The following is a 57,671-nucleotide window of genomic DNA, read 5'->3' on the forward strand; positions in this document are numbered from 1 at the left end:
GTGGTTTGAAGAGATTTTTGAAGAGTATAAGAAAAAAGCAGAGTTGGAAGTCATTCCAATTCTGCTTTTAAATAGTTTAAAACATTTTCCAGATTGTCTAAGGACACCTTGGCAAATTGATAAGGACAGGCACCCAAGTAAGCCTCTTCAAAGAAATCCAAGCCCAGTTGGCTGTGTTTGAGACTGGCGATTTTAGGATACTGTCTTAGGTCTAGTAATAAACCATCGTGTAGGGGAAAATGAGGAAGGGGACAAGGAGTGTTAGCTAGTCTTTTCTCAATTTGTTTTTGGTAGTCTTCCTGATTGGACAAGCGAGCTAGCCGATTTTTCTCAAATAATTGACTGTCAATATAGAGTGATAGGGCCTTTTGCATGATGAGGTTGCTGTCGTAGTCTAGGATATTTTTGTAGGCCACAAAAGCTTCCTTGATAGCATTTGGAAGAATGAGTGCCGTTATCCGCAGGGCTGGAAAGAGACTGGTTGAGAAGGACTTGATATAAATGACGCGCTCCTCTGTATCCAGATAGTGGAAGGTCTGGCCCTTCTTGGAGTCCAAATCACCCAGATAGTCATCCTCTACGATATAGACTCCATACTTGGCAGCTAAGTCAAGAATAGCTCGTTTGTCCTGCTCTGAGTAGGAATGGCCTAGGGGATAGTGAAATCGAGGAATGGTATAGAAAAACTTAATTTTTCCTGTTTTGAAGTGACCTTCCAGCTCATCCAAGTCAATCCCATCAATGCCTCGTTCAATCGTTTGATAGTCCAATCCCTGAGCAATCAAGAGGCGATTCATTCGATGATAGGTCGGATGTTCCACCAAGATTTCCTTGGCTAGGCTAGGGAAGGAAATTTGAGAGAGAATAAAAAGGGCTTGCTGGGTTCCAGAAGTCAATACCAGTTGGTCAGCCTTGCAGTAAAGAGCTTGGTCAAATAGGAGTTGGTGAATGGACTGTCTTAGGTCTTCTAATCCTTCTTGGTTGTCATAGTAATTAAAAAGGTAGTTTTCTCGACCAATTAAGGTTTCATTGACACAGAGTCGAAAATCGTCATAGGCGCTGGCATGTTCATCGGTAACTTCGATTTCTAGGTCCTGGTGTTGCCCTTGTTCTAGGACATAGTAGCCACTCTGGGGCTTGGCATAGAGATATTGTTCGTGCCGTAATTCCAGCAGGGCTCGTTGAATGGTGTCCTTGCTACAGTGAAAGTCAAGGCTCAGTTGACGGATAGAAGGCAGGCGACTTCCCGTTGGAAAACGTCCAGACTCGATGCCATTTTTCAGATAGGAAACGACCTCTTGGTACTTGCTTTGTTTCTTCATTCCAGACCTCCCTTGATTTTGTTACATTGTACCCTTTTTTTTCCTTCTTGGCAATGTCTAGGGTATTTCTCTCGTTCACATCTAGGGGCAAATGTGGTATACTTAGGAGTAAGATTTATAGAATAACAGACAAGAAAGTGAATGGATAAGAACGTGCAGGAACCAGTGAAATTATTTCAATACAATACCCTTGGAGCCTTGATGGCTGGCCTTTATGGTGGGACCATGACAGTGGGAGAATTGCTAGAGTATGGTGATCTTGGTTTGGGAACCTTGGATTCCATTGATGGGGAATTGATTGTCTTGGATGGCAAAGCTTATCAGGCCAAAGGATCAGGAGATCAGCCAGAAATTGTAGAAGTATCACCAGATGCCCTTATTCCTTACGCAGCAGTGGTACCGCATCAGGCAGAAGTCATTTTCCGCCAGCGCTTTGAGATGACAGACAAGGAATTGGAAGAACGAATCGAGTCTTATTATGATGGGGAAAATCTTTTCCGCTCTATCAAGATTCGGGGGGAATTTTCGCATATGCATGTGCGCATGATTCCTAAGTCGACACCAGATACCAAGTTTGCTGAGGTCGCAACCCATCAACCGGAATATAGTCGTGACAATGTGGTGGGAACCATCGTTGGTTTCTGGACGCCAGAGATTTTCCATGGGGTCAGTGTGGCAGGCTACCATCTGCACTTCATTTCAGATGATTTGACCTTCGGTGGACATGTCATGGACTTTGTCATCAAGGAAGGCATTATCGAGGTAGGAGCAGTGGACCAGTTGGACCAACGTTTCCCAGTACAAGACCGTCAATACTTGTTTGCTAAGTTCAATGTTGACGAGATGAAAAAAGATATTGAAAAGGCGGAATAGGAGAAGAAAATGACCATTCATATTATCATTACCATGTTGCTGTTGCTGGCTTTCTTGATAGGGAGCATTTGGTATGCTAAAAAGAAATACCAGATTAATCTAGCTGTCTTGGGCTTGGGGGCTGTTGCTTTCTTTGTCTCTTCACAGATTTTAGAAAAACTGGTGCATATCTTGGTTTTACATCCTCAAAAAGACGGTAGTATTGCCCTCTTGCAAGAACATCCGCTTGTCTATATCATCTATGGCCTAGCCATGGCAGCATTTTTTGAGGAAACTGCTCGTCTTATTTTCTTCAAATGGTTGGAGAAAAAGAGAAGTTTGGAAAAGGCAGATGCCTTAGCTTATGGATTGGGGCATGGTGGCTTGGAATTGATTTTCCTAGGTCTTACTAGTTTGCTTAATCTCTACTTCGTTCTCTCAGCAGTTCAAACGCAGAATCCACAGGTCATGCAATTGCTGTCTGAAAATATGTTGAAAACTATCCAGTCGCTATCAGTCTGGCAGATTTATTTGCTTGGTTTTGAGCGAATCTTGGCCCTAGGTTTCCAATTACTCTTGACTGTTTGGGTTTACCAAGCTGTTCGCCAGAAGAAATGGATTTATCTCCTAGCGGCCTATGGACTACATGTCTTCTTTGACCTAGCACCATCTCTAGTCCAAGTTGGCTGGTTGACCAATCCAGTCTTGGTTGAAGTTGTCCTAGCACTAGAGCTCGTTCTGGTTGCCTATGGAACCAAGGCAATCTTTTGCAAAAAATCATAAAAAGAGGGGAAACCTCTTTTTTTGTTTAAAATAAGCCCAAGATTTTTTTAGGGTCGTCAAATGGTCTTAAAAATGGTATAATGGAATGAATTTTGTAAAAGGAAGAGTGACATGTCTGTAAGAGAAAAAATACTTGAAATCTTAGAAGGAATTGATATCCGTTTTAAGGAACCCTTGCATAGCTATAGTTATACAAAAGTAGGTGGAGAGGCCGATTATTTGGTCTTTCCACGAAATCGTTTTGAGTTGGCTCGCCTTGTTAAATTTGCCAATCAAGAAAATATTCCTTGGATGGTTCTTGGAAATGCTAGCAACATCATTGTTCGTGATGGTGGGATTCGTGGATTTGTCATCTTGTGTGACAAGCTCAATAACGTTTCCGTTGATGGCTATACCATTGAAGCAGAAGCTGGTGCCAACTTGATTGAAACAACTCGCATTGCCCTTCGTCATAGTTTGACTGGTTTTGAGTTTGCTTGTGGCATTCCAGGAAGCGTTGGCGGTGCTGTCTTTATGAATGCAGGTGCCTATGGTGGTGAGATTGCCCACATCTTGCAGTCTTGTAAGGTCTTGACCAAGGATGGAGAAATCGAGACCCTGTCTGCCAAAGATTTGGCTTTTGGTTACCGCCACTCAGCCATTCAAGAGTCTGGTGCAGTTGTCTTGTCAGCTAAATTTGCCCTAGCCCCAGGAACCCATCAGGTTATCAAGCAAGAAATGGATCGCTTGACGCATCTACGTGAACTCAAGCAACCTTTAGAATATCCATCTTGTGGTTCGGTCTTTAAGCGTCCAGTAGGTCATTTTGCAGGTCAGTTAATTTCAGAAGCTGGCTTGAAAGGCTATCGTATCGGTGGCGTAGAAGTGTCAGAAAAGCACGCAGGATTTATGATCAATGTTGCTGATGGAACGGCCAAAGACTACGAAGACTTGATTGAGTCTGTGATTGAAAAAGTCAAGGAACACTCTGGCGTCACTCTTGAGAGAGAAGTCCGTATTTTAGGTGAAAGCAAGTAGGAAGCTGTAGTTGAAAAGCTGCTGCTATGTCATGGAAAGGGGGTGAAAGCCTATCGTTAGTGCAGAAGAATGTAGGCAGTTTAATCTCCTACACGAGGTAGTGGCGGCCTGACAGAGCCCTGATCTGTTAATCTATGAAAAAGAAGGAATAAATGACAATTGAAAAAACCAATTATTGAATTCAAAAACGTCTCTAAGGTTTTTGAAGACAGCAACACCAAGGTTCTCAAAGACATCAACTTTGAGTTGGAAGAAGGGAAATTCTATACCCTTCTAGGCGCATCTGGTTCAGGGAAATCAACTATCCTAAACATCATTGCAGGTTTGCTAGATGCGACGACTGGAGATATTTTACTGGACGGTGTTCGTATCAACGACATCCCAACCAACAAGCGAGACGTCCATACCGTTTTCCAATCTTATGCCTTGTTTCCACATATGAATGTGTTTGAAAATGTTGCTTTTCCACTTCGCTTGCGTAAGATTGACAAGAAAGAAATCGAGAAACGCGTAGCGGAAGTTCTCAAGATGGTTCAGTTGGAAGGTTACGAAAAACGTTCCATTCGTAAACTATCTGGAGGACAACGTCAGCGTGTAGCTATTGCCCGTGCCATCATCAACCAACCTCGTGTGGTTTTGTTGGACGAGCCTCTGTCAGCGCTGGATTTGAAATTGCGAACAGACATGCAGTACGAACTGCGTGAACTACAACAACGATTGGGCATTACCTTTGTCTTTGTTACACACGATCAGGAAGAAGCCCTTGCCATGAGTGACTGGATTTTTGTCATAAATGATGGCGAGATTGTCCAGTCTGGAACGCCTGTAGACATCTACGATGAGCCAATTAACCATTTTGTTGCTACCTTTATCGGTGAGTCAAATATCTTGCCAGGTACCATGATTGAGGACTACTTGGTTGAGTTTAACGGCAAACGCTTTGAAGCGGTCGATGGTGGGATGAAGCCAAATGAACCAGTCGAGGTTGTCATTCGTCCAGAGGACTTGCGGATTACCCTTCCTGAAGAAGGCAAGCTCCAAGTTAAGGTCGATACTCAACTTTTCCGTGGGGTGCATTATGAGATTATCGCCTATGACGAACTCGGAAATGAATGGATGATCCACTCAACTCGTAAGGCCATCGTTGGTGAGGAAATCGGTCTGGACTTTGAACCAGAAGACATCCACATCATGCGTCTCAACGAAACAGAAGAAGAATTCGATGCTCGTATCGAAGAATACGTGGAAATCGAAGAGCAAGAAGCAGGTCTGATCAATGCAATCGAGGAGGAAAGAGATGAAGAAAACAAGCTCTAAACTCTTTGTAGTGCCTTATATGCTTTGGATTGCCCTCTTTGTACTCGCACCCTTGGTCTTGATTTTTGGACAATCCTTTTTCAACATCGAAGGCCAGTTCAGTTTAGAAAACTATAAATCTTACTTTGCGTCACAAAACTTGACCTATCTCAAAATGAGCTTCAACTCTGTGCTCTATGCAGGGATTGTGACCTTTGTAACCCTACTTATCAGCTATCCAACAGCCCTCTTTTTAACCCGTCTCAAGCATCGTCAACTCTGGCTCATGCTGATTATTCTGCCTACCTGGATCAACCTTCTTCTTAAGGCCTATGCCTTTATCGGAATTTTTGGTCAAAATGGCTCTATTAACCAATTTTTGGAATTTATCGGAATCGGTTCACAGCAGTTGCTCTTTACCGATTTCTCCTTTATCTTTGTCGCAAGCTATATCGAGCTTCCCTTTATGATTTTGCCCATTTTCAATGTCTTGGATGATATGGATAACAACCTCATCAATGCCAGCTACGACCTCGGTGCGACTAAGTGGGAGACCTTCCGCCATGTCATCTTCCCTCTATCGATGAATGGGGTGCGAAGTGGGGTTCAATCGGTTTTTATTCCCAGTTTGAGTCTTTTCATGCTGACCCGTTTGATTGGTGGGAACCGCGTTATCACCTTGGGGACAGCCATTGAGCAGAACTTCCTAACCAATGACAACTACGGTATGGGTTCAACCATCGGTGTGATTCTCATCTTGACCATGTTCATCACCATGTGGGTGACCAAGGAAAGGAGAGAACGATGAAAAAATTTGCTAACCTTTATCTGGGACTGGTCTTTCTTGTCCTCTATCTTCCCATTTTTTACCTGATTGGCTATGCCTTTAATGCAGGTAACGACATGAATAGCTTTACAGGCTTTAGTTTGAGCCATTTTAAAACCATGTTTGGCGATGGTCGTCTCATGTTGATTGTGACTCAGACCTTTTTCTTGGCCTTTCTGTCAGCCTTGATTGCGACCATTATCGGGACTTTCGGTGCTATTTACATCTACCAGTCTCGTAAGAAATACCAAGAAGCCTTTCTTTCACTCAATAATATCCTCATGGTTGCGCCTGACGTTATGATTGGTGCCAGCTTCTTGATTCTCTTTACCCAACTCAAGTTTTCACTTGGCTTTTTGACCGTTCTATCTAGTCACGTGGCCTTCTCCATTCCTATCGTGGTCTTGATGGTCTTGCCTCGACTCAAGGAAATGAATGGGGACATGATTCATGCGGCTTATGACCTTGGTGCCAGTCAATTTCAGATGTTCAAGGAAATCATGCTTCCTTACCTGACACCGTCTATCATTGCAGGTTATTTCATGGCCTTCACCTATTCGCTAGATGACTTTGCTGTGACCTTCTTTGTAACGGGAAATGGCTTTTCAACCCTGTCAGTCGAGATTTACTCTCGTGCTCGCAAGGGGATTTCCTTAGAAATCAATGCCCTGTCTGCCCTTGTCTTTCTCTTTAGTATTATCCTAGTGGTTGGATATTACTTTATCTCACGTGAGAAGGAGGAGCAAGCATGAAAAAACTCTATTCATTTTTAGCAGGAATTGTAGCCATTATCCTCGTCTTATGGGGAATTGCGACTCATCTAGATAGTAAAATCAATAGTCGAGATAGTCAAAAACTGGTCATTTACAACTGGGGTGACTATATCGATCCAGAACTCTTGGAGAAATTCACAGAAGAAACAGGAATCCAAGTCCAGTATGAGACCTTTGATTCCAACGAAGCCATGTATACCAAGATCAAGCAGGGTGGAACGACCTACGATATTGCCATTCCTAGTGAATACATGATTAACAAGATGAAGGATGAAGACCTCTTGGTACCGCTTGACTATTCAAAACTTGAAGGTCTTGAAAATATCGGACCAGAGTTCCTCAACCAGTCCTTTGACCCAGGCAATAAATTCTCCATCCCTTACTTCTGGGGTACCTTAGGAATTGTTTACAATGAAACCATGGTAGATGAGGCGCCTGAGCATTGGGATGACCTCTGGAAGCCAGAGTATAAGAACTCTATCATGCTCTTTGATGGGGCACGTGAGGTACTGGGACTAGGACTCAATTCGCTAGGCTACAGCCTCAACTCCAAGGATACCCAGCAGTTGGAAGAGACAGTGGACAAGCTTTACAAGCTCACTCCAAATATCAAGGCTATCGTTGCTGACGAGATGAAGGGCTACATGATTCAGAACAATGCTGCTATCGGCGTGACCTTCTCTGGTGAAGCCAGCCAAATGCTAGAAAAAAACGAAAATCTACGCTATGTGGTTCCGACTGAGGCCAGCAACCTTTGGTTTGACAATATGGTCATTCCCAAAACAGTCAAAAACCAAGATGCAGCCTATGCCTTTATCAATTTTATGTTGAAACCTGAAAATGCTCTCAAAAATGCAGAGTATGTTGGCTATTCAACACCAAACCTACCAGCTAAGGAATTGCTCCCAGAGGAGAAAAAAGAAGACAAAGCCTTCTATCCAGACGCTGAAACCATGAAACACCTAGAAGTTTATGAGAAATTTGACCATAAATGGACAGGCAAATATAGCGACCTCTTCCTACAATTTAAAATGTATCGGAAGTAGGAGTAGAATGTAAGAAAACGAATCAGTTAAGCTGGTTCGTTTTTTAATAGAAGGCAATTTTTGTAACTGTATGTTTTTCTATGATAGTTGCTTGCCTAGTAGTATACTAAGCTTAACCTTACAGAAAGCGGTAACAAATAATGAAAATGTCTACTTTTTTCAAAAAAAGTTTCTGGCCAACCTTTTTGACTGTTCAGCAAACATATATACTATTTTATCTAAAGGATGGTTTGGATCGACAATACCTAACAACTGAGTCTATATATTTGGTGATAGGAAACTTTATATTTGCAAATATTTGCGTAGCTATATTTAGCAATTCGAAAACTTGGGATAAAAGTTGGGATAAAAAGAGTGATAGTAGTAAGAAAAAATATATTCTGAAAAAGTAATCTGAGATGTAGAGAATTGCTCTGATTCAACGAAGATGATTTCCAGTTGACGCAAGCTTAAAAAAACGTTATAATAAGAAAGTTGAGAATTGATTTTCTCTTGTCTTAGTCCAGAGAAATGGCGGTGCTGCAAGCCATCTAAGCTAGGAAATCATGCTACTCAATTTAACAATTGCATAAGAATAAGAGAATGACAAGTTCATTGAATGAAGGTGGTACCGCGGTTTTTCGCCCTTCGTGATATGAGCTTGTCTTTTGATTTTTGGAGGTGTTGATGAAAACATTTCTTGTCAAACAAAAGTTTCGTCTTGGAGGCGAACGCTTCGCTATCAAGGACGACAGGGGAGAAATCGCCTATCAGGTGGAGGGATCATTTTTTAAGATTCCCAAAACTTTTACCATCTATGATGCGGCTGGTGAACAGGTTAGTCAAATCAGTAAAGAAATCTTGACCTTGCTTCCTCGTTTTGAGATTCAGCTTCGGGATGGCTCGAGTTTTGTCATTCGGAAGAAGTTGACCGTCTGGCGAGATAAGTATGAGTTTGATAATTTAGGTCTTCGTATCGAGGGCAATATCTGGGATTTGAATTTCAAATTGCTGGATGATCGCGATCAGTTGATTGCAGAAATTAAAAAGGAACTCTTCCATCTGACCTCTACCTATAACGTAACAGTCCTTGAGGACGCTTATGCAGACCTAGTCATTTCTCTCTGTGTCGCGATTGACTATGTGGAAATGCTGGAAAGCCAATCACATTAAACAAGTAAATAAGGAGACAATATGAAACAACTATCTAGTGCACAAGTACGCCAAATGTGGCTTGACTTCTGGGCGACCAAAGGTCACTCTGTAGAACCATCAGTAAGTTTGGTTCCTGTAAATGACCCAACTCTTTTGTGGATTAACTCTGGGGTAGCAACTCTTAAGAAATACTTTGATGGGACTATTATCCCAGAAAATCCACGTATTACCAATGCGCAAAAGGCTATCCGTACCAACGACATCGAAAACGTAGGGAAGACTGCACGTCACCATACCATGTTTGAAATGTTGGGGAACTTCTCTATCGGTGATTACTTCCGTGACGAAGCGATCACTTGGGCTTATGAGCTTTTGACAAGCCCTGAGTGGTTTGACTTCCCAGCTGAAAAACTTTACATGACTTACTATCCAGCTGATAAAGATTCATACAACCGCTGGATTGAAGTGGGAGTGGATCCAAGTCACTTGATTCCAATTGAGGACAACTTCTGGGAAATCGGTGCGGGACCTTCTGGACCAGATACAGAAATCTTCTTTGACCGTGGGGAAGCCTTTGACCCAGAAAATATCGGTCTTCGCCTGCTTGCAGAAGATATTGAAAACGACCGTTATATCGAAATCTGGAACATCGTTTTATCACAATTTAACGCAGACCCTGCTGTTCCTCGTAGCGAATACAAGGAATTGCCACACAAGAACATTGATACGGGAGCTGGTTTGGAGCGTTTGGTGGCCGTTATCCAAGGGGCTAAGACCAACTTTGAAACAGACCTCTTCATGCCAATCATTCGTGAAGTAGAGAAATTGTCTGGTAAGGTCTATGACCAAGATGGCGACAACATGAACTTCAAGGTCATCGCAGACCACATTCGTTCTTTGTCATTTGCCATCGGTGATGGTGCCCTTCCAGGAAATGAAGGTCGTGGTTATGTCCTTCGTCGTCTCCTTCGTCGTGCGTCTATGCATGGTCAAAAATTGGGTATCAACGAGCCTTTCCTTTACAAACTCGTTCCAACCGTTGGAAAAATCATGGAAAGCTACTACCCAGAAGTGCTTGAAAAACGTGACTTTATCGAAAAAATCGTTAAGAGCGAGGAAGAGTCATTTGCCCGTACCCTTCACTCAGGTCAACACTTTGCCCAAGGAATCGTAGCAGACTTGAAAGAAAAAGGTCAATCTGTCATTGCTGGTTCAGATGTCTTCAAACTCTATGATACTTATGGGTTCCCAGTTGAATTGACTGAAGAAATCGCTGAAGAAGCTGGTATGACTGTAGACCGTGAAGGTTTTGAAGCAGCCATGAAAGAACAGCAAGAACGCGCGCGTGCGTCAGCTGTCAAGGGTGGTTCAATGGGTATGCAAAATGAAACCCTCCAAAACATCACTGTAGAAAGTGTCTTCAACTACAATGCTAGCCAATTGTCTTCTAAATTGGTAGCTATCGTGGCTGACAATGCAGAAGTAGAAGCTGTATCTGAAGGAACTGCCTCTCTTATCTTTGCGGAAACTCCATTCTACGCTGAGATGGGTGGACAGGTGGCTGACCACGGACAAATCTTGGATGAGTCAGGTAAGGTCGTGGCTACTGTGACTAATGTTCAAAAAGCACCAAACGGACAAGCTCTTCACACTGTTGAAGTCCTTGCACTGCTTGCCTTGAACCAAGAATATACCTTGGCAATTGATACAAATCGTCGTCACCGTGTTATGAAAAACCACACTGCGACTCACTTGCTTCACGCTGCTCTTCACAATATCCTTGGAAATCATGCGACACAAGCAGGATCTCTTAACGAAGTTGAATTCCTTCGCTTTGACTTTACCCACTTCCAAGCAGTAACTGCAGAAGAATTGCGTGCTATTGAACAGCAAGTCAATGAAAAAATCTGGGAAGCACTTGAAGTGAAGACAGTTGAAACAGATATTGACACTGCCAAGGAAATGGGAGCGATGGCCCTCTTTGGTGAGAAATACGGCAAGGAAGTCCGTGTTGTTACAATCGGTGACTACTCTATCGAGCTTTGTGGTGGTACCCACGTTGGCAACACTTCTGAAATTGGTCTCTTCAAGATAGTCAAAGAAGAAGGTATCGGATCAGGAACTCGCCGTATTTTAGCAGTGACTGGTAAGGAAGCCTTTGAAGCCTATCGTGAACAAGAAGACGCACTTAAAGCTGTCGCAGCAACCTTGAAAGCACCTCAAGTCAAGGAAGTACCTCATAAAGTAGAAGGACTTCAAGAACAACTTCGTCAATTGCAAAAAGAAAATGCTGAGTTGAAAGAAAAAGCCGCAGCTGCAGCTGCAGGCGACATCTTCAAGGATGTTAAGGAAGTCAACGGTCACCGTTACATTGCTAGTCAAGTGTCTGTATCAGATGCCGGTGCTCTTCGTACTTTTGCGGATAACTGGAAACAAAAAGACTACTCTGATCTTCTTGTCCTAGTTGCCGCTATCGGTGACAAAGTCAATGTCCTTGTAGCAAGCAAGACAAAAGACCTTCATGCAGGAAACCTTGTCAAAGAATTAGCACCAATCGTCGATGGACGTGGTGGTGGTAAACCAGACATGGCCATGGCAGGGGGAAGCAACCAAGCTAAGATCCAAGAATTGTTGGATGCAGTAGCAGGTAAATTGTAATCAAGTAAAGATCTATCCATTTGGGTAGGTCTTTTTGTGAATGCAAAAAAGCCAAATCCGTTTGGACCTGGCTTGATTATTATGCACTATTAGATTGTATTGGCTGCCCAGACACTTACGGATCTAGCTGAGACTGGGAATTGTCCATAACCTTCCTCATCGATTGTAACTTGATCTTGGTGGTTTCCAAGTAAATCTATGAAAGTTTGGTTAGCCCATTCTTGGCCGACAAACATTGATTTGCTGTTTTCTTGGTCATTTGAGATAAGGACTGCGATTGGGGATTGATGTTCAGCACCTGAACGTACCCAACCGATACAGTTAGGATCATCAAAGTAGTCATTTTGTTCTCCATAGGCCAAATCTTTTCGGATGGCTAGGAGGCGGTCAAGGACCTCTTTGAAATCTTGTTGAGCATATTGTCCTGAAATCCCATAGTAGTCTCCGTAAAAGACACATGGAAGGCCATTTTGGCGTAACAGAATGAGGGCATAGGCTGCTGGTTTAAACCATTCTTCAACGGTAGACTCAAGAGCCTGACCTCGTTGTGTATCGTGGTTGTCGACAAAAGTCACAGCCTTGTCAGGCTTGAGTTCAACCAGGCTATCTGTGAAAATACCACGAAGGTCATAGTTGGAACCTGCTCGGCTAGCATCAAAGAGATTCTGGTGGAGACGAACATCGACAAGGTCAAAGCGTTCTTCCGTTTTTTCAAGATAGTCCAGATTGGCTTCCTTGTCTGGATTCCAAAATTCACCAAAAACATAGAAATCCTCACCGTATTTTTCCTTCATATCGCGGATAAAATTGCTCATGAAGAAAGAGTCAATGTGCTTAACGGCATCCAAACGGAAACCAGCAATACCAGTCGTCTCCATGAACCAGTCAGTCCAGTCATAGATATTTTTGATAACTTCAGGATGCTTAAAGTCTAGGTCGGCATACATGAGGTAGTCGTAGTTACCATTTTCGTTATCGACCAATTCCTCATTTGCCCAGCCCTTGTTGTCCCCTTGGATGAGATAAATCCCAGACTTACGGCGTTTTGCATCATAGTCAGTACCTGTGAAGTGGTACCAGTGCCAGTGGAAGTCATTGTAGGTATCGTGGCGACCATCGAAGGTAAAGCTAGTCCAGCCATTGATGGTGAAAGGTTCTCCAAGTTCGACTGTACGGTCTACAGGATCCACTTCGATGACCTGAAAGGCTTCCATGTGATCAGCCGCCGCCTTGTGATTGAGCACCACATCGGCCATAGGTTGAATTCCCTGTGCTTTTAGGGCTTGAATGGCTTGAAGATAGTCTTCTTTGAAACCATACTTGGTACGGACTGTCCCTTTTTGGTTGAACTCTCCTAGGTCGAATAAGTCATAGACCCCATAGCCTACATCTTTTTCATTGGTAGCCTTGAAAGCTGGTGGCATCCAGACATGGCTGATACCGAGATTAGCTAGGTGTGGAGCATCTTCAGCCAGACGCGTCCAGTGCTGACCGTCGTGGGGCAGATACCATTCAAAGTATTGCATGAGTGTTTGATTTTGCATGATGTTTCCTCTTACTTGTCAATCTTGTTCTTTATTCTATCATAAAGTATCTCTTGGCGCAAACGTTTGCGTAAGAATAGAAGGAAACTATTGTATCTACTTAAAATAAAGTGTTGATTTTTTTGTATCAAAGTGCTAGTATAATAGTATGTAATATAGATAAAGATAGGAGTCATCCCATGATTGAATTTCAAAATGTTAGTAAGTTGTATGGTGATAAAGAGGCTTTGAGCAATCTCAATTTGCAGATTGAAAATGGGGAGATTATGGGCTTGATTGGCCATAACGGTGCTGGAAAATCGACTACCATAAAATCCCTAGTCAGTATCATTTCGCCCAGCAGTGGTCGTATTTTGGTAGATGGTCAGGATTTATCGGAAAATCGCTTGGCTATTAAACGAAAGATTGGCTACGTTGCAGACTCGCCTGACTTATTTTTACGCTTAACGGCCAATGAATTTTGGGAATTGATTGCCTCATCCTATGATTTGAGCAGCTCTGACTTGGAGGCTAGTCTAGCTAGGCTATTGAACGTTTTTGATTTTGCTGAAAACTGCTATCAGGTTATTGAAACCCTTTCTCACGGAATGCGTCAGAAAGTCTTTGTCATCGGAGCACTCTTGTCCGATCCCGATATTTGGGTCTTGGACGAACCCTTGACAGGTTTGGATCCCCAGGCTGCCTTTGATTTGAAGCAAATGATGAAGGAGCATGCGCAAAAAGGCAAGACAGTCTTGTTTTCAACCCATGTCCTAGAGGTGGCAGAGCAAGTCTGTGATCGGATTGCCATTTTGAAAAAGGGGCATTTGATTTATTGTGGTAGCGTAGAGGACTTGAGAAAAGACCACCCAAACCAGTCTTTAGAAAGTATCTATCTTAGCCTTGCTGGTAGAAAAGAGGAGGTTTCAGATGCGTCTCAAGGTCATTAAAAAATTAGTTGATATCAATATCCTCTATTCATCTCAAGAAGCTAATCTGGCTAACCTACGAAAGAAGCAAGCTAAGAATCCTGAGAAAAAAGTAAATGTTTCCGCTAGAGTCCTAAGTTCTTACATTTTTTCTAGTCTCTTGATGCTTTTCATGTTTATAAATATAGCCTTTCGTTTTCCTTTTGAGGAAATACCAAGTTTTTTTAGTAGCATGGTTGCTATTTTACTGGTGCTTGCCTTTTCAACTTCTTTCACTGCATTTTACAATGTCTTTTATGAGAGTAAGGACTTGGCATCGTATAGGCCCTATGCCTTTAAAGAATCAGAGATTATAATTGCTAAAGGACTGTCTGTTCTCTTGCCAGCTCTAGCTGGAATTGTACCAATCCTAGCTTATTTTCTAGTCCTCTATATTAGGCTAGCTCCTTCTCTTTGGCTGGGCTTGCCTTTGATGCTGCTGTCCTTGGCCTTATTATTTGTCTCTGTTACTTTAGTGATGGTAGTGGCAGTACATTTCTTGGCTCAGACTAGGGTCTTCAGAAAGTATCAGTCTATTTTTTCGAATGTGATGATTGGGATAGGAGTTCTCATACCTTTAATATTTGTCCTCTTTCTACAGTCGACTTTTGGAAGTATTGTTGACAAAGTTAGAGACATTCCATTTCTCCTTTATCCTCTTCATATCTTTTACAAAATAGCAGTGGAGCCTTTTTCGACAGAAGCCATACTGGGTCTGCTCGCTTGGATAACTCTAACTGTCTTCTTACTTTACCTGACCAAAAAGAAGGTTCTTCCTCATTTTTATGACGTGATTCTGCTTAACAGTGAGGAGAAGGTCAAGAAAGAACGTCGCAGTAAGGAGAGAATTTCAACTACTAAAAAAGGATTTTTCCGTATGGTTTTACGCTACCACCTCACCCTCTTGGGACAGGGGACTGGCGTGATTACAGTGCTTTTTACAAGTGCTTTCCTTCCTTATCTCATGATGATTGGTCTGATTTCCAAAATCCGAGATTCTCAGATAGTTCCAGACATTCATCCTCCATACTGGTTACCCTTGTTTTTTGTAGGAGTGTTTATAGCAGTTGTCAATAACAATATCACCAGCCTGCATTCAATTGCCTTGTCCTTGGAGAGAGAAAATGTTGATTTTCTTAAGAGTTTACCCTTTGACTTTGCTCGTTATGTGAAAGTGAAATTTTGGATTATATTTGCTGTCCAGTCCTTTTTACCAGTCCTGACTTTACTTGGTCTTTCTCTATATCTAGGCTTGCCCATCCTTTCGATGATTTACCTTATTGTGGCCTGGATCTTTGCAAGTGTCATCCTTTCTTGCCACCATTACCTTAAGGACGTTAAAAATCTGTCAACCAATTGGAGTAACATTACGGACCTGGTGAACCGTTCAAATCGTATAGTAGCAATAGTTTTACTCTTAATTTATAGTGTTATCTTAATGGCCCTTGTAATAGGGAGCTTATTCTTGGTTCGGTCTCTCTCCCCTATCCTTGCCATTAGCTTGGGAGTAGGAGCTCTTATCCTCTTGCTTGGTCTTGCTATTTTTGGCTATCATTACTACCTGTCACGCATATTGGCAGAAATAGAAAAAAGATGAGATAGTTGGTCGCTTGCTTGATAAATTTAATTCGACAAACGCTTTTATAGTTTGTTAGAATGTAGTTGTAAATGATTAAGATTGGTAATCAAAAATATATAGGGAGGAATGTTTTGAATAAGAAATATAATCTAGTTCTATTATTGTTGTTTATAGTTTATTTATTGGGATATTTTTCAATTTCAAAAACGTTCATTCCTATAATGTGTGTGATCCAAGTATTTTTGATAGAACATATATTTAAAGTTCGAAATAGAATGATGCAAATAGGTGAAATTTTAATTATTGTTGCTTCTATAATATTATTTATTGATAGTATATTTAGTTTGTAACAAAAGGCTTTTCTATAAAATCAAATTTTCCAGATACCTGCTGAAGCTGATTTATATCCTAATATTTCTTCTACTATCTTCGTCACTAAACTTGACAGACATATATTGCAGGTACAACCTCTCTACCTACAATCTTACAGGTTAGTTTCTTAGTTTGTTATTTGATTTTCATTGAATTTTATTTTATAAAAAGAAATGCTCCTCCACGATGGAAGAGCATCTTTTATTGTGATTTTGATTCGGTTTCGGCCGACTCGGGATGGAGTTCTTGGTAACTTGGTGCCTTGAAAAGGTCAGTACTGGTCTTACCTTGTCGTTGGCTAAAGAGACTGTTTGATTGACTACCTTTTTCCTGCTCAATCTTTTGAAGAATTGGTAAAGAATTGAGGTAAGAAATACTTTCAGTATCAACTTTTCCAAGATGATCTTTTTGGTAAAAACGTATCAAATCGCCAGTTTGAATCTGGTCGCTGATTTTCAGCTGTTGACTGGCTGCCTGTCGAACGCTTTCCAGTTCGGTCTGAGCTTGTTCATCAAGATTGCTGATTTCAAGACCGCTTTCAGTATAGTAGGTTCGTCCGTCGTAGTTGGTATATTTTGGTGTGACGAAGGAATTGGCAGTTCGAAAGGCAACGATTTCTTGGTGGTCTGGTGATAGGAGGTCTTGGCCGACTTGAAGGAAGGAATTGGACTCAATACCAAGGAGGTGTTCGAGAGTTGGTAAGATATCGATTTGTCCACCGTAGGTATTGATGATTTGTCCTTTTTCATAGCCAGGCATGACCACCATAAAAGGCACTCGTTGCAACATGGCATTGTCGTAATTCGACCAGTTCTCAGAAGTCTTGCCAATCAAGGGTGCCAGCTCAGGATTGCGGGAGTTGGAAATCCCATAATGGTCTCCGTAGATGACGATGATGGATTTTTCATAGAGGCCACTTTCTTTGAGATAGTCAAAGAAGGCCTTGATAGCACTGTCCAGATAGTTAGCTGTTTGGAAGTAGCCATTGATGGTTTCATCTTTGGTTTTAGCCAAGGGGAAACCAAGCTCATCGCCTGTCAGATTGCTAGCATAGGGATAGTGATTGGACACCGTGATATACTTAGCATAAAAAGGTTGCTGTAAATGCTCCAGATACTGAATAGAATCTTTCATCATGATTTTATCATTTAAACCATATTGGAAAGAGTTGCTACTGTCTTGCTTGGTGAAGTAGGAAGCATCAAAGAAGTATTGGTAGCCCCATTGCTTGTAGGTCGTATTTCGGTTCCAGAAGGTCCCGATATTGCCGTGAAAGACAGCACTTGATTGGTAGCCGTTTTTTGATAGGATAAAAGGCGCAGCTTGCTGGGTATTGGTACCTCCATAGTTGACCATGAAGGAACCTTGGTCAAGTCCAAACAAACCAGTTTCCAGCATGGTTTCCGCATCTGAGGTCTTCCCAGCCTTGACTTGGTTAAAGATATTCGAAAAGGCTAGGGTTGATTGCGAATGGTAGAGGGAGTTGAGGAAGGGAGTGACTTCATGCTCAGTTCCATCTATGTTGAGTTTATAGTCAAGCAGGAACTGCTGGAAGCTCTCCAAGTGGAGATAAATCACATTTTTCCCTTTGGCTAAGCCGAAATAGTCTGGATTGGGCTTAGCCGAATGTTCTTGAATATAATCTGTAATAGGTTGAAGGTCGGTCTCAGAGGCCTTAGCACGTTCTTTGTTGGCGCTATAGGATTGATTGGCACTATAACCTAAAAAGGCGGGCAAACTAAGGGCACGAACAATATAATAATTAGAAAATCCTCGCGACAGGAGATCGGGACGCTCAATTTCAGCCAAGAAAAGATTAGCAGAAAAGAGCAGGGCTGAGAGTGCAGTGATAGCAACACTTGAGCGGAATTTGAAAGGTCTCCTATCCAGCTGGATGAATTTTTTATAGAAAAGGAAAGCCAGCAATGGGAAATCCATAAAATAGATGAAATCCCAAAAGCGCAGTAACTCTAGTTCTGCAGTACCAACAGACACCTTGCTGACCACCTTCATGGTATTAGCCGTGATAAAGTCGCTAAATTCTCGATAGTAAAAGACATTGGAATAAAGCCAAATGAATAAAAGGCTATAAATAGCTATACTCAGGCCATAAAAAATCTTGGTTGAGCGAGCATAGAGGGCTAGAGCCAGCAGGAGTAGCCCCAAAGGAAGGGGATTGAAAAAGGCGATAAAGGCAAGGTAATTTCCCTGCAACTTGCCCACTTGAATATCTAAATTAAAGTCAACGGCATAGGCTAATAAGGTTTTGAGCCAATAGAGGATTAAAAGGGTTAGGACAAAACCCAGTCTGGTACCCATGGCTTTTTGGATTTTGTTAAAATTGCTTTTCACACATTTACTTCCTAATTTTTTATTAGTATTAGTATACCATTTTTTAAAAGAAGAGTAAAAAAGCAAGGGTAGTTTCTTTTTTGAGAATTGGCTAAAAGTTTGATATAATGGTAGTTATGAATAGAATAAGAGTCAGCAAAAGGCTTGAAAAGAAGCTCGCTAAGGGGCTAGTTTTACTAGAAGCCAGTGATCTTGAGAATGTCAATCTCAAGGATCAGGAAGTAGAAGTCCATAGTCAAGATGGAACCTTTCTTGGTACTGTCTACCTTTCCCAGCAAAACAAGGGCTTGGGCTGGTTTGTTAGTAAGGACAAGGTGGCCTTCAATCAAGCTTTCTTTGAAACGCTGTTTAGACAAGCTAAAGAAAAGAGAAGCGCCTACTATCAAGATGAATTGACAACTGCCTTTCGTCTCTTCAACCAAGAGGGAGATGGCTTTGGCGGTCTGACAGTGGACCTTTATGGCGACTATGCCGTCTTTTCTTGGTATAACTCTTATGTTTATCAGATTCGTCAGACAATCTCAGAAGCTTTTAGACAGGTTTTTCCTGAGGTTTTAGGAGCCTATGAGAAGATTCGCTTTAAGGGTTTGGACTATGAATCTGCCCATGTTTATGGTCAAGAAGCACCTGACTTTTTCACTGTTTTGGAAAATGGTGTTCTGTATCAAGTCTTTATGAACGATGGCTTGATGACAGGGATTTTCCTAGACCAGCATGAAGTTCGCGGTAGTTTAGTGGATGGATTGTCTATGGGTAAATCCTTGCTCAATATGTTTTCCTACACAGCAGCCTTTTCAGTAGCTGCAGCTATGGGAGGAGCTAGCCAGACAACTTCTGTTGACCTAGCTAAACGTTCACGAGAATTGTCTCAAGCGCATTTTCAGGCAAATGGAATCACCACAGACGACCATCGTTTTATAGTCATGGATGTCTTTGAATATTTCAAATATGCCAAACGAAAAGGCTTGACCTACGATGTCATTGTCCTAGATCCGCCTAGCTTTGCTCGGAACAAAAAACAAACGTTCTCTGTGGCCAAGGATTATCACAAGTTGATCTCTCAGAGTCTTGAGATTTTAAATCCGGGCGGTATTATTATTGCCAGTACCAATGCTGCCAATGTTTCCCGTCAGAAATTTACAGAACAAATTGATAAAGGCTTTGCAGGAAGAAGTTATCAGATTTTAAATAAATATGGTCTTCCAGCAGATTTCGCCTATAATAAAAAAGATGAAAGTAGTAATTACCTCAAGGTGATTAGTATGAAGGTTAGTAAATGAAATTGATCGTTTCAGTAATGCCAAGAAGTTTAGAGGAGGCCCAGGCTCTGGATGCCACGAGGTATCTGGATGCCGACATCATTGAATGGCGTGCCGACTATCTGCCTAAGGAAGCGATTTTGCAGGTGGCTCCAGCTATTTTTGAAAAATTCGCAGGTCGTGAGTTGGTTTTCACGCTGAGAACTCGTTCTGAAGGGGGAGAAATCGACCTTTCTCCAGAAGAATATATCCATCTAATCAAGGAAGTGGCGCAACTCTATCAACCAGACTATATTGATTTTGAATACTATAGCTACAAGGATGTTTTTGAGGAAATGCTGGACTTCCCAAATCTCGTTTTGAGTTACCATAATTTCCAAGAAACACCTGAGAACATGATGGAAATCTTGTCAGAGTTGACGAGCTTAAATCCAAAACTTGTTAAAGTTGCGGCTATGGCTCACACGGAGCAGGATGTCTTAGACTTGATGAACTATACACGAGGCTTTAAAACCCTCAATCCTGAACAGGAGTATGTAACTATTTCTATGGGCAAGGTGGGCAAGGTCTCTCGTATCACTGCGGATGTGACAGGTTCTAGCTGGTCCTTTGCTAGTCTGGATGAGGCTAGTGCCCCTGGTCAGATTTCTCTAGCTAACATGAAAAAAATCAGGGAGATTTTGGATGAAGCTTGATGGCTATACACGTTTAGCTGCAGTTGTTGCCAATCCTATTAAGCACTCTATTTCTCCCTTCATCCACAATAGGGCCTTTGAGGCGACAGCTACCAATGGTGCTTACGTGGCTTGGGAGATTGAAGCGGCTGACTTGGAAGTCACAGTGGCCAATATTCGTCGCTACCAGATGTTTGGCATCAACCTGTCCATGCCCTATAAGGAGCAGGTGATTTCTTATTTAGATGAATTGAGCGATGAAGCGCGCTTGATTGGTGCGGTTAATACGGTTGTCAATGAGAATGGCAATTTAATTGGATATAATACAGATGGCAAGGGATTTTTTAAGAGCTTGCCTTCTTTTACAATTACAGGTAAGAAGATGACCCTGCTGGGTGCAGGTGGTGCGGCCAAGTCTATCTTGGCACAAGCTATTTTGGACGGCGTCAGTCAGATTTCGGTCTTTGTTCGTTCAGTTTCTATGGAAAAAACAAGACCTTACCTAGACAAGTTACAGGAGCAAACAGGCTTTAAAGTGGACTTGTACGCTTTAGAAGATGTTCCTAAACTGCAAGCAAGGATTGCTGAGTCGGATTTACTGGTCAATGCCACCAGTGTGGGCATGGATGGTCAATCATCCCCAGTTCCTGAAAGCATCAATTTGCCAGAAACTATCTTGGTGGCAGATATTATTTATCAACCCTTTGAAACGCCATTTTTAAAATGGGCCAGAAGTCAGGGCAAACCAGCGGTTAATGGTCTGGGAATGTTGCTCTATCAAGCTGCAGAAGCTTTTCAACTGTGGACAGGCAAGGAAATGCCAACAGAAGAGATTTGGCAGTCTTTAACAGAAAAATACCAATAAAGAAAAGGAGATTCTCCTATGAAAATCAGAATCGATATTCCTCATCATCCTTATGATATTCAGATTGAAAAAGGTTGTCTGGCTCAGGCTGGTCAATGGTTGCGAGAACTCTGGCAACCACAAAAGGTAGTCATTGTGACAGATAACCATGTAGCTTCTCTTTATGCAGAGAAGGTCAAGCTCAGCCTAGAAGATGCTGGTTTTCAGGTAGCTGTTTTTGACTTTTTAGAAGGGGAAGAAAGAAAGAATTTAACCACTGTTCAGAAAGTCTATGAATTCCTAGTTAAGCAGGGGTTGACTCGTAGCGATGGAATCGTGGCTCTCGGTGGTGGTGTCGTTGGGGACTTGGCTGGTTTTGTAGCCTCTACCTATATGCGGGGCATTCATTTTGTTCAGATACCGACTAGCTTAACAGCCCAGGTGGATTCTTCTATTGGTGGAAAGACGGGTGTTAACACTCCATTTGCCAAGAATATGGTAGGAACTTTTGCCCAACCAGATGGGGTTTTGATTGACCCACTTGTTCTTGAAACGCTTGGAAAAAGAGAGTTGATTGAAGGGATGGGTGAGGTTATCAAGTATGGCTTGATTGAGGATCCAGAACTGTGGGCTCTCTTGACGGAGCTGGATGGTACTGTAGAGAGCATTCTGGAACATGCGGAGACTTTGATTGAACATTCTTGTCAGGTCAAGCGCAAGATGGTGGTTGAGGATGAGTTGGACAATGGTGTTCGCCTTTACCTCAATTTTGGCCACACTATTGGCCATGCCATCGAAGCGACTGCCGGTTATGGCAAGGTCATGCATGGAGAGGCTGTAGCTATGGGAATGGTACAGATTTCCAAGGTAGCTGAGGGAAAAGGCCTTATGCCAGAAGGGATAACCCAGTCTATTACAGCTATGTGTCAGAAATTTGGACTACCTGTTGACTATGAAAACTGGGATGTTGACAAGCTTTATCAGGCTTTGACTCATGATAAGAAAGCGCGTGGCAATACCTTGAAATTGGTCTTGGTACCAGAGCTTGGTTCAGCGACTATTCACCCAGTTTCTCTGGAAGAGATGAAAGACTACTTGGTAAAATAAGGAGAGTGTATGAGATATTTAACTGCAGGAGAATCACACGGTCCCCGTCTGACAGCTATTATTGAGGGAATTCCAGCTGGACTACCTTTGACAGCAGAGGATATCAATGAGGACCTTAAACGCCGTCAGGGTGGTTACGGTCGTGGTGGCCGTATGAAGATTGAGAGCGACCAAGTTGTCTTTACTTCAGGCGTTCGTCATGGGAAGACGACAGGGGCTCCCATTACCATGGATGTCATCAATAAGGACCACCAAAAATGGCTGGACATTATGTCTGCGGAGGACATTGAAGACCGTCTTAAAAGCAAACGAAAAATCACCCATCCTCGCCCAGGTCATGCTGATTTGGTTGGGGGCATCAAGTACCGTTTTGATGATTTGCGTAATTCCTTGGAGCGTTCATCAGCTCGTGAAACCACCATGCGAGTGGCAGTCGGAGCAGTAGCTAAACGCCTCTTGGCTGAGCTGGATATGGAGATTGCCAACCATGTCGTAGTCTTTGGTGGCAAGGAAATCGATGTACCTGAAAATCTGACAGTCACTGAGATTAAGGAAAGAGCTGCCCAGTCTGACGTTTCTATTGTCAACCAAGAAAGAGAACAGGAAATCAAGGATTATATTGACCAAATCAAACGTGACGGTGATACCATCGGTGGGGTTGTGGAGACAGTCGTTGGAGGTGTTCCAGTTGGTCTTGGTTCCTATGTCCAATGGGACAGAAAATTGGATGCACGATTAGCCCAAGCTGTTGTCTCTATAAATGCCTTTAAAGGGGTAGAATTTGGTCTTGGATTTGAGGCTGGTTATTGTAAAGGAAGCCAGGTCATGGATGAAATTCTCTGGTCTAAAGAAGACGGCTATACTCGCCGTACAAACAATCTAGGTGGCTTTGAAGGCGGTATGACTAATGGGCAACCGATTGTTGTTCGTGGCGTCATGAAGCCCATTCCTACTCTCTACAAACCACTCATGAGTGTGGATATCGAAACCCATGAACCCTACAAGGCAACTGTGGAGAGAAGTGATCCGACTGCTCTTCCAGCTGCAGGTGTAGTTATGGAAGCTGTTGTGGCAACGGTTTTAGCACAAGAAATCCTCGAAAAATTCTCATCAGACAATCTAGAGGAATTAAAAGAAGCAGTGGTCAAGCACCGAGACTATACAAAGAACTATTAAGGAGTTTCTATGGCAAAAACAGTCTATATCGCGGGCCTTGGATTGATTGGTGCCTCGATGGCCCTTGGTATCAAACGCGATCATCCAGATTATGAAATTTTAGGTTATAATCGCAGTCAAGCTTCGAGAGATATTGCCTTGAAAGAAGGCATGATTGACCGTGCAACGGATGATTTTGCTAGTTTTGCTCCTTTGGCAGATATCATCATTCTCAGCTTGCCAATCAAGCAAACCATTGCTTTCATTAAGGAGTTGGCCAACTTGGACTTAAAAGAAGGCGTGATTATCTCAGATGCTGGTTCGACCAAGTCAGCCATTGTAGATGCGGCGGAGAACTATTTAGCTGGTAAGCCTGTTCGCTTTGTCGGGGCCCATCCCATGGCTGGTAGTCACAAGACAGGGGCTGCTTCTGCGGATGTCAATCTTTTTGAAAATGCCTATTATATCTTTACACCTTCGAGGCTGACAAGTCCTGACACACTTGAGGAAATGAAGGACTTACTTTCAGGTCTTCATGCTCGTTTTATCGAGATTGATGCCAAGGAGCACGATCGAGTCACTTCTCAGATTAGCCATTTTCCTCATATTCTGGCTTCTAGTCTCATGGAACAGACCGTGGTCTATGCTCAAGAACATGAGATGGCAAGGCGTTTTGCTGCCGGTGGTTTTCGAGATATGACCCGAATTGCGGAAAGCGAGCCAGGTATGTGGACCTCCATTCTCTTGTCCAATCGTGAAACAATTTTAGATAGAATTGGGGATTTCAAGGAGCGTTTGGACGAGATTGGACAAGCTATCAGTAAGGGTGATGAAAACCAAATCTGGAACTTTTTCAACCAAGCGCGTGAGCAACGTCAGGCCATGGAAATTCATAAGCGTGGTGGTGTGGATAGTTCTTACGACCTCTATGTCGACGTTCCCGATGAAGAAGATGTCATCTTGAGGATTTTGGAACTACTACGTGGAACTTCCTTGGTCAATATTCATATCAACGAGGAAAACCGTGAGGATATTCACGGGATTCTACAAATTTCATTTAAAAATGCTCAAGACTTGGAAAGAGCTGAGCATCTAATAACAGAAAATACCGACTACACAGTCGTTGTCAAATAAGGAGAAAAATATGCCTAAAATAGAGCCTAGATTCATATTTGGTATTATCTTTATTTCTTTTATCTTACTTAGAGCTTACGCTGTTAAAAAAGATGTGAAAACTACTTCAGAAGCTAGTGTTGAGACAAAAAATGAACCATCCAACAAGGAAATAAGTTAAGAGAAAACCAATTCAAAGTATGTAGACGATAGAATTATTAATGAGTTTATCAATAGCTATAATCAAAATTCTAATAGCCCATTGGAAAATATCAAAAAAGGAAATATAAAAATAAAATATTTCGCATCAAGCTACGGATACTACTTGGAACTTTTACATGCAAATGATACTGCTAAAATCAACGTAACAATAAATCAGACAAATGAAAATAGTGAATCTGGTGTTGCAGGAATGAAAGAAGTATTTCATGATATTGTTAAATCGATTGAATCATCCTTATCTGATGATGAGATAGAGAACTATTTTGATAATCTTATGTCAAATGAAATAAAAACAGGTTCTAATTTAGGAACTTTGAAGATCGAGTATATACCAGATAAGGAATTAAGGAATGGACATTCAAGAGGTCATATAAAAGTGATTGCACAATAATAAAGACCACAGAGTGACTAGTAATTTTAAAAGAAATGAATAAGGAGAACATCATGTCAAATATTTACGATAGTGCAAACGAACTCAGTCGCGGCCTACGCGAATTACCAGAATACAAGGCTGTCAAAGCGGCTAAAGATGCGATTTCAGCAGATGCTGAGGCAAGCAAAATCTTTACAGAATATGTTGCTTTCCAAGAGGAAATTCAAAGATTAGCGCAGACAGGTCAAATGCCAGATGCATCCTTCCAAGCGAAAATGGAAGGCTTTGGTAAACAGATTCAAGGAAATAGCCTCTTGTCAGAATTCTTTACTAAGCAACAACAATTGGCAATTTACCTTTCTGACATTGAAAAAATTGTTTTTGAACCAGTTTCAGAATTGCTAAAATAAGAAAATAACTATCATAAAGTCAGGAATTTTTAAGGAATTTCTGACTTTTTATGATAAAATAAGTAAAAGTATTGCAAGTATGAGGTCCAGTATGAAACTAAAAACAAACATTCGCCACTTACATGGCAGTATCCGCGTTCCAGGTGATAAGTCTATCAGCCACCGTTCCATTATCTTTGGAAGTTTGGCTGAGGGTGAGACCAAGGTTTATGATATTCTGCGAGGTGAAGACGTTCTTTCGACCGTGCAGGTTTTTCGTGACCTTGGTGTTGATATTGAGGATAAAGATGGGGTTATTACCATTCAAGGTGTCGGTATGGACGGCCTAAAAGCTCCGCAAAATGCTCTTGATATGGGAAATTCTGGAACCTCGATTCGTCTGATTTCAGGTGTTCTTGCTTGTGCAGACTTTGAAGTAGAAATGTTCGGAGACGACAGTCTATCCAAACGTCCTATGGACCGTGTGACGATTCCACTGAAAAAAATGGGTGTTAACATTTCTGGGCAAGCTGAGCGAGACCTGCCTCCCCTTCACTTAAAAGGGACGAAAAACCTAAGACCTATTCAGTATGAGTTGCCAATTGCCTCTGCCCAAGTTAAGTCAGCCTTGATGTTTGCAGCTTTACAAGCTAAGGGGGAGTCAGTTATTATCGAAAAAGAATGCACCCGTAATCATACTGAAGATATGTTGCAACAATTTGGTGGTCATTTAAGTGTGGACGGCAAGAAAATCACAGTCCAAGGGCCACAAAAATTGACAGGACAAAAGGTGGTTGTTCCAGGAGATATTTCCAGTGCAGCCTTTTGGTTGGTCGCAGGTTTGATTGTTCCAAACTCTCGTCTAGTGCTGCAGAATGTGGGGATCAACGAAACGCGCACCGGTATTATTGATGTCATTCGCGCCATGGGTGGAAAATTGGAAATAACTGAAATCAATCCAGTCGCTAAATCTGCTACTTTGACTGTTGAGTCTTCTGATTTAAAAGGAACAGAGATTGGTGGCGCTTTGATTCCACGTTTGATTGATGAATTGCCTATTATTTCCCTACTTGCGACCCAAGCCCAAGGTGTTACAGTTATCAAGGATGCTGAGGAGCTCAAGGTCAAGGAAACAGACCGCATTCAGGTTGTGGCAGACGCCTTAAATAGCATGGGAGCAGATATTACTCCTACAGCAGATGGAATGATTATCAAAGGAAAATCAGCCCTTCACGGTGCTAGAGTCAATACGTTTGGAGACCATCGTATCGGAATGATGACAGCCATTGCAGCCCTTTTGGTTGCAGATGGAGAGGTGGAGCTTGACCGTGCAGAAGCCATCAATACCAGTTATCCTAGCTTCTTTGATGATTTGGAGAGCTTGATTCATGGCTAAGGTATTACTAGGATTTATGGGGGCTGGCAAATCGACTATTGCAAGAGGCTTGGATCCTAATTACCTTGATATGGATGCCCTGATTGAGAAGCGCCTAGGTATGTCCATTGCGAATTTTTTTGCTGAAAAGGGAGAATCAGCCTTTCGTCGGATAGAATCAGAAGTTCTAGCTGAGTTACTACAAACAGATCAAGTTGTGTCAACTGGTGGGGGAGTGGTTATTTCTCAGCGAAATCGTGACTTACTCAAGACTAATACAGATAACATCTACCTGAAAGCCGATTTTGAAACCCTCTACCATCGTATCGCAGCTGATAAGGACAATCAGCGCCCGCTTTTTCTAAATAATAGTAAGGAAGAACTAGCAACAATTTTCCAAGAAAGACAGGCTTGGTATGAGGAAGTGGCTAGTCGGGTTTTGGATGTGACCAAGTTAAGCCCAGAGGAAATTATAGAGGAACTGAGATGAAAATTGCTTATCTAGGTCCCAAGGGATCATTTTCACACCACGTTGTGCAGACAGCTTTTCCTCATGAGGAATTGCAGGCCTTTGCCAATATTACAGATGTCATCAAGGCTTATGAGCAAGGATTAGTGGACTATTCTGTGGTGCCAGTTGAAAATTCTATTGAGGGTAGTGTTCATGAAACCTTGGACTACCTTTTTCATCAGGCTCGCATTCAAGCAGTTGCAGAAATCGTTCAGCCTATTCATCAGCAGTTGATGGTGGTTCCAGGCCATACTAAGATTGAAAAGATTTTTTCACATCCACAGGCCTTGGCTCAAGGAAAGAAATTCATCGATGAACAGTATCCAGAGGCTCAAATAGAGGTGACTGCTAGTACAGCTTATGCGGCCCGCTTTATTTCCGAACATCCAGATCAGCCCTTTGCAGCAATTGCACCTAGAAGTTCTGCTGAAGAATATGGCTTAGAACTGATTGCCGAGGATATTCAGGAAATGGAAGCCAATTTCACACGCTTCTGGGTTCTGGGAGCTGAAAAGCCTAGTATTCCCTTGCAAGCACAAACTGAGAAAATGAGTTTGGCCCTGACCTTACCTGACAACCTTCCAGGTGCACTCTACAAGGCTCTTTCGACCTTTGCTTGGCGAGGAATTGACCTGACAAAAATTGAAAGTCGTCCACTCAAGACAGCGCTAGGCGAATACTTTTTCATTATCGATGTGGACTATACTGATAAGGACTTGGTTCACTTTGCCCAAAAAGAACTAGAAGCCATCGGAATCCAGTATAAAGTTCTGGGTGCCTATCCTATTTATCCAATATCAGACCATGGAAAGGAGAGAAGATGAGTAAAGAAAATCCTCTCAGTCATCATGAAAAATTACGTTATGATTATTTGCTAAAAAATATTCACTATCTCAATGAGAGAGAAAAAAATGAGTTTGCCTATTTGCAAGAAAAGCTAACTATTGCTAGGGTAAATAGTAGTTCCAGCTTGGAACAAGAAAGAGAAGAGCAGGTTGACTTACCAAGCTATGCGAACCGGAGTCGCTCACAATACAAATCACAAGCACTCTCTGCTCCTCCCAAAAAGAAAAGACGGAAGCTCCGTCTTAAACGCATTTTTATGGTGATTTTTTCACTTTTGGTCTGTGTGGCTTTGGCCATGGTATTCATGTTTTTACGTGGTTACCAAGATGCTAGTGCAAAGAAAACTGCTGATGCCAAGGCAGCACAGGTTCAAGTCTTTAATGGTCAAGATACCAGAGATGGTGTTAATATTTTGATTATGGGGACGGATGGTCGAATCGGCCAAAATAGTGCTGAGACGCGGACTGATTCTATTATGGTATTAAATGTCGGAGGTTCAGATAAGAAAATTAAGCTAGTCAGTTTCATGCGTGACAATTTGGTTTATATAGACGGTTACAGCCAAGTCATTAACGGTAGAAAACAGACGGATAACAAGTTAAACGTAGCCTATGAACTAGGGGAACAAGAAGGACAAAAAGGGGCAGAAATGGTTCGTCAAGTCTTGAAAGATAATTTTGACTTGGACATTAAGTACTATGCCTTGGTCGATTTTCAGGCCTTTGCCACAGCGATTGACACCCTTTTCCCTGATGGGGTGACAATTGATGCCCAATTTTCAACATTAAATGGGCGTCCACTAACAGAAGCTACAGTCGGAGATGATTTACACGCTACTGAGACTGAGTCTCCAACCCAAACCATCAAAGTCGGAAAACAGCAGATGAACGGCTCGACCCTGCTCAATTATGCACGCTTTCGTGATGATGATGAGGCGGATTACGGCCGTACAAAAAGACAGCAGCAAGTTTTAACAGCAATTTTAGAGCAAATTAAAGATCCTACTAAACTTTTCACTGGTTCTGAAGCTCTTGGAAAGGTTTTTGCTATGACCTCAACCAATGCACCCTATACTTTCCTCCTAACAAACGGTTTATCTGTTTTGGATGGAGCAAAAAATGGTATTGAAAAATTGACGATTCCAGAACTGGGTGACTGGGTAGATGCCTACGATGTTTATGGAGGCTTAGGCTTGCTGGTCGATCAAAACAAGTATCAGAATAAATTAGCTCAGATGGGCTTGAGATAAGATAATACTCAATGAAAATCAAAGTTTGATAGCTATTTGGATAGCAATCAGGCTTTGATTTTTTACAGTCTGCAATAGATTTTCACCCCCTATTTGTGGTATAATGAAACGATACGATAGAAAGAATAATGAATAATATGACTGATTTAAAAGCAATTCAGGCTCGTAGTCTGGAGATGGCTGAATACTTTGTGGCCTTTTGCAAGGAGCATGATTTACTTTGTTATCTCTGTGGAGGGGGTGCTATTGGTGCCCTTCGAAACAAGGGTTTCATTCCTTGGGATGACGACCTAGACTTTTTTATGCCTCGTAAAGATTATGAGAAATTAGCAGAATTATGGCCTCGTTATGCAGATGAACGTTATTTCTTGTCAAAGAGTCACAAGGATTTTGTTGACCGCAATCTTTTTATTACCATTCGTGACAAGGAAACCACCTGTATCAAGCCTTATCAGCAGGATTTAGAATTGCCACATGGTTTGGCCTTGGACGTTTTGCCTTTGGATTATTATCCGAAAAATCCAGCTGAGCGGAAGAAACAGGTTCGCTGGGCCTTGATTTATTCTCTTTTTTGTGCGCAAACTGTCCCAGAAAAGCATGGTACACTTATAAAATGGGGAAGCCGTATTTTACTGGGTGTGACTCCAAAATCTCTCCGTTATCGCATTTGGAAAAAAGCTGAGAAAGAAATGACCAAGTATGATTTGTCTGAGAGTGATGGCGTTACAGAATTATGCTCAGGTCCTGGCTATATGAGAAACAAGTACCCAATCGCATCTTTTGAAGACAATCTTTTCTTGCCATTTGGAGGAACAGAGATGCCTATTCCAATCGGCTATGATGCCTATCTCAGCACTGCTTTTGGGGATTATATGACGCCTCCGCCAGCAGACAAGCAGATGCCGCATCATGATGCTGTCATCGCTGATATGGATAAGTCTTATACAGAATACAAGGGAGAATATGGTGGCTAAGAAAAAAATCTTATTTTTTATGTGGTCTTTTTCTCTCGGAGGCGGTGCAGAAAAGATTCTGTCTACCATTGTTTCAAATCTGGATCCAGAAAAGTATGATATTGATATTCTTGAAATGGAGCACTTTGACAAGGGATACGAATCTGTTCCCAAGCATGTAGGCATTTTAAAATCTCTTCAAGATTATCGCCAAGCTAGATGGTTACGAGCTTTTTTGTGGAGAATGAGAATTTATTTTCCAAGACTGACTCGTCGTTTGCTTGTAGAAGATGATTATGATGTTGAAGTTTCCTTTACCATTATGAATCCACCACTGTTGTTCTCTAAAAGAAAAGAAGTCAAGAAAATCTCTTGGATTCATGGAAGTATCGAAGAATTTCTTAAGGATAGCTCCAAAAGAGAATCACATAGACGCCAGTTGGATGCTGCGAATACCATTGTAGGAATTTCAAAAAAGACCAGCAATTCTATCAAGGAAGTCTATCCAGATTATGCTTCTAAATTACAGACAGTCTACAATGGATATGATTTTAAGACTATTTTAGAAAAATCTCAAGAGAAGATCGATATCGAGATTGCTCCTCAAAGTATCTGTACCATCGGACGGATTGAGGAAAATAAGGGTTCTGACCGTGTGGTGGAAGTGATACGGTTATTGCACCAAGAGGGGAAAAACTATCATCTCTATTTTATCGGGGCTGGTGATATGGAAGAGGAACTGAAAAAACGAGTTAAAGAGTATGAGCTTGAAGACTATGTGCATTTCCTTGGTTATCAAAAAAATCCATACCAGTATTTGTCTCAGATGAAGATCCTCTTGTCTATGTCTAAACAAGAAGGTTTTCCTGGGGTGTATGTGGAGGCCTTGAGCCTTGGAATCCCTTTTGTCTCTACGGATGTTGGAGGTGCTGAGGAACTATCCCAAGAAGGAAGATTTGGACAAATCATTGAGAGCAATCAAGAGGCAGCTCAGGCAATTACGAACTATATGACTTCTGCCTCAAACTTTGATGTCGATGAGGCTAGTCAATTCATTCAACAATTTACAATTGCCAAACAAATCGAACAAGTAGAAAAACTATTAGAGGAGTAGCATGGAAACTGCATTAATTAGTGTCATTGTGCCAGTCTATAATGTGGCGCAGTACCTAGAAAAATCGATAGCTTCCATTCAGAAGCAGACCTATCAAAATCTGGAAATCATTCTTGTTGATGATGGTGCAACAGATGAAAGTGGTCGCTTGTGTGATTCAATCGCTGAACAAGATGATAGGGTGTCAGTGCTTCATAAAAAGAATGAAGGATTGTCACAAGCACGAAATGATGGAATGAAGCAGGCTCATGGGGATTATCTGATTTTTATTGATTCAGATGATTATATCCATCCAGAAATGATTCAGAGCTTATATGAGCAAATAATGCAAGAAGATGCCGATGTTTCGAGCTGTGGTGTCATGAATGTCTATGCTAATGATGAAAGCCCACAGTCAGCCAATCAGGATGACTATTTTGTCTGTGATTCCCAAACATTTCTGAGGGAATACCTCATAGGTGAAAAAATACCTGGGACTATTTGCAATAAGCTAATCAAGAGACAGATTGCAACTGCCCTATCCTTTCCAAAGGGATTGATTTACGAAGATGCCTATTACCATTTTGATTTAATCAAGTTGGCCAAGAAGTATGTGGTTAATACTAAACCCTATTATTACTATTTCCATAGAGGGGATAGTATTACAACCAAACCCTATGCAGAGAAGGATTTAGCCTATATTGATATCTACCAAAAGTTTTATAATGAAGTTGTGAAAAACTATCCTGACTTGAAAGAGGTCGCTTTTTTCAGATTGGCCTATGCCCACTTCTTTATTCTGGATAAGATGTTGCTAGATGATCAGTATAAACAGTTTGAAGCCTATTCCCAGATTCATCGTTTTTTAAAAGGCAGTGCCTTTGATATTTCTAGGAATTCAATTTTCCGTAAGGGGAGAAGAATTAGTGCTTTAGCCCTATTCATAAATATTTCCTTATACCGATTCTTATTACTGAAAAATATTGAAAAATCTAAAAAATTACATTAGAACGGGGGTGAACAAGTGATTGATGGAAAACGATTATTATTTAGTTTGACCATAGTCAGCTATGCCTTGACGCTAGTAAGTGGAATTGTGTATCTGTTTAATAATAACAATGTTAGCTTGCTTTCTACTTTATTGTTCTTACTGGTTAGTAGCTTAATTGCTTGTTGGAATGATATCAAGTATTACTTAATCCATTTTATTTTCTTTTTAACTATTTTTATCTTTCTAGTATCAAGACCGACCATTGATTATTTTAGGGATGGTGCTTTAGATACCTATCATCCAATAGCCTATCGTTTTGCCTTTATAGTCGTCATGGTTTCGATTCTGGGCTTGACAACAGGAGGCGTCCTGGCTCGTTATTTTATAGCTAGGAAGAAAATAAAAGTACCCAAGATAGGAAATTCTCTAAAAGAGGTCTATATCAAGCGGTTGCGCTTTGTATCGCTAGGAGTTTTTCTTCTAACCTATCCTTTCTATTTCATTCGGTTATTTGAACGACTCCTGTATCGCTTGCAGACTTCCTACTATGCCTACTATGCAAATTTTGAAAGTAAACTGCCTTATTTTACCTACATTTTGTCTACCTTTACAGTCTATGCAATGTGTATGTATCTGGCAACCAAGCCAAAGAAATTGCAGGCAACAGCAGTGCTTGTCTCCTTTATTGCAGCTAATATCATTCATTTGGCAATCGGGACACGAAATCCCTTTATTTTAAGTATTCTATTTGCTTTTGTTTATTACTTTATGCGGGAGCAAACAGAAAAGGGAAAATGGATTGGGTTTAAAGAAAAGTTAGCGATTTTTGTAGGTTCTCCTATTCTCATGTTAGCGATGGGAGTGCTCAATTATGTACGGGATAATGTTCAAGTTTCCCATACAGGTTTCTGGGATATCCTGCTTGACTTTATCTATAAACAAGGGACTAGTTTTGGAGTTCTGGCTCGAGGTTTTCTATTTAACAGTAGCCTACCTTACAGAGATTTCCGTAATTTTACTTTTGGTCCTGTCCTTGATTATTTTGCAAGGGGAAGTTTGGGGGCCATTTTCGGAGGAAAAGCCTTTGAACATACAACCAATAGTGTGGAGCTAGCTATTGATAGTAATAGTTATGCCCACAATTTGTCCTATCTTGTTTTGAACAAGGAATATTTAAAAGGACATGGTATCGGAAGTAGCTATATTATGGAGTTGTATACCGACTATGGTATGATAGGAGTCTTTCTACTTAGTCTCTTGCTCGGTATGCTATTCATAGCCATGCTGCAAGTAGCCTATCGTTCAAGAACAATCCTATTTGCTTTGTCCCTACTCATCTTGAATAATCTATTCTTTATGCCAAGAAGTAGCTTTTCAGAAAGTTTCTTCAATCTATTTACAATGCAATTCTGGGGAATTGTTCTTGTGATTATATTTGTAGCAAAAATGCTTACAAAAGAAAACCAGTATCTACTAAACAAAGGAGAAAAAAATCATGTTTGAACATTATTCAGTAGCTGATTTATTTGCAAATCTTTACAAAAAACGAAAAGCAAATATTTTAGCTCTTATCGCTTTATTTGCTCTCATTGCTGTACCATTTACAATTAAAGCAGTTAGGAATAAAAACACTGTCAAAGACACAACAAGTTATTCAACTTATCTTAGCTATAAAATCACTCCTCCAGAAGATTCAGCTAAAACGATTTTGAATCATCAAATTGGTGGTTATAGTGATTTTTATGGGAAATTGATTGATGGTAATTTGAATGGAGCTTATCTTTTCAATGATGTAGAGCCCAGTGAGTTGAAAAAAATTGCCAGTGAATTAGATACGACAGAAACAACCTTGAAAAATTCTACGAATGATTATTGGTGGAAAAAACTGACTGTCTACTATATGATTGACGATGCAGGGGTTGGTGTGAAAATTTTGACACCAAGTAAAGATACTAATGACTTGTTGGAGCGAAAAATTGATGGATTGATTGAGAAATTTAAACACACTTTTGCAAATGTAAAAATTGAAAAATTGGAAACCATCAACTCTAAAGAATTGAATGCAAATGGTGAGACAGCGCTTGGATTAAATGTGAAAAATCTGATTCTCCGTTTAGCTGTTATTGGAGTAGTCTGTGTGATTTTGGTTGTGATGGGAAATGTATTGGTTTATCTCTTTAACCCAACAATCAATAGAGCAGGTGATTTTTCTCAATATCAAATTGATTTTGTAACAGAGATTACAACAATTGCTAACCTAGCAGATGTTTTGTCATACAAAAATGCTGGACAGGAATTGACTATCGTTAGCTCAAACAAAGCTATCCTAGATAAATTGAAACAAAATCAAGAGTCTTTAAAAGGAATGCATTTTGTCGATTTACAAGATGTGCCATCGCTTTTAGAAAGAGATACAGTCCTTCTTGTTGAAGAGTACGGAGTGACTCGTTATAAGAAATTTGAGCAAAGTCTTCAAATTCTCAGAAACTTAAATCGTTCTATCCTCGGTGTAGCAACCTTTAAATTATAAGTATTCTGATGTATAAGGTCTTCAAAGTCGGCTAAGAGCCGATTTTGAAGGCTTTTTCTATCTGTCTGCAGAAATTTTCTTTTGGAGTCTCCTATAGAAATACCCTAGGGAAAATCTATCCGTATAGAGGAGCCTTCTTTTGATAAAATCGTAAAAATCTAGTATAATAGATAGAACTGAAAGTATGAGGTTACTAGCAATGAAAATGAAACAAATTAGTGATACAACTTTGAAAATCACGATGTCTTTAGAGGATTTGATGGATCGTGGAATGGAGATTGCTGACTTTCTTGTTCCTCAAGAAAAAACAGAAGAGTTCTTTTATGCTATCTTGGATGAGTTAGAGATGCCTGATAGCTTTCTGGATACAGGCATGTTGAGCTTCCGTGTGACTCCAAAACCTGATAAGGTAGATGTCTTTGTAACCAAATCAAAGATTGACCAAAATCTAGATTTTGAAGACTTATCGGATTTACCAGATATGGAAGAATTGGCTCAAATGTCTCCAGATGAATTTATCAAAACCTTGGAAAAAAGCATCGCAGAAAAGACTAAAGATGATATCGAAGCGATTCAATCTCTAGAGCAAGTTGAAGCCAAGGAAGAAGAGCAGGAACAGGCTGAACAAGAAGTTGAAAGTAAGAAAGTGCCTTACATCTATTACATCCTTTCTTTTGAAAAATTAGCTGAGTTGGTGGCTTTTGCCAAGACAGTGACTTTTGAGATGGAAACTTCTGAACTCTACAAGATGAATGAGCGCTATTATTTGACTATTTTAGTGGATATTGAAAATCATCCAAGTCCATATCCAGCTTGGCTGTTGGCTCGTATGCGTGAGTTTGCGGACGATAGTGACATCAGTCGCTCGGTCTTGCAAGAGTATGGTCAAGTCTTGATGAATCACGATGCAGTACTTAATCTGCAAAAGATTGGATAATCATTTCTGGAAAGCTATTTCTAGATTTCGAGAAGAGCGAATCGTCTGATTCGTTTTTTCTTTTTATACTGAAATAGTGATTTACTATAATAGGAATTTTCACAAAATTCTGTTATAATGGCTATATCAGAAAATTTCGAGGAGACAAACATGACAGTTAAAATTGCTTTACTAGGATTTGGTACCGTTGCAAGTGGTGTGCCTTTCCTCCTAAAGGAAAATGGAGAAAAAATCAATCAATCAGCACATTCAGAGATTGAAGTTGCTAAGGTGTTGGTCAAGGATGAAGATGAAAAGAATCGCTTGCTTGCAGCAGAGAATGATTTTAATTTTGTAACCAATGTGGATGACATTTTGTCAGACCAAGACATTACGATTGTAGTGGAATTGATGGGGCGTATCGAACCAGCTAAGACCTTTATCACTCGTGCCTTGGAAGCTGGAAAGCACGTTGTTACTGCTAACAAGGACCTTTTGGCTGTCCATGGTGCAGAATTGTTAGAAATCGCTAAAGAGAATAATGTAGCACTTTACTATGAAGCAGCAGTAGCTGGTGGGATTCCAATTCTTCGCACTCTAGCAAATTCCTTGGCTTCTGATAAAATCACGCGTGTGCTTGGAGTAGTCAACGGAACTTCCAACTTCATGATGACCAAGATGGTGGAAGAAGGCTGGTCTTATGATGATGCTCTTGCGGAAGCGCAAAGACTTGGTTTTGCAGAAAGCGATCCGACAAATGATGTAGATGGGATTGATGCAGCCTACAAGATGGTTATTTTGAGCCAATTTGCCTTTGGTATGAAGGTTGCCTTTGACGATGTAGCCCACAAAGGAATCCGCAATATCACACCAGAAGATGTGGCTGTAGCCCAAGACCTTGGCTATGTAGTGAAATTGGTTGGTTCTATCGAGGAAACTCCTTCAGGTATTGCTGCAGAAGTGACTCCAACCTTCCTACCTAAAGCGCATCCACTTGCCAGTGTGAATGGGGTAATGAACGCTGTCTTTGTAGAATCTATCGGTATTGGTGAGTCTATGTATTACGGACCAGGTGCTGGTCAAAAACCAACTGCAACAAGTGTTGTAGCAGATATTGTCCGTATCGTTCGTCGTTTGAATGATGGTACCATTGGCAAAGACTTCAACGAATATAGCCGTGACTTGGTCTTGGCAAATCCTGAAGATGTCAAAGCTAATTACTACTTCTCAATCTTGGCTCCAGACTCAAAAGGTCAGGTCTTGAAATTGGCTGAAATCTTTAATGCCCAAGATATTTCCTTCAAGCAAATTCTCCAAGATGGAAAAGATGGTGACAAGGCGCGTGTTGTTATCATCACACACAAGATTAATAAAGCCCAGCTTGAAAATGTTTCAGTTGAATTGAAGAAGGTTTCAGAATTCGACCTCTTGAATAGCTTCAAGGTGCTAGGAGAATAAGATGAAGATTATTGTACCTGCAACTAGTGCCAATATCGGGCCGGGTTTTGACTCGGTCGGTGTAGCTGTAACCAAGTATCTTCAAATTGAGGTCTGCGAAGAACGAGATGAGTGGCTGATTGAACACCAGATTGGCAAATGGATTCCTCATGACGAGCGTAATCTCTTGCTCAAAATTGCTTTGCAAATTGTACCAGACTTGCAACCAAGACGCTTGAAAATGACCAGTGATGTTCCCTTGGCGCGTGGTTTGGGTTCTTCCAGTTCTGTTATTGTTGCTGGGATTGAACTGGCCAACCAACTGGGCAAGCTCAACTTGACAGACCATGAAAAATTGCAGTTAGCGACCAAGATTGAGGGACATCCAGATAATGTGGCTCCAGCCATTTATGGTAATCTCGTTATTGCAAGCTCTGTTGATGGACAAGTTTCTGCTATCGTAGCAGACTTCCCAGAGTGTAATTTTCTAGCCTATATTCCAAACTATGAATTGCGCACTCGCGACAGCCGTGGCGTCTTGCCTAAGAAATTGTCTTACAAGGAAGCTGTAGCAGCTAGTTCTATCGCCAATGTGGCGGTTGCGGCCTTGTTGGCAGGAGATATGGTGACAGCTGGGCAAGCAATCGAGGGCGACCTCTTCCACGAACGCTATCGTCAGGACTTGGTGAGAGAATTTGCGACGATTAAGCAAGTAGCCAAAGAAAATGGTGCCTATGCAACATACCTCTCTGGTGCTGGGCCGACAGTTATGGTTTTGGCTTCTCATGACAAGATGCCGGCGATTAAGGCAGAATTGGAAAAGCAACCCTTCAAAGGAAAACTGCATGACTTGAAGGTTGATACCCAAGGTGTCCGTGTCGAAGCAAAATAAAGAATAGATGATAGGATGGGGAAACTCTCGACCAGAGGGCTTCCTATCCTTTTTTTGAAAAGAAGTTTATACTCAATGAAAATCAAAGAGCAAACTAGGAAGTTAGCTGCAGGTTGCTCAAAGCACTGCTTTGAGGTTGCAGATGTGAGCTGACGTGGTTTGAAGAGATTTTCGAAGAGTATTAGTTAAAAACTGGATAAAGGAGAAATAAAGATGGCAGAAATTTATCTAGCAGGCGGTTGTTTTTGGGGCTTAGAGGAGTATTTTTCACGTATTTCTGGAGTGCTAGCAACCAGTGTTGGCTACGCTAATGGACAAGTCGAAACGACAAATTACCAGCTACTCAAGGAAACAGACCATGCAGAAACGGTTCAAGTGATTTATGATGAGAAGACAGTGTCACTCAGAGAGATTTTACTTTATTATTTCCGTGTTATTGATCCATTATCAGTCAATCAACAAGGGAATGACCGTGGACGTCAGTATCGGACCGGTATATATTACCAGGATGAAGCAGATTTGCCAGCTATCTACACAGTGGTGCAGGAGCAGGAACGCATGCTGGGTCGAAAGATTGCAGTAGAGGTGGAGAAACTACGCCACTACATTCTGGCTGAAGATTACCACCAAGACTATCTCAAGAAAAATCCTTCAGGTTACTGTCATATCGATGTGACCGATGCTGATAAGCCATTGATTGATGCCTCTAACTATGAAAAACCTAGTCAAGAGGTGTTAAAGGGCAGTTTATCTGAAGAATCCTATCGTGTTACCCAAGAAGCTGCTACAGAGGCTCCATTTACCAATGCCTATGACCAAACCTTTGAAGAAGGGATTTATGTAGATATTACGACAGGTGAGCCACTCTTTTTTGCCAAGGATAAGTTTGCCTCAGGTTGTGGTTGGCCAAGTTTTAGCCGTCCGATTTCTAAGGAATTGATTCATTATTACAAGGATATGAGCCATGGAATGGAGCGAATCGAGGTTCGTTCTCGGTCGGGGAATGCTCACTTGGGTCATGTTTTTACAGATGGGCCTCGGGAGTTAGGTGGACTTCGTTACTGTATCAATTCGGCATCCTTGAGTTTTGTATCCAAGGATGAGATGGAAGAGGAAGGATATGGCTATCTACTGCCTTACTTAAACAAATAAAACAGAGAGGGTGGGCGCTTCCCACTTTCTTCATTTCCAGAATAAGAATAGAAGGGATTTATGAAACACCTATTATCTTACTTCAAACCCTATATCAAGGAATCGATTTTAGCTCCCTTATTCAAGCTGTTAGAAGCTGTGTTTGAGCTCTTGGTTCCCATGGTGATTGCTGGGATTGTTGACCAATCCTTGCCTCAGAGAAATCAAGGGCACCTTTGGATGCAAATTGGCCTGCTCCTTATCTTTGCAGTGATTGGCGTTTTAGTGGCCTTGGTAGCCCAGTTTTACTCAGCCAAGGCAGCGGTTGGGTTTGCCAAAGAATTGACAAACGACCTCTATCGTCATATTCTTTCCCTACCCAAGGATAGCAGAGACCGTCTGACAACTTCAAGCTTGGTGACTCGTTTGACTTCGGACACCTATCAGATTCAGACTGGTATTAATCAATTCTTGCGCCTCTTTTTGCGAGCGCCCATTATCGTTTTTGGTGCCATTTTTAGGGCTTATCGAATCTCAGCTAAGCTGACTTTCTGGTTCTTAGTCATGGTTGCCATTTTGACAATCGTCATTGTAGGATTATCTCGATTGGTCAATCCTCTCTACAGTGTTCTCAAAAAGAAAACGGATCAACTGGTTCAGGAAACGCGCCAGCAATTGCAAGGGATGCGGGTTATTCGTGCTTTTGGACAAGAAAAACGAGAGTTACAGATTTTTCAAACCCTTAACCAAGTTTACGCTAGATTACAAGAAAAGACAGGTTTCTGGTCTAGTTTATTAACACCTCTGACCTATCTGATTGTCAATGGAACTCTCCTCGTTATTATCTGGCAAGGCTATATTTCGATTCAAGGAGGCTTGCTCAGTCAAGGTACTCTCATTGCCCTTATCAATTATCTCTTGCAAATTTTGGTGGAATTGGTCAAGCTAGCCATGCTGATAAATTCTCTCAACCAGTCCTATATTTCAGCCAAGCGAATCGAGGAAGTCTTTGCAGAATCTCCAGAGGATATCCATTCAGAGTTAGAACAAAAGCAAGCTACCAGCGAGCAGGTTTTACAAGTTCAAGAATTGACCTTTACCTATCCTGATGCGGCCCAGCCTTCTCTGAGAGACATTTCTTTTGATATGAAGCAAGGGCAAATCCTTGGTATCATTGGGGGGACGGGTTCTGGTAAATCAAGCTTGGTGCAAGTCTTACTTGGACTTTATCTAGTAGACAAGGGAAGCATTGACCTTTATCGAAATGGACGTAGTCCTCGTAATCTTGAGCAGTGGCGGTCTTGGATTTCCTATGTGCCTCAAAAAGTCGAACTCTTTAAAGGAACTATTCGTTCCAACTTGACTTTGGGTTTCAATCAAGTAGTGACTGATCAAAAACTCTGGCAAGCCTTGGAAATCGCGCAAGCTAAGGATTTTGTCAGTGAAAAGGAAGGTCTCTTGGATGCCACTGTTGAGGCAGAAGGGAGAAATTTTTCAGGTGGACAAAAACAAAGGCTGTCTATCGCACGTGCAGTTTTGCGCCAAGCTCCATTTCTTATCCTAGATGATGCGACCTCGGCCCTCGACACCATCACCGAGTCCAAACTTTTGAAAGCAATTCGAGAAAACTTACCCAACACGAGCTTAATCTTGGTTTCTCAACGAACTTCGACACTCCAGATGGCTGACCAGATTCTCCTCTTGGAAAAAGGTGAGTTACTAGCTATCGGTAAGCACGAGGACTTGATGAAATCCAGTCACGTCTATCGTGAAATCAATGAATCCCAACATGGAAAGGAGGACTAGCATGAGACGACAAACTGCAAATCAAACACTCACACGTTTGGCCAAAGATTTAGCAAGCCATCCCTTCCTCCTTTTCTTATCCTTTCTAGGAACTATTGTCCAGGTTGCCTTATCAATTTACCTACCTATCTTAATCGGGCAGGTCATCGACCAAGTCCTGGTGGCTGGTTCTTCACCAGTTTTTTGGCAGATTTTTCTCCAAATGGTCTTGGTGGTGATTGGGAATACCCTTGTGCAGTGGGTCAATCCTCTCCTCTATAATCGCCTAATTTTCTCTTATACCAGAGACTTGCGAGAGCGAATCATCTATAAGCTCCATCGGTTACCGATTGCTTTCGTGGATCGGCAAGGCAGTGGAGAGATGGTCAGTCGTGTAACCACGGACATCGAACAGTTGGCAGCTGGTTTGACCATGATTTTTAACCAATTTTTCATTGGTGTTTTGATGATTTTGGTTAGTATTCTAGCCATGCTCCAAATTCACCTCCTCATGACCCTCTTAGTTTTGCTGTTGACGCCACTGTCCATGGTGATTTCACGCTTTATTGCCAAGAGATCCTATCATCTCTTCCAAAAGCAAACAGAGACAAGGGGGATTCAGACTCAGTTGATTGAAGAATCTCTTAGCCAGCAGACTATTATCCAGTCCTTCAATGCTCAAGAAGAGTTTATCCAAAGACTGCGTGAGGCTAATGACAACTATGCAGCTTATTCGCAGTCAGCTATCTTTTATTCTTCAACGGTCAATCCTTCGACTCGCTTTGTCAATGCGCTTATTTATGCCCTTCTAGCTGGAGTGGGAGCTTATCGTATCATGATAGGCTCTACCTTGACCATCGGCCGTTTAGTGACTTTTTTGAACTATGTTCAACAGTACACCAAGCCCTTTAACGATATTTCTTCAGTGCTAGCTGAGCTGCAAAGTGCTCTCGCTTGCGCAGAGCGTGTTTATGCTGTCTTAGGGAGTCCTGAGGTGGCTGAAAGTGGCAAGGAAGTCTTGACTAGTAACCAAGTTAAGGGAGCTATTTCCTTTAAACATGTCTCTTTTGGCTACCATCCTGAAAAGATTTTGATTAAGGATTTATCTATTGATATCCCAGCTGGTAGCAAGGTAGCCATCGTTGGTCCGACAGGTGCTGGAAAATCAACTCTTATTAATCTCCTTATGCGTTTTTATTCCATTAACTCAGGAGATATATTGTTAGATGGTCGTTCCATTTACGACTATACCCGGGCATCATTGAGACAACAGTTTGGCATGGTGCTCCAAGAAACCTGGCTCAAGCAAGGGACCATTCATGACAATATTGCCTTTGGCACTCCTGATGCTAGTCGGGAGCAAGTGGTTGCTGCTGCCAAAGCAGCCAATGCAGACTTTTTCATCCAACAGTTACCTCAAGGTTATGATACCAAGTTGGAAAATGCGGGAGAATCTCTTTCTGTCGGTCAGGCTCAGCTCTTGACCATAGCCCGAGTCTTTCTAGCTATTCCAAAGATTCTTATCTTAGACGAGGCAACCTCTTCCATTGATACACGGACAGAAGTACTGGTTCAGGATGCCTTTGCCAAACTCATGAAGGGGCGAACAAGCTTTATCATCGCCCACCGCTTGTCAACCATTCAGGATGCTGATTTGATTCTTGTCTTGGTGGATGGTGATATTGTTGAGTATGGCAACCATCAAGAACTCATGGCTAAGAAGGGCAAGTATTACCAAATGCAGCAAGCTGCAGCTTTTAGCTCTGAATAATCCTTTCTACTTTGAAATCTTATGGACGAAAAAAGTTGCCTTCGGGTGACTTTTTTGTTACAATAGCTAGAAAAATTATTCACTGTAAATTGTTTTTTAGAAAAGGAGCCTAGAATGAAAGTCTTTCAGCATGTAAATATCGTGACTTGTGATCAAGATTTCCATGTCTATCTAGATGGAATCTTAGCCGTTAAGGATTCTCAAATCGTCTATGTCGGTCAAGAGAAGCAAGAGATTTTAAATCAAGCTGAGCAGATTATAGACTATCAGGGAGCCTGGATCATGCCTGGATTAGTCAATTGCCACACCCATTCTGCTATGACAGGCTTGAGAGGGATTCGAGATGATAGCAATCTCCATGAATGGCTCAATGACTATATCTGGCCAGCAGAAGCTGAGTTTACTCCCAACATGACTACCAAGGCGGTCAAAGAAGCTCTGACAGAGATGCTCCAGTCAGGTATAACAACCTTTAATGATATGTATAATCCCAATGGTGTGGATATTGAGCGGATTTATCAGGCAGTGAAAGATTCCAAGATGCGTTCTTATTTCTCACCGACCCTCTTTTCTTTAGAGGGTGAAACAACTGTTGAGACCATAAGCAGAACACGATCTATCATAGAGGAAATCTTAGGATATGAAAATCCAAATTTCAAAGTTATGGTGGCCCCACATTCTCCTTACAGCTGTAGTAGAGACTTGCTGGAAGCGAGCTTGGAAATGGCAAAAGAGTTGGGTATCCCCATCCATATCCATGTTGCGGAGACCAAGGAGGAGTCAGGCATTCTCCTGAAACGATACGGCAAACGCCCCCTCGCATTTCTAGAAGAACTGGGTTACTTAGATCATCCGTCTGTCTTTGCTCATGGGGTCGAATTAAACGAGAAAGAAATTGAACGTTTGGCAATGTCTCAAGTATCTATCGCCCACAATCCTATCAGTAATCTCAAACTGGCATCAGGGATTGCTCCCATCATCCAACTGCAAAAAGCAGGAGTGGCAGTAGGAATTGCGACAGATTCAGTTGCTTCCAACAACAATCTTGATATGTTTGAGGAAGGACGGACAGCCGCACTACTACAGAAAATGAAGAGCGGAGATGCCAGCCAGTTTCCAATCGAAACAGCCCTCAAGGCACTGACAATTGAAGGGGCTAAGGTTCTAGGGATGGAAAATCAGATAGGAAGTCTAGAAGTCGGCAAGCAAGCAGATTTTCTCGTTATTAAACCACAAGGGAAAATCCATCTCCAACCTCAAGAAAATATGCTGTCCCATCTAGTTTATGCTGTCAAATCCAGTGATGTTGATGATGTCTATATTGCTGGAGAACAGGTCGTTAAACAAGGTCAAGTCCTGACAGTAGAACTTTAGAATAAAAATCACGAAAAATTTTAAAAAAAGTTTGCAAAAATCTTGCATTCTTTTTTTGACTATGTTATACTTATATACGGTTTGAAAAAACTGCCTAAGACAGTAGGGGAGCTCGACTCATAAGTATCCTACCGAGGACAAAACGTATCATGTAAAAAGAAGCGTATTGTACTTTCGTGTCTAGGTTTGGGCGCGTTTTTCTTTTGGAAAAATTCCCCAAGCAAAATAATTACGGAGGTGAACACACTAATGAGTGAAGCAATTATTGCTAAAAAAGCGGAACTAGTTGACGTAGTAGCTGAAAAAATGAAAGCTGCTGCATCTATCGTCGTTGTTGACGCTCGTGGTTTGACAGTTGAGCAAGATACAGTTCTTCGTCGTGAGCTTCGTGGAAGCGAAGTTGAGTATAAAGTTATTAAAAACTCAATCTTGCGTCGTGCAGCTGAAAAAGCTGGTCTTGAAGATCTTGCATCAGTATTTGTTGGACCATCTGCAGTAGCATTTTCTAACGAAGATGTTATCGCACCAGCGAAAATCTTGAACGACTTTTCTAAAAACGCTGAAGCACTTGAAATCAAAGGTGGTGCAATCGAAGGCGCTGTCGCATCTAAAGAAGAGATTCTTGCTCTTGCAACTCTTCCAAACCGCGAAGGACTTCTTTCTATGCTCCTTTCTGTACTTCAAGCGCCAGTGCGCAACGTTGCTCTTGCAGTCAAAGCGGTTGCAGAAAGCAAAGAAGACGCAGCTTAATCTTAAGCTACGCAGCGTAGCCTAGCTACGAAAATCTATTATAAATTTAAAACATATTTGGAGGAAATAACAATGGCATTGAACATTGAAAACATTATTGCTGAAATTAAAGAAGCTTCAATCCTTGAATTGAACGACCTTGTAAAAGCTATCGAAGAAGAATTTGGTGTAACTGCAGCTGCTCCTGTAGCTGTTGCTGCAGCTGGTGCTGCTGACGCTGGTGCTGCTAAAGATTCATTCGACGTTGAATTGACATCTGCAGGCGACAAAAAAGTTGGCGTTATCAAAGTTGTACGTGAAATCACAGGTCTTGGTCTTAAAGAAGCTAAGGAACTTGTTGACGGTGCACCAGCACTTGTTAAAGAAGGCGTTGCAACTGCAGAAGCTGAAGAAATCAAAGCTAAATTGGAAGAAGCTGGAGCTTCAGTTACTCTTAAATAATAGAGTGACTACATTAGTAGCTTAAAACATGATTAAACCGCTATTCTTGGGAGTAGCGGTTTTTCTTTTTTCTCCGAAATGGGATAAAATGGGGTAAGTAAGTAATTATCCAACTGTTTAACTCAACATAAAAATCCCCAATCGTAGTGATTGAGGATTGAGCAAATAAATCTTAAACAATACCTTGGGCAATCATAGCGTTTGCTACATTTTCAAAGGCAGCAATGTTAGCTCCTGCAAGGTAGTCTTTATCAAGACCGTATGTTTCTGAAGTTGTTTTAGCTGTGTTGAAGATATTTGTCATGATGTCTTTGAGACGGCCATCAACTTCTTCACGAGTCCATGAAAGGCGAAGACTGTTTTGGCTCATTTCAAGGGCTGAAACGGCTACACCACCAGCGTTGGCAGCTTTGGCAGGTCCGTAAAAGATACCATTTTCTTTGTAGACTTTGATGGCATCAAGATCGCTTGGCATGTTGGCGCCTTCAGATACACAGATAACTCCTTGAGCAACCAAACGTTTAGCGGCTTCACCATTGATTTCGTTTTGAGTCGCACATGGAAGAGCGATGTCATAGTTTCCAGCATAAGTCCATACTGAACCTTCATGATAAGTAGCAGTTGCTTTCTCAGCTGCATACTCAGTCAAACGAGCGCGACGTTTTTCTTTAATATCAACCAAAAGATCGAAGTCGATACCATTTTCATCAATGACATAACCATTTGAGTCAGATACAGAGATAACAGTTGCACCAAGTTCAGTCGCTTTTTGAAGAGCGTATTGAGCAACGTTCCCAGAACCTGAAATAACCACTTTCTTACCAGCAAAGCTATTACCGTTAGCTTTCAGCATTTCTTCAGTATAGTAAACCAAACCGTAACCAGTTGCTTCTGGACGAATCAAGCTACCACCAAATTCAAGAGGCTTACCAGTCAAGACACCAGCATCAAATTGGTTAAGACGCTTGTATTGACCATAAAGGTAACCAATTTCACGTCCACCTACGCCGATATCACCAGCAGGTACGTCAAGTGATGGTCCGATGTGTTTTTGCAACTCAGTCATGAAGCTTTGGCAGAAGCGCATCACTTCAGCATCTGTTTTACCTTTAGGATCGAAGTCTGATCCACCTTTACCTCCACCGATTGGAAGTCCAGTCAAGACGTTTTTGAAGATTTGTTCAAATCCGAGGAATTTCAAAATCCCTTGGTTTACAGTTGGGTGGAAACGAAGTCCTCCTTTGTATGGTCCAACAGCTGAGTTGAATTGAACACGGTAACCACGGTTTACTTGAATTTTTCCATCACGGTCAACCCAAGGAACACGGAAAGAAATTACGCGCTCAGGCTCAGTAATACGTGCCAAGATATTTTCTTCGATATACTCAGGGTGTTTTTCAAATACAGGTTCCAAAGTGTTGAAAAATTCTTCAACAGCTTGGAGGAATTCAGCCTCGTGCCCATTACGAGCTTTTACAGTTTCAAACACGCTTTGGATATATTCTTTAGCAGATGTCATATCGTTCTCCTTTTGTTGTCATATTTTATTACATGAGCTATTATAGCAGAATTTTTTTAAACTGTAAAGAGAAAAGCAAAAATTTTCTAAAAATTCTTTCAATTTAGTTTTAAGACTTTTTGAAAATAGACAAAAAACGAACCTTTTTCTTGTAAATATCTTTCTCAAAGAGAAAATCTGAAAATATGCTATAAGAAAAGAAAATGTTTAGCAATTCAGAAATCACTTGTTAATTTATCCATGATATGTTAGATTTGCCAGCAAAACTATGACCATTTTGGAGGAAAGAAATATTTACATCTCCTTATTCAGGGCAGGATTTTCTATACAAGTATAGATGTCTTGCTGGAGTTGGATCATGGAACCCAAGCGGTTATTGAGATTTAGAACTATCATCGGAATTTTGGCTCTTTGTCAACTGTAGTGGGTTGAAGAAAAGCTAAGCTCGAGAAAGGACAAATTTCGTCCTTTCTTTTTTGATGTTCAGAGCGATAAAAATCCGTTTTTTGAAGTTTTCAAAGTTCCGAAAACCAAAGGCATTGCGCTTGATAAGCTTGATGAGATTATTAGTGGCTTCCAATTTTGCGTTAGAATAGGGTAGTTGAAGAGCGTTGACAATTTTCTCTTTGTCCTTGATAAAGGTTTTAAAAACAGTCTGAAAAAGAGGATGAACCAGCTTAAGATTGTCCTCAATAAGTCCGAAAAATTTCTCTGGTTCCTTATTCTGAAAGTGAAAAAGCAAGAGCTGATAGAGATTATAGTGGTGTTTCAAGTCTTCTGAATAGCTCAAAAGCTTGTCAAGAATCTCTTTATTGGTTAAGTGCATACGAAAAGTAGGGCGATAAAATCGCTTATCACTGAGTTTACGACTATCGTGTTGAATGAGCTTCCAGTAACGTTTGATGGCTTTGTATTCATGGGATTTTCGATCGAACTGATTCATGATTTGAACACGTACACGACTTATAGCACGGCTGAGATGTTGGATAATATGGAAACGATCTAGAACGATTTTAGCACATGGGAGTGAAACAGTCTGGGAGACTGTTTCAGCCTGAGCCTAGAAATTCGAAAGCGAAGCTGTTTAGCTAAGGCATAGTAGGGACTAAACATATCCATAGTAATGATTTTCACTCGACATCGGACGGCTCTATCATATTTAAGAAAGTGATCACGAATGACAGCTTGTGTTCTACCCTCAAGAACAGTGATGATGTTGAGATTATCAAAATCTTGTGCAATAAAACTCATCTTTCCCTTAGTAAAGGCATACTCGTCCCAGGACATAATCTCAGGAAGACGAGAAAAATCATGCTTAAAGTGGAAATCATTGAGCTTTCGAATGACAGTTGAAGTTGAAATGGAAAGCTGATGGGCAATATCGGTCATAGAAGTCTTTTCAATTAACTTTTGCGCAATCTTTTGGTTGATAATACGAGGAATTTGATGATTCTTCTTGACGAGTGAGGTCTCGGCGACCATCATTTTCGAGCAATGATAGCACTTGAAACGACGCTTTCTAAATAGAATTCTAGTAGGCATACCAGTCGTTTTGAGGTAAGGAATCTTAGAAGGTTTTTGAAAGTCATATTTTTTCATTTGACTTCCACAATAAGGACAAGATGGAGCATCGTAGTCCAGTTTGGCGATGATTTCTTTGTGTGTATCCCTATTGATGATATCTATAATTTGAATATTAGGGTCTTTGATGTCTAGTAGTTTTGTGATAAAATGTAATTGTTCCATATGATTCTTTCTAATGAGTTGTTTGATCGCTTTTCATTATAGGTCATATGGGACTTTTTTTCTACAACAAAATAGGCTCCATAATATCTATAGGGGATTTACCCACTACAAATATTATAGAGCCGGAATTTTTTCATTAGACACTTGTTCGGTAACCATAAAGTACTATACTATCCATGAACAAGACCCAGAAAAAGTAGCTTTATTTCTTAAAAAATTTAATAATTTAAAGCACCTAGCACCTGTTTATATTGATGAAACAGGATTCGATACTTATTTTTATCCAGAATATGGTCTCTCATTAAAAGGTCAGTTAATAAGAGGTAAAGTATCTGGAAGAAGATATCAGAGGATTTTCTTTGGTTGCAGGGTTAACAAATGAATGGTGAGTTAATCGCTCCAATGACCTACGAAGAGACGATGACGAACGACTTTTTTGAAGCTTGGTTTCAGAAGTTTCTCTTACCAACATTAAATACACCATCAGTTATTATTATTATGGATAATGCAAGATTCCATAGAATGGGGAAGCTAGAACTTTTATGTGAAGAGTTTGGGCATAAATTTTTACCTCTTCCTCTCTACTCACCTGAGTACAATCCTATTGAAAAACATGGGCTCATATCAAAAAGCACCTCAAAAAGGTATGAGCAACTTGCAGTACTTTTTACGAGGTGCTTTTGTCTTGTTCTTGTTTCAGTTTGTTATAAACGTCTAAGATAAGAGTTATACTAGGTAAATAAAAATCTCTATACTATCTGAAAGTGAAGATTACTCACTGTGAGATAGTATAGAGTCTTTTTGGTGTGTTAAATTATCCTACCCATTCCCCATTGTAATTAACACGGTAACCGTCAGGTGTAGTCGTATTGATTGCGAGTGCACCTGAATTATAGGCATAGTACCATTTGCCAGATACTTTCATCCAGCCTGTTTTCATAGCACCTGAATCTTGAAGGTAGTACCAGCTACCATTATCTTTGAGCCAACCAGTCTTCATAGCGCCTGAACCGTCGAGATAGTACCAGCTACCGTCTTTCACCCAGCCTGTTTGCATCCAGCCAGAGTTGTCAAAGCGATACCAAGTTCTATTTATTTTTTCCCATCCATTACTCGTGTATGAGCCGTCATTGTGTTTAAACCACCAACGTCCGTTTGATTGAATCCAACTTCCGAAGTATTGGGAATGATTGAACCAACTTCTTAGTCGATTAAGAAATTCGGCAGGATCATTGGTCTCATCGTCTAGTTTCTGACTTGAATTTGTATTTTCATTTTTGGTTTTATGATTTCCGATTGCCTTCAAGTCTTTGTCAAAAAGATTCGCCTTAGTCGCAAATGTTTGAGTCTGAGAAGAATTTGCTTCTGTGTATTGAATAGCCTTTCCATAACTACCAGCTAGTTCTTCAGAGCCACCAGATGATGTTCCGAAACTTTGTGCAACGGTAACCCATCCATTTTGGGTGACAGGATTTTCAAAAGCTGCAAGCCCCATATAGGTCAATTTTGGGTTAATTAAGGATTTATAGTGTCCAGTTTGACCTGTAACACTGACACCACTACGAGATTTGACGTAATCTGCTTTTTCCTTATACCATTGATTAATAGCTGTCATAAATCCGTCATAGTTCCAAGCCAAGTTTTCTGCTAGGGAGAAATTTCCTGTAGGCCAAGCGCTCCAAATGTCCTTACTAGACAAGCGTGTGTGATCAATAGTGATAGAAGCTTCTGCTGCACGAACGAAGGCTGTTTTTTCTAGTGCAGTTGACCATTTGATAGGAACATAGCTAGTAACTAGACCTTCATCTGCTGCCTCTTTTCGAATGGCATTGATACGGTCTAAGATAGCCTGTTTATCTGGCGTTAAGAAAGTCCCTTCAATCCCAACTAGAGTAGTACCAGAAGAAGCACTAGTGACCTCAGAGTTTAAGATATTGTAGGATTGACCATTGATTGCTTGAGTGGAAACCAGCCTATCATTAGCAGCTACTGATTGTGATGTAAGAGTTCCAGCTCCTAACAAGGAAAGTACTAAAACTGTAGCAAGTGTGAACTTTTTAGTTTTATTGTTCATTTTGTGTCCTCCTATTTTTATTATAACATCTCTACTGGGCAGAGTAAACTAAAATTCGGTATAGCTAGGGACTAGATTTATTTTAAATTTAGATGTTTGCAAAAATTTTTCTTAAATTTGGTGTATAATATAAATAGATGATTTTAATGAATCTACTCGACTTGTTCGATAACTATCTGAAGCGAGATTAGGTGTTCAGAGATTGAATTTTTAAGGTTCCCACTTAGCCATGCTTTTTAGGTTTTACATATTTAAATAAGCTAAACACTCCATGACATCATATAAATTATAGTTTAGAGGATGTAGAACAACTCTTCTTTCATCAAGGAAGTAAAATAACTCAATAATACAGGGATTCCATTCCCCTAGAAAGGTTAAATAAATGAAATCATATAAGAAATTTACGATTCTTGCTCTAGCTCTTCTTGGATTTACTAGCCAAACAGTTCTAGCTAATGATACTAGTCATCCTACGAATAACTCTATCGGTAGTTCAACTACTAGCTCTGCAAATGCTTCTCAAGCAGTTACAGAAAACCAGCCAACGACCCCTAGTTCGAGTAAGCAGGAGACAAAGCCAACTCTTCCTACTGAGTCTAAGCTACAAACTGGTTGGGTAAAAGAAGATGGGAAGTGGACTTATTATAGTCAAACGGGTGTCAAATTTACAGATACTCTCTATGAGGGCTACCTATTTGATAAGAATGGTTACTTACTTGAAAATAGCTGGTATCAGATGGCTAACAAGTGGTACTACGCCAATGGCTCAGGAAAATATCTGTCTAACCAATGGAGTCAAATCAATGGTAAATGGTATGCATTTGATCAAAATGGTGTCATGATGGCTAATACCTGGAAGGGAAATTATTACCTGAAATCCAGTGGGGCTATGGCAGACAAAGAATGGGTGTACGATCCTAACTACTCTAGCTGGTTTTATCTCAAGTCAGGTGGGCACTATGCTGAACAGCAATGGGTTGGCTCTTACTATCTAAAATCTGATGGCTACATGGCTCACAAAGAGTGGATTTATGATCAAGATTATAAAGTTTGGTATTATCTTAAAGAAGATGGCGTTTATGTCACTGGAACTTATACTATTGATGGAAGTAGTCATTTTTTCAAAGATAATGGTAAATGGGTGCAAGAACTTCCAAAAGGATTTGAAAAGGGGCGCTATAGTAAGACTATTTTCCTAGATCCTGGGCATGGTGGACGTGATTCGGGCGCTTACTATTATGGAATAGCTGAAAAAGATTTGAATCTACAGGTCTCTCGTAAATTACGGAAACGTTTAGAAGAACTTGGCTATACAGTTTTAACATCTCGTGATAGTGATGTGGATGTTGACTTTGTGACAGAGCGTTCTCGTATGGTAAATAAAACGAATGCAGACTTCTTTATTAGTATTCATTTTAACGCTACTGGGAATGACACAACACTGAATCTGGGAATACAGACTTATTCTTATAAGGAAGATGCAGGTTACCCGAGCAAGATTAACCAGTACTGGCACAATAATCCAGACCGAATGAGTGAAAGTAATCGTTTGGCAGCTGACCTTCACTCCTCTCTCTTGACCGAGACAGGTGCTAGAGATGCTGGGCTTCTGCAAGCCACCTTCGCTGTTCTTCGTGAGACTGCGAAACCTGCTGTGTTATTGGAGTTGGGTTATATGGATAATCCAGAAGAAAACCAACGAATCCGTAGTGATCAATACCAAGATAAGTTAGTTGAAGGCATTATTAAAGGAATTCAAAAATATTACGCTGGAAATTAAGAATTACATCAAACTAAGCTTTGGAGATTGTCCTAGGCTTAGTTTTTTACATTTGTAATGCTATTCATAACATTAAATTGTCTGAAAATTTATTGAAAAATGAGTGAAAACATGGTATAATGAAAGGTAAAATTAATTCAGGTTTCCTGAACCGATAGGAGTATACAATGAAAAAACTAGGTTTTGTCCTTTTATCTTCAGTCTTGCTATTGACAGCTTGTGCTGTTAGGTTTGAAAAATCAACCGAGACAAATGATTCATCTAAGGTGACAGCCTTGTCTGAAGACAAGCAGAAAATGCTTGATAAGGCCACTGCTGACTATAAGACTTTTGTGCAAGAGCAAATCGATAAACTCTTGACAGATACGGAAGGCTTTGTCAAACTGTTGAAAGAAGGTAAGTTAGAAGAAGCCAAAAAGGTTTATCCACTGATTCGTATGTCTTATGAGCGTTCAGAACCGATTGCTGAAAGTTTTGGTGAGTCAGATGTCAAGATTGACTTCCGTTTGGCAGACTACATGGACGAAAACAAGACTGAAGAAGGATGGTCTGGTTTCCACCGTATCGAGCGTATCCTTTGGGAAGACAATACAACTAAAGGAACTGAAAATCAAGATAAGAAAGAGTAAATCTGCTCTAATAAAAAAACTTTGTTCTCTAGAAACCATTGTGTGGCTATCGAGAGTGCAAAGTTTTTTTGAGTTTGGAACATGAAAACAGCAGTTGATTTCAAGAAAGAAAAAAGAACAGCCGAAACTGTTCTTTTTATCATTATTTGAGACCGTATTTTACAAAGATATACTCTATAGTGTTTAAATCCTTATTAAATCAACGTTTCTAAAGGGGATATAGCTGTAAAATATTATATATATACCGTATTGTTAAACCAAGACGGTACCAAAAAGGTACCAAAAATTAAGGTTTCAGAGCTTATAAAATAATGAAAGTTGTCTCAATCAGTTGAGCTTTTTTTATTGCATTTTTGTAGCAAAGTGACGTAGTCGCTCTTTGTGTGGAATAAGTGGGAAAGAAAAACAGTTCTTTGAGTTTGGTCGATAAAGTAAAGCAAGATATACTGACCGATAATTTTTCCTCGCGTAGGGTACTTACTGTTGATTTTTAGTCCTATTTTTTCATCTGCATCAAAGCCAGCTTCAGGAAAAGTTTCTAAACTTTTTAAGCCGTCTAAAATTTTGGCTACAGTATTCTTAGCCGACTGGGGTGATAAAAGAACAGTGCTGATGTAGTTATGGATACTGTCAATTGCCTGACTCACTTCAGTAGATAGAATCACTTTATAAATCATATCGTAGCCTCATGTCATCTAGGGGAGTTCCTTGTCCGGATTCATATTCTCTTAAGGCGCGTTCAGATTGGGCTTGTAGCTCCTGAATCAATCGTTCACGGTGTAAATCTTCTGCAGTTTTTATTGGCAAATCTTGTTCGAGAACAATCTGCTCGATAAAAAGACTAATAGCATCCGTCATAGTCATTCCTTTTTCCTTGATGATAGCTCTAGCTTGTTCCATTGATGACTCATTGATTTTAAAATTGTACTGTTTAGTAAGTGATGTCGTCATGGTATATCTCCAATCTATACTATATATAGCTAGTATATATCTTTTATATTTTTTAGGCAAGAGAAAACTTTGTACTCTAGAAACTACCGAGAGTGCAAAGTTTTTTGAGTTTGGAACATGAAAACAGCAGTTAATTTCAAGAAACAAAAAAGAACAGCCGAAGCTGTCTTTTTATCATTATTTGAGACCGTATTTTTTGTTGAAACGATCCACGCGTCCATCTGCTTGAGTGAACTTTTGACGTCCAGTGTAGAATGGGTGTGAGTCTGATGAAATTTCCACACGGATCAATGGGTAAGTTTCGCCTTCGAACTCAACTGTTTCGTTAGAGCGTTTTGTTGAACCGCTAAGGAATTGGTAACCAGTAGTTGTGTCCATGAAGACAACTGGGCGATATTCTGGATGGATATCTTTTTTCATTTTGCAATATTTCCTTTCTGCCATGGTCTCTTTGCGAGCCATAGATTGTTACCATACTAGTCTATCAGATTCTGAAAAGTTTGGCAAGTATTTTATCAGTTTTTAAGCAAGTTTTTTAACTTTTGGTAGATGATTTCGTTTTCTTCTAGGCTATAGGAATTAGCACCACTTGCTAGAGGGTGGCCTCCACCATCATGTTCCTTGGCAATTTCATTGATAGGATGGATTTTACTGCGTAAGCGAACACGGTAGTGGCCATCAGCCTGTTCTACAAAAATTCCCCAGAGACTGACGCTGTCAATCCGACCAGGAGCTCCAACAATGGCCGCAGTTTCAGCATCGGTGACATTGAACCGTTTTAAGATTTCCTGACTCAGGATAACGCGAGCAGCACCATTTTCATCCACTTCCAGATGGTCGTAGATGTAGCCTTGAAGTTTTGCAATTTTGTAGCTCATAGTGTCCATTTTGCGAGTGAGAGCTGCAAAGTCAAAGTTATGTTCTCTCAAATAAGCAGCCAGGCGAAGAGTCCGTGCAGTCGTAGAAGGGTAGAGGAAGCGACCTGTATCACCAACAATTCCTGCAAAGAGCAACTCAGCAGCGCGATCTGACAAGGACAGTTGAGTTGTTTCTGCAAATAAGGTAATCATCTCACTAGCGCTACTTGAACTAGTATCCACCCATGATAGGTCACCGTATACATCATCATTTGGATGGTGGTCAATTTTAATGAGAAAATCACCTTGAATATAGCGTTTATCATCAATACGAGCAGTATTCGCCGTATCACAGACGATGACAAGTGCTCCCTGGTAGGCACTATCTTCAACAAGATCCATCTCAGCCATCCAAGTAAGAGTTGGTTCATCAAAACCAACTGCTTTGATGGTTTTTTCTGGGAAATGATGTTTGAGAAGAGCTTTCAATCCCACCTGACTTCCCAAGGCATCAGGGTCTGGTTTCATATGACGATGAATGATAATCGTGTCGTATTCTTTAATTTTTTCTAAAATTTGATGGCAAATGTCCATAAATAACCTCAATTCTTTCTCATTTCATTGTAGCACAAGAATTTTTATTTTTAAAATGAAAAAGATGTGATATAATGGAGAAAGATAAATTGAGGAGGACGATATGGCATTAGCAAAAATTGTATTTGCCAGTATGACCGGTAATACCGAAGAAATTGCAGATATTGTAGCAGACAAATTACGTGACTTGGGCTTGGATGTCGATGTTGATGAATGTACAACTGTTGACGCTTCAGACTTCTTGGAAGCAGACATCGCTATCGTTGCGACCTATACTTATGGTGATGGAGAATTGCCAGATGAGATGATGGACTTCTACGAAGACCTAGCTGATCTCAATTTGAATGGTAAAATCTACGGAGTGGTTGGTTCAGGTGACACCTTCTACGATGAATTCTGTAAGGCTGTTGATGACTTTGATCGTGTCTTTGTGTCAACAGGAGCAGAAAAAGGTTCAGAGTGTGTTAAAGTTGATCTTTCTGCCGAGGAGGAAGATATTGAACGCTTAGAACAATTCGCAGAAGAATTGGCTGCTAAAGTAGGATAAGCATAAACGTGCGCTGATGCAATCAATCAGTGCATTTTTCTTATCGTGACTTGGGATTTTACTAGCCTATTTAGTGGCTTTTTGATACAATAATTCAAATAAAGGAGGAGACTGTATGGATTTAGATAGTATTCGTCAAGAAATTGATCAAATCGACGACCAAATCGTCAAGCTCTTAGAAGAACGAATGCATTTGGTTGAGGGTGTAGTTGCCTATAAGAAAGCTTCAGGTAAACCGATTTTAGATACTAAGAGAGAAGCGGTTATTTTTGAAAAGGTTAGAAGTCGTGTAGAGGACAAGCGCTATCAGGAGACTATTGTCGCGACTTTTTCGGACATACTCAAACGTTCGCGTGATTATCAGGATAAAAATATCAAATGAAAAAAGAACAATTTTATCCGCTAGGGATTTTTCTAGCTGCTATGTTGGGCGGACTTGTCCGCTATCTAGTTTCCACTTGGTTACCAGCCAGTCCAGATTTTCCTTGGGGAACCCTTCTTGTTAACTATCTAGGTATTTTCTGCTTGGTTTATCTTGTCAAGGGCTATCTGGTCTATAAAGGAACCAGTAAGGGCTTGGTTTTAGCACTAGGTACAGGTTTTTGCGGAGGTCTAACAACCTTTTCCAGTCTCATGCTTGATGTTGTAAAACTGCTTGATACAGGGCGCTATGTTAGCTTAGTCTTGTATCTCATTTTAAGCATTGGTGGTGGCCTGCTCTTAGCCTATTGTCTGGGGAGGAAGAAATGGTAATGGTCTATCTTGCAATTGCTTGTGGTTGCGGAGCTTTAGTGCGCTATTTCTTTTCCCGCTATAATCAATCTTCTAAATTGCCACTTGGAACGCTTATAGCAAATCTTTTAGGGTGTTTTTTGATTGGATTATTCTACAATCATGTGGAGTCTAAGGAAGTCTATGCTATTCTAGCAACAGGATTTTGCGGAGGTTTGACAACTTTTTCGACCTTGAATGACGAACTCCAAAGGTTGCTAAGTGATAAGAAGGTTTTTTATTCTTACCTGACTTTGACTTACCTAGGTGGTTTAGTTGCGATTTTTTTAGGAATTCTGCTATAAATTTCTTTACTTTTTTGTGGAAATTTGGTAAACTGTATCTTGTGTGTAATGGACGCACAAAAATACAGTTTATCCGCTGAGGAAGATTCCTCAAGATTGACAAAGATAGGAGAATAAAATGAATCCATTAATCCAAAGCTTGACTGAAGGTCAACTTCGTACTGATATCCCATCATTCCGTCCTGGTGACACTGTTCGTGTACACGCGAAAGTTGT

Annotated in this window: 55 protein-coding genes, 4 pseudogenes and 1 other annotated feature (1 of these 60 running past the window's edge); of the genes and pseudogenes, 49 read left to right on the forward strand and 10 right to left on the reverse strand. The window is 40.8% G+C overall.

Annotated features, from left to right (window positions below; genetic code table 11):
- Window positions 1-50: 50 nt before the first annotated feature.
- Window positions 51-1,322 (reverse strand): PLP-dependent aminotransferase family protein, encoded by a 1,272-nt coding sequence (locus tag HT711_RS00345; protein ID WP_173249669.1) that lies wholly within the window; start codon window positions 1,320-1,322, stop codon window positions 51-53.
- 141 nt (window positions 1,323-1,463) lie between these two features.
- On the opposite strand from HT711_RS00345, the gene budA reads away from it, so the two are divergent.
- The 10 genes from budA to alaS all read left to right on the forward strand — a co-directional run bounded on the left by budA (window position 1,464) and on the right by alaS (window position 11,707).
- A complete protein-coding gene (gene budA, locus HT711_RS00350) occupies window positions 1,464-2,195 on the forward strand; it encodes an acetolactate decarboxylase (protein WP_164226487.1) in 732 nt (243 codons plus the stop codon).
- Between the two features lie 9 nt (window positions 2,196-2,204).
- A complete protein-coding gene (locus HT711_RS00355; RefSeq protein WP_164226486.1) occupies window positions 2,205-2,957 on the forward strand; it encodes a YhfC family glutamic-type intramembrane protease in 753 nt (250 codons plus the stop codon).
- Between the two features lie 111 nt (window positions 2,958-3,068).
- The gene (gene murB / locus HT711_RS00360; protein WP_164226485.1) at window positions 3,069-3,974 is read left to right on the forward strand and encodes a UDP-N-acetylmuramate dehydrogenase; all 906 of its coding nucleotides are present in this window, start codon (window positions 3,069-3,071) and stop codon (window positions 3,972-3,974) included.
- Window positions 3,975-4,133: 159 nt separating this feature from the next.
- Complete coding sequence (locus HT711_RS00365; protein ID WP_173233355.1) at window positions 4,134-5,291, forward strand: ABC transporter ATP-binding protein; 1,158 nt, start codon at window positions 4,134-4,136, stop codon at window positions 5,289-5,291.
- Window positions 5,272-6,078, forward strand: a complete 807-nt coding sequence (locus HT711_RS00370) for an ABC transporter permease (RefSeq protein WP_000753801.1) — start codon at window positions 5,272-5,274, stop codon at window positions 6,076-6,078. Before HT711_RS00365 ends, HT711_RS00370 begins: the two co-directional genes overlap by 20 nt.
- A complete protein-coding gene (locus tag HT711_RS00375) occupies window positions 6,075-6,848 on the forward strand; it encodes an ABC transporter permease subunit (protein WP_000712740.1) in 774 nt (257 codons plus the stop codon). The genes HT711_RS00370 and HT711_RS00375 overlap by 4 nt, the downstream gene beginning before the upstream one ends.
- Window positions 6,845-7,915 (forward strand): ABC transporter substrate-binding protein, encoded by a 1,071-nt coding sequence (locus HT711_RS00380; protein ID WP_000737952.1) that lies wholly within the window; start codon window positions 6,845-6,847, stop codon window positions 7,913-7,915. Before HT711_RS00375 ends, HT711_RS00380 begins: the two co-directional genes overlap by 4 nt.
- Before the next feature lie 140 nt (window positions 7,916-8,055).
- Window positions 8,056-8,307: a hypothetical protein gene (locus HT711_RS00385; RefSeq protein WP_173233358.1), complete on the forward strand. Its 252-nt coding sequence runs from the start codon at window positions 8,056-8,058 to the stop codon at window positions 8,305-8,307.
- A gap of 274 nt (window positions 8,308-8,581) precedes the next feature.
- Complete coding sequence (locus HT711_RS00390) at window positions 8,582-9,067, forward strand: LURP-one-related/scramblase family protein (protein ID WP_173233360.1); 486 nt, start codon at window positions 8,582-8,584, stop codon at window positions 9,065-9,067.
- Between the two features lie 21 nt (window positions 9,068-9,088).
- Window positions 9,089-11,707, forward strand: coding sequence for an alanine--tRNA ligase (gene alaS / locus HT711_RS00395; protein WP_112444107.1), 2,619 nt, complete (start codon window positions 9,089-9,091; stop codon window positions 11,705-11,707).
- A gap of 89 nt (window positions 11,708-11,796) precedes the next feature.
- Here alaS and HT711_RS00400 read toward each other — a convergent pair whose 3' ends face one another.
- Window positions 11,797-13,251: an alpha-amylase gene (locus HT711_RS00400; protein ID WP_112444103.1), complete on the reverse strand. Its 1,455-nt coding sequence runs from the start codon at window positions 13,249-13,251 to the stop codon at window positions 11,797-11,799.
- Between the two features lie 179 nt (window positions 13,252-13,430).
- Here HT711_RS00400 and HT711_RS00405 point away from each other — a divergent pair, with 179 nt between their 5' ends.
- The 3 genes from HT711_RS00405 to HT711_RS11470 all read left to right on the forward strand — a co-directional run bounded on the left by HT711_RS00405 (window position 13,431) and on the right by HT711_RS11470 (window position 16,127).
- Window positions 13,431-14,180, forward strand: a complete 750-nt coding sequence (locus HT711_RS00405; protein WP_173214098.1) for an ABC transporter ATP-binding protein — start codon at window positions 13,431-13,433, stop codon at window positions 14,178-14,180.
- Window positions 14,161-15,795 carry a hypothetical protein gene (locus HT711_RS00410; protein ID WP_112444099.1) on the forward strand — a complete coding sequence of 545 codons (1,635 nt, stop codon included), beginning with the start codon at window positions 14,161-14,163 and terminating at the stop codon, window positions 15,793-15,795. The genes HT711_RS00405 and HT711_RS00410 overlap by 20 nt, the downstream gene beginning before the upstream one ends.
- Before the next feature lie 71 nt (window positions 15,796-15,866).
- Window positions 15,867-16,127, forward strand: coding sequence for a hypothetical protein (locus HT711_RS11470; protein ID WP_316043869.1), 261 nt, complete (start codon window positions 15,867-15,869; stop codon window positions 16,125-16,127).
- A 223-nt stretch (window positions 16,128-16,350) separates the two neighbouring features.
- Here HT711_RS11470 and HT711_RS00415 read toward each other — a convergent pair whose 3' ends face one another.
- The gene (locus HT711_RS00415) at window positions 16,351-18,468 is read right to left on the reverse strand and encodes an LTA synthase family protein (protein WP_173233425.1); all 2,118 of its coding nucleotides are present in this window, start codon (window positions 18,466-18,468) and stop codon (window positions 16,351-16,353) included.
- A gap of 149 nt (window positions 18,469-18,617) precedes the next feature.
- Between HT711_RS00415 and HT711_RS00420 the strand changes: the two genes are divergently transcribed.
- The 27 genes from HT711_RS00420 (at window position 18,618) to rplL (ending at window position 45,682) form a co-directional block, all read left to right on the forward strand.
- Window positions 18,618-19,781: a class I SAM-dependent rRNA methyltransferase gene (locus HT711_RS00420; RefSeq protein WP_173233362.1), complete on the forward strand. Its 1,164-nt coding sequence runs from the start codon at window positions 18,618-18,620 to the stop codon at window positions 19,779-19,781.
- Window positions 19,778-20,455, forward strand: coding sequence for a type I 3-dehydroquinate dehydratase (aroD, locus tag HT711_RS00425; protein ID WP_173233364.1), 678 nt, complete (start codon window positions 19,778-19,780; stop codon window positions 20,453-20,455). Before HT711_RS00420 ends, aroD begins: the two co-directional genes overlap by 4 nt.
- Window positions 20,445-21,299, forward strand: a complete 855-nt coding sequence (locus HT711_RS00430) for a shikimate dehydrogenase (RefSeq protein ID WP_173233366.1) — start codon at window positions 20,445-20,447, stop codon at window positions 21,297-21,299. Before aroD ends, HT711_RS00430 begins: the two co-directional genes overlap by 11 nt.
- Window positions 21,300-21,317: 18 nt before the next feature.
- Window positions 21,318-22,385, forward strand: coding sequence for a 3-dehydroquinate synthase (gene aroB / locus HT711_RS00435; RefSeq protein WP_173233369.1), 1,068 nt, complete (start codon window positions 21,318-21,320; stop codon window positions 22,383-22,385).
- A 9-nt stretch (window positions 22,386-22,394) separates the two neighbouring features.
- A complete protein-coding gene (gene aroC / locus HT711_RS00440; protein ID WP_173233371.1) occupies window positions 22,395-23,561 on the forward strand; it encodes a chorismate synthase in 1,167 nt (388 codons plus the stop codon).
- 9 nt (window positions 23,562-23,570) lie between these two features.
- Window positions 23,571-24,674, forward strand: coding sequence for a prephenate dehydrogenase (locus HT711_RS00445; RefSeq protein WP_112444086.1), 1,104 nt, complete (start codon window positions 23,571-23,573; stop codon window positions 24,672-24,674).
- Window positions 24,675-24,684: 10 nt separating this feature from the next.
- On the forward strand, window positions 24,685-24,834 hold the full coding sequence (locus tag HT711_RS00450) for a hypothetical protein (RefSeq protein ID WP_173214114.1): 150 nt from the start codon (window positions 24,685-24,687) through the stop codon (window positions 24,832-24,834).
- Between the two features lie 81 nt (window positions 24,835-24,915).
- Window positions 24,916-25,266 carry a hypothetical protein gene (locus HT711_RS00455; protein ID WP_173273262.1) on the forward strand — a complete coding sequence of 117 codons (351 nt, stop codon included), beginning with the start codon at window positions 24,916-24,918 and terminating at the stop codon, window positions 25,264-25,266.
- Between the two features lie 53 nt (window positions 25,267-25,319).
- Window positions 25,320-25,658, forward strand: coding sequence for a YlbF/YmcA family competence regulator (locus tag HT711_RS00460; protein ID WP_000065980.1), 339 nt, complete (start codon window positions 25,320-25,322; stop codon window positions 25,656-25,658).
- Window positions 25,659-25,749: 91 nt separating this feature from the next.
- Window positions 25,750-27,033: a 3-phosphoshikimate 1-carboxyvinyltransferase gene (gene aroA, locus HT711_RS00465; RefSeq protein WP_173214118.1), complete on the forward strand. Its 1,284-nt coding sequence runs from the start codon at window positions 25,750-25,752 to the stop codon at window positions 27,031-27,033.
- Window positions 27,026-27,502: a shikimate kinase gene (locus tag HT711_RS00470; RefSeq protein WP_173214120.1), complete on the forward strand. Its 477-nt coding sequence runs from the start codon at window positions 27,026-27,028 to the stop codon at window positions 27,500-27,502. Before aroA ends, HT711_RS00470 begins: the two co-directional genes overlap by 8 nt.
- Window positions 27,499-28,347 carry a prephenate dehydratase gene (pheA, locus tag HT711_RS00475; protein WP_173214122.1) on the forward strand — a complete coding sequence of 283 codons (849 nt, stop codon included), beginning with the start codon at window positions 27,499-27,501 and terminating at the stop codon, window positions 28,345-28,347. The genes HT711_RS00470 and pheA overlap by 4 nt, the downstream gene beginning before the upstream one ends.
- Window positions 28,344-29,618, forward strand: a complete 1,275-nt coding sequence (psr, locus tag HT711_RS00480; RefSeq protein ID WP_164226467.1) for a polyisoprenyl-teichoic acid--peptidoglycan teichoic acid transferase Psr — start codon at window positions 28,344-28,346, stop codon at window positions 29,616-29,618. The genes pheA and psr overlap by 4 nt, the downstream gene beginning before the upstream one ends.
- A 128-nt stretch (window positions 29,619-29,746) precedes the next feature.
- Window positions 29,747-30,592 (forward strand): phosphorylcholine transferase LicD, encoded by an 846-nt coding sequence (locus HT711_RS00485; protein WP_173233373.1) that lies wholly within the window; start codon window positions 29,747-29,749, stop codon window positions 30,590-30,592.
- Window positions 30,582-31,685 carry a glycosyltransferase gene (locus tag HT711_RS00490; protein WP_173214124.1) on the forward strand — a complete coding sequence of 368 codons (1,104 nt, stop codon included), beginning with the start codon at window positions 30,582-30,584 and terminating at the stop codon, window positions 31,683-31,685. Before HT711_RS00485 ends, HT711_RS00490 begins: the two co-directional genes overlap by 11 nt.
- A gap of 1 nt (window position 31,686) precedes the next feature.
- Complete coding sequence (locus HT711_RS00495) at window positions 31,687-32,673, forward strand: glycosyltransferase family 2 protein (RefSeq protein WP_164226464.1); 987 nt, start codon at window positions 31,687-31,689, stop codon at window positions 32,671-32,673.
- 15 nt (window positions 32,674-32,688) lie between these two features.
- Window positions 32,689-34,158 (forward strand): O-antigen polysaccharide polymerase Wzy family protein, encoded by a 1,470-nt coding sequence (locus HT711_RS00500; RefSeq protein WP_173214126.1) that lies wholly within the window; start codon window positions 32,689-32,691, stop codon window positions 34,156-34,158.
- Window positions 34,151-35,185 carry a prephenate dehydratase gene (locus tag HT711_RS00505; RefSeq protein ID WP_173233375.1) on the forward strand — a complete coding sequence of 345 codons (1,035 nt, stop codon included), beginning with the start codon at window positions 34,151-34,153 and terminating at the stop codon, window positions 35,183-35,185. Before HT711_RS00500 ends, HT711_RS00505 begins: the two co-directional genes overlap by 8 nt.
- 199 nt (window positions 35,186-35,384) lie before the next feature.
- Window positions 35,385-36,122, forward strand: a complete 738-nt coding sequence (gene mecA / locus HT711_RS00510) for an adaptor protein MecA (protein WP_173233377.1) — start codon at window positions 35,385-35,387, stop codon at window positions 36,120-36,122.
- Between the two features lie 150 nt (window positions 36,123-36,272).
- Window positions 36,273-37,559 (forward strand): homoserine dehydrogenase, encoded by a 1,287-nt coding sequence (locus HT711_RS00515; protein ID WP_112444064.1) that lies wholly within the window; start codon window positions 36,273-36,275, stop codon window positions 37,557-37,559.
- A 1-nt stretch (window position 37,560) separates the two neighbouring features.
- Window positions 37,561-38,430, forward strand: a complete 870-nt coding sequence (gene thrB, locus HT711_RS00520) for a homoserine kinase (RefSeq protein WP_173233380.1) — start codon at window positions 37,561-37,563, stop codon at window positions 38,428-38,430.
- A gap of 213 nt (window positions 38,431-38,643) precedes the next feature.
- Window positions 38,644-39,582, forward strand: coding sequence for a peptide-methionine (R)-S-oxide reductase MsrB (msrB, locus tag HT711_RS00525; protein ID WP_173233382.1), 939 nt, complete (start codon window positions 38,644-38,646; stop codon window positions 39,580-39,582).
- Between the two features lie 60 nt (window positions 39,583-39,642).
- Window positions 39,643-41,367, forward strand: coding sequence for an ABC transporter ATP-binding protein (locus tag HT711_RS00530; RefSeq protein WP_173233384.1), 1,725 nt, complete (start codon window positions 39,643-39,645; stop codon window positions 41,365-41,367).
- A 1-nt stretch (window position 41,368) separates the two neighbouring features.
- On the forward strand, window positions 41,369-43,117 hold the full coding sequence (locus HT711_RS00535) for an ABC transporter ATP-binding protein (protein ID WP_173233386.1): 1,749 nt from the start codon (window positions 41,369-41,371) through the stop codon (window positions 43,115-43,117).
- Between the two features lie 114 nt (window positions 43,118-43,231).
- A complete protein-coding gene (locus HT711_RS00540; protein ID WP_173233389.1) occupies window positions 43,232-44,491 on the forward strand; it encodes a TRZ/ATZ family protein in 1,260 nt (419 codons plus the stop codon).
- A gap of 75 nt (window positions 44,492-44,566) precedes the next feature.
- Window positions 44,567-44,702 (forward strand) — a sequence feature (ribosomal protein L10 leader region).
- A gap of 38 nt (window positions 44,703-44,740) precedes the next feature.
- Window positions 44,741-45,241, forward strand: a complete 501-nt coding sequence (gene rplJ / locus HT711_RS00545; RefSeq protein ID WP_001287278.1) for a 50S ribosomal protein L10 — start codon at window positions 44,741-44,743, stop codon at window positions 45,239-45,241.
- Between the two features lie 72 nt (window positions 45,242-45,313).
- Window positions 45,314-45,682 carry a 50S ribosomal protein L7/L12 gene (gene rplL, locus HT711_RS00550; protein ID WP_001196965.1) on the forward strand — a complete coding sequence of 123 codons (369 nt, stop codon included), beginning with the start codon at window positions 45,314-45,316 and terminating at the stop codon, window positions 45,680-45,682.
- Window positions 45,683-45,854: 172 nt separating this feature from the next.
- Here the strand turns inward: rplL and gdhA are convergent, their stop codons facing one another.
- Window positions 45,855-47,201: an NADP-specific glutamate dehydrogenase gene (gdhA, locus tag HT711_RS00555; RefSeq protein ID WP_173233391.1), complete on the reverse strand. Its 1,347-nt coding sequence runs from the start codon at window positions 47,199-47,201 to the stop codon at window positions 45,855-45,857.
- A 203-nt stretch (window positions 47,202-47,404) separates the two neighbouring features.
- Here gdhA and HT711_RS11145 point away from each other — a divergent pair.
- Window positions 47,405-47,585 (forward strand): annotated as a pseudogene (locus HT711_RS11145) (hypothetical protein); the annotation flags it as partial.
- 55 nt (window positions 47,586-47,640) lie between these two features.
- On the opposite strand, the pseudogene HT711_RS00560 reads toward HT711_RS11145, so the two are convergent.
- Window positions 47,641-48,947 (reverse strand): annotated as a pseudogene (locus HT711_RS00560) (transposase).
- 169 nt (window positions 48,948-49,116) lie between these two features.
- Here HT711_RS00560 and HT711_RS00565 point away from each other — a divergent pair.
- Window positions 49,117-49,597 (forward strand): annotated as a pseudogene (locus HT711_RS00565) (transposase); the annotation flags it as partial.
- A gap of 164 nt (window positions 49,598-49,761) precedes the next feature.
- On the opposite strand, the gene HT711_RS00570 reads toward HT711_RS00565, so the two are convergent.
- Window positions 49,762-51,021 (reverse strand): CAP domain-containing protein, encoded by a 1,260-nt coding sequence (locus HT711_RS00570; protein WP_173233393.1) that lies wholly within the window; start codon window positions 51,019-51,021, stop codon window positions 49,762-49,764.
- A 382-nt stretch (window positions 51,022-51,403) separates the two neighbouring features.
- On the opposite strand from HT711_RS00570, the gene HT711_RS00575 reads away from it, so the two are divergent.
- Both HT711_RS00575 and HT711_RS00580 read left to right on the forward strand, forming a co-directional pair.
- Window positions 51,404-52,801: an N-acetylmuramoyl-L-alanine amidase gene (locus HT711_RS00575; protein WP_173233395.1), complete on the forward strand. Its 1,398-nt coding sequence runs from the start codon at window positions 51,404-51,406 to the stop codon at window positions 52,799-52,801.
- 167 nt (window positions 52,802-52,968) lie between these two features.
- A pseudogene (locus tag HT711_RS00580) lies at window positions 52,969-53,412 on the forward strand (EfeM/EfeO family lipoprotein); the annotation flags it as partial.
- Between the two features lie 341 nt (window positions 53,413-53,753).
- Here the strand turns inward: HT711_RS00580 and HT711_RS00585 are convergent.
- From HT711_RS00585 to HT711_RS00600, 4 genes are all read right to left on the reverse strand, one after another.
- Entirely contained in the window at window positions 53,754-54,107 is a 354-nt protein-coding gene (locus HT711_RS00585) for a type II toxin-antitoxin system RelE/ParE family toxin (protein WP_173233397.1), read from the reverse strand.
- Window positions 54,097-54,381, reverse strand: a complete 285-nt coding sequence (locus HT711_RS00590) for a type II toxin-antitoxin system RelB/DinJ family antitoxin (protein ID WP_173214141.1) — start codon at window positions 54,379-54,381, stop codon at window positions 54,097-54,099. The genes HT711_RS00585 and HT711_RS00590 overlap by 11 nt, the downstream gene beginning before the upstream one ends.
- A 177-nt stretch (window positions 54,382-54,558) precedes the next feature.
- Complete coding sequence (locus HT711_RS00595; protein ID WP_000710764.1) at window positions 54,559-54,801, reverse strand: type B 50S ribosomal protein L31; 243 nt, start codon at window positions 54,799-54,801, stop codon at window positions 54,559-54,561.
- Between the two features lie 95 nt (window positions 54,802-54,896).
- Window positions 54,897-55,832 (reverse strand): bifunctional oligoribonuclease/PAP phosphatase NrnA, encoded by a 936-nt coding sequence (locus tag HT711_RS00600; protein WP_173233399.1) that lies wholly within the window; start codon window positions 55,830-55,832, stop codon window positions 54,897-54,899.
- A 103-nt stretch (window positions 55,833-55,935) separates the two neighbouring features.
- On the opposite strand from HT711_RS00600, the gene HT711_RS00605 reads away from it, so the two are divergent.
- From HT711_RS00605 to rplS, 5 genes are all read left to right on the forward strand, one after another.
- Window positions 55,936-56,379, forward strand: coding sequence for a flavodoxin (locus HT711_RS00605; RefSeq protein ID WP_001162128.1), 444 nt, complete (start codon window positions 55,936-55,938; stop codon window positions 56,377-56,379).
- A 115-nt stretch (window positions 56,380-56,494) separates the two neighbouring features.
- The gene (locus tag HT711_RS00610) at window positions 56,495-56,761 is read left to right on the forward strand and encodes a chorismate mutase (RefSeq protein WP_173226983.1); all 267 of its coding nucleotides are present in this window, start codon (window positions 56,495-56,497) and stop codon (window positions 56,759-56,761) included.
- A complete protein-coding gene (gene crcB / locus HT711_RS00615; protein WP_173226986.1) occupies window positions 56,758-57,132 on the forward strand; it encodes a fluoride efflux transporter CrcB in 375 nt (124 codons plus the stop codon). The genes HT711_RS00610 and crcB (HT711_RS00615) overlap by 4 nt, the downstream gene beginning before the upstream one ends.
- Entirely contained in the window at window positions 57,126-57,455 is a 330-nt protein-coding gene (gene crcB / locus HT711_RS00620; RefSeq protein WP_173226988.1) for a fluoride efflux transporter CrcB, read from the forward strand. Before crcB (HT711_RS00615) ends, crcB (HT711_RS00620) begins: the two co-directional genes overlap by 7 nt.
- Window positions 57,456-57,573: 118 nt before the next feature.
- Window positions 57,574-57,671, forward strand: the 5' end (the start) of a protein-coding gene (rplS, locus tag HT711_RS00625) for a 50S ribosomal protein L19 (protein WP_001068669.1). It continues 250 nt past the right edge of the window; only the first 98 of its 348 coding nucleotides appear in the window; its start codon is at window positions 57,574-57,576; the stop codon falls past the right edge of the window.

The organism is Streptococcus sp. 1032, from assembly GCF_013277015.1.
Taxonomy (GTDB): Bacteria; Bacillota; Bacilli; order Lactobacillales; family Streptococcaceae; genus Streptococcus.

What these genes read in the sequence shown, in the direction of transcription:
- HT711_RS00345 (WP_173249669.1), bottom strand. Translation starts at nt 1,322, where the DNA reads ATGAAGAAACAAAGCAAGTACCAAGAGGTCGTTTCCTATCTGAAAAAT.
- budA (WP_164226487.1), top strand. Translation starts at nt 1,464, where the DNA reads ATGGATAAGAACGTGCAGGAACCAGTGAAATTATTTCAATACAATACC.
- HT711_RS00355 (WP_164226486.1), top strand. Translation starts at nt 2,205, where the DNA reads ATGACCATTCATATTATCATTACCATGTTGCTGTTGCTGGCTTTCTTG.
- murB (WP_164226485.1), top strand. Translation starts at nt 3,069, where the DNA reads ATGTCTGTAAGAGAAAAAATACTTGAAATCTTAGAAGGAATTGATATC.
- HT711_RS00370 (WP_000753801.1), top strand. Translation starts at nt 5,272, where the DNA reads ATGAAGAAAACAAGCTCTAAACTCTTTGTAGTGCCTTATATGCTTTGG.
- HT711_RS00375 (WP_000712740.1), top strand. Translation starts at nt 6,075, where the DNA reads ATGAAAAAATTTGCTAACCTTTATCTGGGACTGGTCTTTCTTGTCCTC.
- HT711_RS00380 (WP_000737952.1), top strand. Translation starts at nt 6,845, where the DNA reads ATGAAAAAACTCTATTCATTTTTAGCAGGAATTGTAGCCATTATCCTC.
- HT711_RS00385 (WP_173233358.1), top strand. Translation starts at nt 8,056, where the DNA reads ATGAAAATGTCTACTTTTTTCAAAAAAAGTTTCTGGCCAACCTTTTTG.
- HT711_RS00390 (WP_173233360.1), top strand. Translation starts at nt 8,582, where the DNA reads ATGAAAACATTTCTTGTCAAACAAAAGTTTCGTCTTGGAGGCGAACGC.
- alaS (WP_112444107.1), top strand. Translation starts at nt 9,089, where the DNA reads ATGAAACAACTATCTAGTGCACAAGTACGCCAAATGTGGCTTGACTTC.
- HT711_RS00400 (WP_112444103.1), bottom strand. Translation starts at nt 13,251, where the DNA reads ATGCAAAATCAAACACTCATGCAATACTTTGAATGGTATCTGCCCCAC.
- HT711_RS00405 (WP_173214098.1), top strand. Translation starts at nt 13,431, where the DNA reads ATGATTGAATTTCAAAATGTTAGTAAGTTGTATGGTGATAAAGAGGCT.
- HT711_RS00410 (WP_112444099.1), top strand. Translation starts at nt 14,161, where the DNA reads ATGCGTCTCAAGGTCATTAAAAAATTAGTTGATATCAATATCCTCTAT.
- HT711_RS11470 (WP_316043869.1), top strand. Translation starts at nt 15,867, where the DNA reads ATGATTAAGATTGGTAATCAAAAATATATAGGGAGGAATGTTTTGAAT.
- HT711_RS00415 (WP_173233425.1), bottom strand. Translation starts at nt 18,468, where the DNA reads ATGGGTACCAGACTGGGTTTTGTCCTAACCCTTTTAATCCTCTATTGG.
- HT711_RS00420 (WP_173233362.1), top strand. Translation starts at nt 18,618, where the DNA reads ATGAATAGAATAAGAGTCAGCAAAAGGCTTGAAAAGAAGCTCGCTAAG.
- aroD (WP_173233364.1), top strand. Translation starts at nt 19,778, where the DNA reads ATGAAATTGATCGTTTCAGTAATGCCAAGAAGTTTAGAGGAGGCCCAG.
- HT711_RS00430 (WP_173233366.1), top strand. Translation starts at nt 20,445, where the DNA reads ATGAAGCTTGATGGCTATACACGTTTAGCTGCAGTTGTTGCCAATCCT.
- aroB (WP_173233369.1), top strand. Translation starts at nt 21,318, where the DNA reads ATGAAAATCAGAATCGATATTCCTCATCATCCTTATGATATTCAGATT.
- aroC (WP_173233371.1), top strand. Translation starts at nt 22,395, where the DNA reads ATGAGATATTTAACTGCAGGAGAATCACACGGTCCCCGTCTGACAGCT.
- HT711_RS00445 (WP_112444086.1), top strand. Translation starts at nt 23,571, where the DNA reads ATGGCAAAAACAGTCTATATCGCGGGCCTTGGATTGATTGGTGCCTCG.
- HT711_RS00450 (WP_173214114.1), top strand. Translation starts at nt 24,685, where the DNA reads ATGCCTAAAATAGAGCCTAGATTCATATTTGGTATTATCTTTATTTCT.
- HT711_RS00460 (WP_000065980.1), top strand. Translation starts at nt 25,320, where the DNA reads ATGTCAAATATTTACGATAGTGCAAACGAACTCAGTCGCGGCCTACGC.
- aroA (WP_173214118.1), top strand. Translation starts at nt 25,750, where the DNA reads ATGAAACTAAAAACAAACATTCGCCACTTACATGGCAGTATCCGCGTT.
- HT711_RS00470 (WP_173214120.1), top strand. Translation starts at nt 27,026, where the DNA reads ATGGCTAAGGTATTACTAGGATTTATGGGGGCTGGCAAATCGACTATT.
- pheA (WP_173214122.1), top strand. Translation starts at nt 27,499, where the DNA reads ATGAAAATTGCTTATCTAGGTCCCAAGGGATCATTTTCACACCACGTT.
- psr (WP_164226467.1), top strand. Translation starts at nt 28,344, where the DNA reads ATGAGTAAAGAAAATCCTCTCAGTCATCATGAAAAATTACGTTATGAT.
- HT711_RS00485 (WP_173233373.1), top strand. Translation starts at nt 29,747, where the DNA reads ATGAATAATATGACTGATTTAAAAGCAATTCAGGCTCGTAGTCTGGAG.
- HT711_RS00490 (WP_173214124.1), top strand. Translation starts at nt 30,582, where the DNA reads ATGGTGGCTAAGAAAAAAATCTTATTTTTTATGTGGTCTTTTTCTCTC.
- HT711_RS00495 (WP_164226464.1), top strand. Translation starts at nt 31,687, where the DNA reads ATGGAAACTGCATTAATTAGTGTCATTGTGCCAGTCTATAATGTGGCG.
- HT711_RS00505 (WP_173233375.1), top strand. Translation starts at nt 34,151, where the DNA reads ATGTTTGAACATTATTCAGTAGCTGATTTATTTGCAAATCTTTACAAA.
- mecA (WP_173233377.1), top strand. Translation starts at nt 35,385, where the DNA reads ATGAAAATGAAACAAATTAGTGATACAACTTTGAAAATCACGATGTCT.
- HT711_RS00515 (WP_112444064.1), top strand. Translation starts at nt 36,273, where the DNA reads ATGACAGTTAAAATTGCTTTACTAGGATTTGGTACCGTTGCAAGTGGT.
- thrB (WP_173233380.1), top strand. Translation starts at nt 37,561, where the DNA reads ATGAAGATTATTGTACCTGCAACTAGTGCCAATATCGGGCCGGGTTTT.
- msrB (WP_173233382.1), top strand. Translation starts at nt 38,644, where the DNA reads ATGGCAGAAATTTATCTAGCAGGCGGTTGTTTTTGGGGCTTAGAGGAG.
- HT711_RS00530 (WP_173233384.1), top strand. Translation starts at nt 39,643, where the DNA reads ATGAAACACCTATTATCTTACTTCAAACCCTATATCAAGGAATCGATT.
- HT711_RS00535 (WP_173233386.1), top strand. Translation starts at nt 41,369, where the DNA reads ATGAGACGACAAACTGCAAATCAAACACTCACACGTTTGGCCAAAGAT.
- HT711_RS00540 (WP_173233389.1), top strand. Translation starts at nt 43,232, where the DNA reads ATGAAAGTCTTTCAGCATGTAAATATCGTGACTTGTGATCAAGATTTC.
- rplJ (WP_001287278.1), top strand. Translation starts at nt 44,741, where the DNA reads ATGAGTGAAGCAATTATTGCTAAAAAAGCGGAACTAGTTGACGTAGTA.
- rplL (WP_001196965.1), top strand. Translation starts at nt 45,314, where the DNA reads ATGGCATTGAACATTGAAAACATTATTGCTGAAATTAAAGAAGCTTCA.
- gdhA (WP_173233391.1), bottom strand. Translation starts at nt 47,201, where the DNA reads ATGACATCTGCTAAAGAATATATCCAAAGCGTGTTTGAAACTGTAAAA.
- HT711_RS00570 (WP_173233393.1), bottom strand. Translation starts at nt 51,021, where the DNA reads ATGAACAATAAAACTAAAAAGTTCACACTTGCTACAGTTTTAGTACTT.
- HT711_RS00575 (WP_173233395.1), top strand. Translation starts at nt 51,404, where the DNA reads ATGAAATCATATAAGAAATTTACGATTCTTGCTCTAGCTCTTCTTGGA.
- HT711_RS00585 (WP_173233397.1), bottom strand. Translation starts at nt 54,107, where the DNA reads ATGATTTATAAAGTGATTCTATCTACTGAAGTGAGTCAGGCAATTGAC.
- HT711_RS00590 (WP_173214141.1), bottom strand. Translation starts at nt 54,381, where the DNA reads ATGACGACATCACTTACTAAACAGTACAATTTTAAAATCAATGAGTCA.
- HT711_RS00595 (WP_000710764.1), bottom strand. Translation starts at nt 54,801, where the DNA reads ATGAAAAAAGATATCCATCCAGAATATCGCCCAGTTGTCTTCATGGAC.
- HT711_RS00600 (WP_173233399.1), bottom strand. Translation starts at nt 55,832, where the DNA reads ATGGACATTTGCCATCAAATTTTAGAAAAAATTAAAGAATACGACACG.
- HT711_RS00605 (WP_001162128.1), top strand. Translation starts at nt 55,936, where the DNA reads ATGGCATTAGCAAAAATTGTATTTGCCAGTATGACCGGTAATACCGAA.
- HT711_RS00610 (WP_173226983.1), top strand. Translation starts at nt 56,495, where the DNA reads ATGGATTTAGATAGTATTCGTCAAGAAATTGATCAAATCGACGACCAA.
- crcB (WP_173226986.1), top strand. Translation starts at nt 56,758, where the DNA reads ATGAAAAAAGAACAATTTTATCCGCTAGGGATTTTTCTAGCTGCTATG.
- crcB (WP_173226988.1), top strand. Translation starts at nt 57,126, where the DNA reads ATGGTAATGGTCTATCTTGCAATTGCTTGTGGTTGCGGAGCTTTAGTG.